Source organism: Enterobacter sp. Res13-Sevr-PEC09-46, assembly GCF_015672585.1.
Classification (GTDB): Bacteria; Pseudomonadota; Gammaproteobacteria; order Enterobacterales; family Enterobacteriaceae; genus Enterobacter; species Enterobacter hormaechei_C.
Map to the genome: position 1 here is coordinate 574660 of NZ_JADABR010000005.1, position 57207 is coordinate 631866.

Annotated in this window: 53 protein-coding genes (2 of these 53 cut by a window edge); 32 read left to right on the forward strand and 21 right to left on the reverse strand. The window is 56.5% G+C overall.

Annotated features, from left to right (window positions below):
* The 9 genes from IMQ56_RS03990 to IMQ56_RS04030 all read left to right on the forward strand — a co-directional run.
* Nucleotides 1–251 carry the 3' portion of a YbjN domain-containing protein gene (locus tag IMQ56_RS03990; protein WP_003858385.1) on the forward strand. Its footprint begins 226 nt before the window's first position, so 251 of the gene's 477 nt are visible here — the last part of the coding sequence; the start codon falls outside the window, past its left edge; the stop codon is at nt 249–251.
* Between the two features lie 350 nt (nt 252–601).
* Complete coding sequence (gene potF / locus IMQ56_RS03995) at nt 602–1714, forward strand: spermidine/putrescine ABC transporter substrate-binding protein PotF (RefSeq protein WP_015571013.1); 1113 nt, start codon at nt 602–604, stop codon at nt 1712–1714.
* 143 nt (nt 1715–1857) lie between these two features.
* A complete protein-coding gene (gene potG / locus IMQ56_RS04000) occupies nt 1858–2991 on the forward strand; it encodes a putrescine ABC transporter ATP-binding subunit PotG (protein WP_017384876.1) in 1134 nt (377 codons plus the stop codon).
* A 9-nt stretch (nt 2992–3000) separates the two neighbouring features.
* Nucleotides 3001–3954 (forward strand): putrescine ABC transporter permease PotH, encoded by a 954-nt coding sequence (potH, locus tag IMQ56_RS04005; protein WP_017384875.1) that lies wholly within the window; start codon nt 3001–3003, stop codon nt 3952–3954.
* Nucleotides 3951–4796: a putrescine ABC transporter permease PotI gene (gene potI, locus IMQ56_RS04010; RefSeq protein ID WP_003858378.1), complete on the forward strand. Its 846-nt coding sequence runs from the start codon at nt 3951–3953 to the stop codon at nt 4794–4796. The genes potH and potI overlap by 4 nt, the downstream gene beginning before the upstream one ends.
* 42 nt (nt 4797–4838) lie before the next feature.
* A complete protein-coding gene (locus IMQ56_RS04015; RefSeq protein WP_085929694.1) occupies nt 4839–5336 on the forward strand; it encodes a YbjO family protein in 498 nt (165 codons plus the stop codon).
* 40 nt (nt 5337–5376) lie between these two features.
* The gene (rlmC, locus tag IMQ56_RS04020; RefSeq protein ID WP_110870882.1) at nt 5377–6507 is read left to right on the forward strand and encodes a 23S rRNA (uracil(747)-C(5))-methyltransferase RlmC; all 1131 of its coding nucleotides are present in this window, start codon (nt 5377–5379) and stop codon (nt 6505–6507) included.
* Between the two features lie 313 nt (nt 6508–6820).
* Entirely contained in the window at nt 6821–7528 is a 708-nt protein-coding gene (locus IMQ56_RS04025; protein WP_022650690.1) for a response regulator transcription factor, read from the forward strand.
* Complete coding sequence (locus tag IMQ56_RS04030) at nt 7512–8981, forward strand: HAMP domain-containing sensor histidine kinase (protein ID WP_196063706.1); 1470 nt, start codon at nt 7512–7514, stop codon at nt 8979–8981. The genes IMQ56_RS04025 and IMQ56_RS04030 overlap by 17 nt, the downstream gene beginning before the upstream one ends.
* Before the next feature lie 76 nt (nt 8982–9057).
* On the opposite strand, the gene artJ is transcribed toward IMQ56_RS04030, so the two are convergent.
* From artJ to IMQ56_RS04060, 6 genes are all read right to left on the reverse strand, one after another.
* Nucleotides 9058–9789 (reverse strand): arginine ABC transporter substrate-binding protein ArtJ, encoded by a 732-nt coding sequence (artJ, locus tag IMQ56_RS04035; protein WP_015571008.1) that lies wholly within the window; start codon nt 9787–9789, stop codon nt 9058–9060.
* A gap of 179 nt (nt 9790–9968) precedes the next feature.
* Nucleotides 9969–10637 (reverse strand): arginine ABC transporter permease ArtM, encoded by a 669-nt coding sequence (gene artM, locus IMQ56_RS04040; RefSeq protein ID WP_003858369.1) that lies wholly within the window; start codon nt 10635–10637, stop codon nt 9969–9971.
* On the reverse strand, nt 10637–11353 hold the full coding sequence (gene artQ, locus IMQ56_RS04045; protein WP_017693728.1) for an arginine ABC transporter permease ArtQ: 717 nt from the start codon (nt 11351–11353) through the stop codon (nt 10637–10639). The genes artM and artQ overlap by 1 nt, the downstream gene beginning before the upstream one ends.
* Nucleotides 11354–11359: 6 nt before the next feature.
* The gene (gene artI, locus IMQ56_RS04050) at nt 11360–12091 is read right to left on the reverse strand and encodes an arginine ABC transporter substrate-binding protein ArtI (RefSeq protein WP_006174322.1); all 732 of its coding nucleotides are present in this window, start codon (nt 12089–12091) and stop codon (nt 11360–11362) included.
* Between the two features lie 18 nt (nt 12092–12109).
* A complete protein-coding gene (artP, locus tag IMQ56_RS04055; protein ID WP_006809439.1) occupies nt 12110–12838 on the reverse strand; it encodes an arginine ABC transporter ATP-binding protein ArtP in 729 nt (242 codons plus the stop codon).
* 226 nt (nt 12839–13064) lie between these two features.
* Nucleotides 13065–13583, reverse strand: coding sequence for a lipoprotein (locus tag IMQ56_RS04060; protein WP_196063705.1), 519 nt, complete (start codon nt 13581–13583; stop codon nt 13065–13067).
* Between the two features lie 97 nt (nt 13584–13680).
* Between IMQ56_RS04060 and IMQ56_RS04065 the strand changes: the two genes are divergently transcribed.
* The 3 genes from IMQ56_RS04065 (at nt 13681) to IMQ56_RS04075 (ending at nt 15724) form a co-directional block, all read left to right on the forward strand.
* Nucleotides 13681–14004 (forward strand): heavy metal-binding domain-containing protein, encoded by a 324-nt coding sequence (locus IMQ56_RS04065; RefSeq protein ID WP_003858361.1) that lies wholly within the window; start codon nt 13681–13683, stop codon nt 14002–14004.
* Complete coding sequence (locus tag IMQ56_RS04070) at nt 14001–14831, forward strand: N-acetylmuramoyl-L-alanine amidase (protein ID WP_196063704.1); 831 nt, start codon at nt 14001–14003, stop codon at nt 14829–14831. Before IMQ56_RS04065 ends, IMQ56_RS04070 begins: the two co-directional genes overlap by 4 nt.
* A 269-nt stretch (nt 14832–15100) precedes the next feature.
* Nucleotides 15101–15724 carry a helix-turn-helix domain-containing protein gene (locus tag IMQ56_RS04075; RefSeq protein WP_017693726.1) on the forward strand — a complete coding sequence of 208 codons (624 nt, stop codon included), beginning with the start codon at nt 15101–15103 and terminating at the stop codon, nt 15722–15724.
* Here IMQ56_RS04075 and IMQ56_RS04080 read toward each other — a convergent pair.
* Entirely contained in the window at nt 15721–16359 is a 639-nt protein-coding gene (locus IMQ56_RS04080) for a hypothetical protein (RefSeq protein WP_045340582.1), read from the reverse strand. The genes IMQ56_RS04075 and IMQ56_RS04080 overlap by 4 nt on opposite strands.
* Nucleotides 16359–17921 carry an ExeA family protein gene (locus IMQ56_RS04085; protein WP_196063703.1) on the reverse strand — a complete coding sequence of 521 codons (1563 nt, stop codon included), beginning with the start codon at nt 17919–17921 and terminating at the stop codon, nt 16359–16361. Before IMQ56_RS04085 ends, IMQ56_RS04080 begins: the two co-directional genes overlap by 1 nt.
* 300 nt (nt 17922–18221) lie before the next feature.
* On the opposite strand from IMQ56_RS04085, the gene gspC reads away from it, so the two are divergent.
* The 15 genes from gspC to IMQ56_RS04160 all read left to right on the forward strand — a co-directional run bounded on the left by gspC (nt 18222) and on the right by IMQ56_RS04160 (nt 34427).
* The gene (gspC, locus tag IMQ56_RS04090) at nt 18222–18953 is read left to right on the forward strand and encodes a type II secretion system protein GspC (protein WP_017693723.1); all 732 of its coding nucleotides are present in this window, start codon (nt 18222–18224) and stop codon (nt 18951–18953) included.
* A gap of 13 nt (nt 18954–18966) precedes the next feature.
* Entirely contained in the window at nt 18967–20883 is a 1917-nt protein-coding gene (gene gspD, locus IMQ56_RS04095; RefSeq protein ID WP_015571003.1) for a type II secretion system secretin GspD, read from the forward strand.
* Between the two features lie 14 nt (nt 20884–20897).
* Nucleotides 20898–22376, forward strand: a complete 1479-nt coding sequence (gene gspE, locus IMQ56_RS04100) for a type II secretion system ATPase GspE (RefSeq protein ID WP_062938116.1) — start codon at nt 20898–20900, stop codon at nt 22374–22376.
* Nucleotides 22376–23584: a type II secretion system inner membrane protein GspF gene (gspF, locus tag IMQ56_RS04105; RefSeq protein ID WP_017384864.1), complete on the forward strand. Its 1209-nt coding sequence runs from the start codon at nt 22376–22378 to the stop codon at nt 23582–23584. The genes gspE and gspF overlap by 1 nt, the downstream gene beginning before the upstream one ends.
* 3 nt (nt 23585–23587) lie before the next feature.
* The gene (gspG, locus tag IMQ56_RS04110) at nt 23588–24037 is read left to right on the forward strand and encodes a type II secretion system major pseudopilin GspG (RefSeq protein ID WP_003858352.1); all 450 of its coding nucleotides are present in this window, start codon (nt 23588–23590) and stop codon (nt 24035–24037) included.
* Nucleotides 24037–24522 carry a type II secretion system minor pseudopilin GspH gene (gene gspH, locus IMQ56_RS04115; protein ID WP_196063702.1) on the forward strand — a complete coding sequence of 162 codons (486 nt, stop codon included), beginning with the start codon at nt 24037–24039 and terminating at the stop codon, nt 24520–24522. The genes gspG and gspH overlap by 1 nt, the downstream gene beginning before the upstream one ends.
* On the forward strand, nt 24515–24895 hold the full coding sequence (gspI, locus tag IMQ56_RS04120; protein WP_196063701.1) for a type II secretion system minor pseudopilin GspI: 381 nt from the start codon (nt 24515–24517) through the stop codon (nt 24893–24895). The genes gspH and gspI overlap by 8 nt, the downstream gene beginning before the upstream one ends.
* On the forward strand, nt 24892–25551 hold the full coding sequence (gene gspJ / locus IMQ56_RS04125) for a type II secretion system minor pseudopilin GspJ (protein ID WP_196063700.1): 660 nt from the start codon (nt 24892–24894) through the stop codon (nt 25549–25551). Before gspI ends, gspJ begins: the two co-directional genes overlap by 4 nt.
* Nucleotides 25548–26558: a type II secretion system minor pseudopilin GspK gene (gene gspK, locus IMQ56_RS04130; RefSeq protein ID WP_196063699.1), complete on the forward strand. Its 1011-nt coding sequence runs from the start codon at nt 25548–25550 to the stop codon at nt 26556–26558. Before gspJ ends, gspK begins: the two co-directional genes overlap by 4 nt.
* Nucleotides 26559–26573: 15 nt before the next feature.
* Entirely contained in the window at nt 26574–27707 is a 1134-nt protein-coding gene (gene gspL, locus IMQ56_RS04135; protein ID WP_196063698.1) for a type II secretion system protein GspL, read from the forward strand.
* Complete coding sequence (locus IMQ56_RS04140; protein ID WP_047718677.1) at nt 27704–28189, forward strand: type II secretion system protein M; 486 nt, start codon at nt 27704–27706, stop codon at nt 28187–28189. Before gspL ends, IMQ56_RS04140 begins: the two co-directional genes overlap by 4 nt.
* On the forward strand, nt 28186–28983 hold the full coding sequence (locus IMQ56_RS04145; protein WP_196063697.1) for an A24 family peptidase: 798 nt from the start codon (nt 28186–28188) through the stop codon (nt 28981–28983). Before IMQ56_RS04140 ends, IMQ56_RS04145 begins: the two co-directional genes overlap by 4 nt.
* A gap of 253 nt (nt 28984–29236) precedes the next feature.
* Entirely contained in the window at nt 29237–31939 is a 2703-nt protein-coding gene (locus IMQ56_RS04150) for a glycosyl hydrolase family 18 protein (protein WP_196063696.1), read from the forward strand.
* Between the two features lie 101 nt (nt 31940–32040).
* Nucleotides 32041–32481: a type III secretion system invasion protein IagB gene (iagB, locus tag IMQ56_RS04155; RefSeq protein WP_047051800.1), complete on the forward strand. Its 441-nt coding sequence runs from the start codon at nt 32041–32043 to the stop codon at nt 32479–32481.
* Between the two features lie 134 nt (nt 32482–32615).
* On the forward strand, nt 32616–34427 hold the full coding sequence (locus tag IMQ56_RS04160; protein WP_196063695.1) for a glycoside hydrolase family 19 protein: 1812 nt from the start codon (nt 32616–32618) through the stop codon (nt 34425–34427).
* A 138-nt stretch (nt 34428–34565) separates the two neighbouring features.
* On the opposite strand, the gene IMQ56_RS04165 is transcribed toward IMQ56_RS04160, so the two are convergent.
* From IMQ56_RS04165 to aqpZ, 8 genes are all read right to left on the reverse strand, one after another.
* Complete coding sequence (locus tag IMQ56_RS04165) at nt 34566–35579, reverse strand: NAD(P)-dependent oxidoreductase (RefSeq protein WP_017384852.1); 1014 nt, start codon at nt 35577–35579, stop codon at nt 34566–34568.
* Between the two features lie 92 nt (nt 35580–35671).
* Complete coding sequence (locus IMQ56_RS04170) at nt 35672–37108, reverse strand: SDR family oxidoreductase (RefSeq protein WP_023296207.1); 1437 nt, start codon at nt 37106–37108, stop codon at nt 35672–35674.
* A 10-nt stretch (nt 37109–37118) separates the two neighbouring features.
* The gene (gene ltaE / locus IMQ56_RS04175; RefSeq protein ID WP_023296208.1) at nt 37119–38120 is read right to left on the reverse strand and encodes a low-specificity L-threonine aldolase; all 1002 of its coding nucleotides are present in this window, start codon (nt 38118–38120) and stop codon (nt 37119–37121) included.
* Nucleotides 38121–38158: 38 nt separating this feature from the next.
* Entirely contained in the window at nt 38159–39877 is a 1719-nt protein-coding gene (gene poxB, locus IMQ56_RS04180; protein ID WP_047735325.1) for a ubiquinone-dependent pyruvate dehydrogenase, read from the reverse strand.
* A gap of 313 nt (nt 39878–40190) precedes the next feature.
* Nucleotides 40191–41159 carry an NADH oxidoreductase gene (hcr, locus tag IMQ56_RS04185; protein WP_023303384.1) on the reverse strand — a complete coding sequence of 323 codons (969 nt, stop codon included), beginning with the start codon at nt 41157–41159 and terminating at the stop codon, nt 40191–40193.
* 10 nt (nt 41160–41169) lie between these two features.
* Nucleotides 41170–42822, reverse strand: coding sequence for a hydroxylamine reductase (hcp, locus tag IMQ56_RS04190; RefSeq protein ID WP_196063694.1), 1653 nt, complete (start codon nt 42820–42822; stop codon nt 41170–41172).
* 144 nt (nt 42823–42966) lie between these two features.
* Nucleotides 42967–43866, reverse strand: coding sequence for a lysine exporter LysO family protein (locus IMQ56_RS04195; protein WP_196063693.1), 900 nt, complete (start codon nt 43864–43866; stop codon nt 42967–42969).
* A gap of 176 nt (nt 43867–44042) precedes the next feature.
* The gene (gene aqpZ, locus IMQ56_RS04200) at nt 44043–44738 is read right to left on the reverse strand and encodes an aquaporin Z (RefSeq protein WP_026080729.1); all 696 of its coding nucleotides are present in this window, start codon (nt 44736–44738) and stop codon (nt 44043–44045) included.
* A gap of 291 nt (nt 44739–45029) precedes the next feature.
* Between aqpZ and IMQ56_RS04205 the strand changes: the two genes are divergently transcribed.
* Nucleotides 45030–46688 carry an ATP-dependent endonuclease gene (locus IMQ56_RS04205; RefSeq protein WP_017693708.1) on the forward strand — a complete coding sequence of 553 codons (1659 nt, stop codon included), beginning with the start codon at nt 45030–45032 and terminating at the stop codon, nt 46686–46688.
* Here the strand turns inward: IMQ56_RS04205 and IMQ56_RS04210 are convergent.
* A complete protein-coding gene (locus IMQ56_RS04210; RefSeq protein WP_196063692.1) occupies nt 46685–47641 on the reverse strand; it encodes a VirK/YbjX family protein in 957 nt (318 codons plus the stop codon). The genes IMQ56_RS04205 and IMQ56_RS04210 overlap by 4 nt on opposite strands.
* Before the next feature lie 159 nt (nt 47642–47800).
* Between IMQ56_RS04210 and macA the strand changes: the two genes are divergently transcribed.
* Nucleotides 47801–48916 carry a macrolide transporter subunit MacA gene (macA, locus tag IMQ56_RS04215; protein WP_039271212.1) on the forward strand — a complete coding sequence of 372 codons (1116 nt, stop codon included), beginning with the start codon at nt 47801–47803 and terminating at the stop codon, nt 48914–48916.
* Nucleotides 48913–50853, forward strand: coding sequence for a macrolide ABC transporter ATP-binding protein/permease MacB (gene macB / locus IMQ56_RS04220; RefSeq protein ID WP_045348970.1), 1941 nt, complete (start codon nt 48913–48915; stop codon nt 50851–50853). The genes macA and macB overlap by 4 nt, the downstream gene beginning before the upstream one ends.
* Before the next feature lie 70 nt (nt 50854–50923).
* Here macB and cspD read toward each other — a convergent pair whose 3' ends face one another.
* Nucleotides 50924–51145, reverse strand: coding sequence for a cold shock-like protein CspD (gene cspD, locus IMQ56_RS04225; protein WP_006809408.1), 222 nt, complete (start codon nt 51143–51145; stop codon nt 50924–50926).
* Nucleotides 51146–51412: 267 nt separating this feature from the next.
* Here cspD and clpS point away from each other — a divergent pair, with 267 nt between their 5' ends.
* Both clpS and clpA read left to right on the forward strand, forming a co-directional pair.
* Nucleotides 51413–51733, forward strand: coding sequence for an ATP-dependent Clp protease adapter ClpS (gene clpS / locus IMQ56_RS04230; RefSeq protein ID WP_006174393.1), 321 nt, complete (start codon nt 51413–51415; stop codon nt 51731–51733).
* Between the two features lie 27 nt (nt 51734–51760).
* Entirely contained in the window at nt 51761–54040 is a 2280-nt protein-coding gene (gene clpA, locus IMQ56_RS04235) for an ATP-dependent Clp protease ATP-binding subunit ClpA (RefSeq protein ID WP_006809407.1), read from the forward strand.
* A gap of 204 nt (nt 54041–54244) precedes the next feature.
* Here clpA and infA read toward each other — a convergent pair whose 3' ends face one another.
* From infA to cydC, 3 genes are all read right to left on the reverse strand, one after another.
* A complete protein-coding gene (gene infA / locus IMQ56_RS04240) occupies nt 54245–54463 on the reverse strand; it encodes a translation initiation factor IF-1 (protein WP_002211347.1) in 219 nt (72 codons plus the stop codon).
* 284 nt (nt 54464–54747) lie between these two features.
* Nucleotides 54748–55452 (reverse strand): leucyl/phenylalanyl-tRNA--protein transferase, encoded by a 705-nt coding sequence (gene aat / locus IMQ56_RS04245; protein WP_045334218.1) that lies wholly within the window; start codon nt 55450–55452, stop codon nt 54748–54750.
* 45 nt (nt 55453–55497) lie between these two features.
* A protein-coding gene (gene cydC / locus IMQ56_RS04250) for a cysteine/glutathione ABC transporter ATP-binding protein/permease CydC (RefSeq protein ID WP_040117449.1) crosses the window boundary here: on the reverse strand, nt 55498–57207 show its 3' portion. 12 nt of this gene lie beyond the right edge of the window; 1710 of the gene's 1722 nt are visible here — the last part of the coding sequence; its start codon lies beyond the right edge, outside the window; it ends in the stop codon at nt 55498–55500.

A 57207-nucleotide genomic window follows, 5' to 3' on the forward strand; every position in this document is an offset into this window, starting at 1 on the left:
CAGCGATCAACGCCAGTTCTTTGACGGTGAAAGCGTTTCTCGACATACAGGATGATAATCTGCCAAAGCTGGTGGTTTGCCAGTCTTTATTCTCCGGCGCGGGGCTCTCCTTCAAGCAGTTCGCCTGGTTTATGCGCCTGAGCGAAGAGCAAATTTCCATGGTAATGATGGAAGCCAACGCACATCACCTGCTGTATAGCGCGGAAGATGATGCCGAGAATAATGATGCATCTCCCAATTTTCTCCACTAAGCCTGTCTGACTTTTGCGCAGTCGCTGCCAGAGCGGCTGCATAACACCGTTTTTTCTGCTGCTTTTAACCTTTCTTTAAAGAGTTTTTCACCTCCTCTCCGGCCGTTTCGGCTTATCACGTAGACATAATCTGCATAAAAAATTGATAAAAGGCGTTTTTTCGTCTGGGCTATAGCCGGAGACACGGGCTACAGTTATTCTTGCGGTGCTTAAAAAAGCGAGCGGAACCTGCCGGGAAGAGGGGGGTATTTTATTTCGGGCAGAGCGACAAACTATGCATGATTATTGCATATCTTCAGGCTGCACAGTTTTGGTTCGTTTGTTAACGAACTTTCAGAAGGAATAACAATATGATCGCCTTGAATAAAAAATGGTTATCGGGTCTGGTTGCGGGTGCTCTGATGGCCGTCTCTGCCGGCACGCTCGCTGCGGAACAAAAAACGCTGCACGTCTATAACTGGTCTGACTATATTGCGCCGGACACCGTCGCGAATTTTGAAAAAGAGACCGGCATTAAGGTTGTCTACGACGTATTCGATTCCAACGAAGTGCTGGAAGGCAAACTGATGGCGGGCAGCACCGGTTTCGATCTGGTGGTGCCGTCGGCAAGCTTCCTGGAGCGTCAGCTGACCGCCGGTGTCTTCCAGCCGCTGGACAAGAGCAAATTACCGAACTGGAAAAACCTCGATCCGGACGTGCTGAAGCTGGTGGCGAAGCACGATCCGGAGAATAAATACGCGATGCCTTACCTGTGGGCGACCACCGGTATTGGCTATAACGTGGATAAAGTCAAAGCGGCGCTGGGCCCGGACGTCAAGCTGGACAGCTGGGACGTGGTGCTGAAGCCGGAAAACCTCGAGAAGCTGAAAAGCTGCGGCGTCTCTTTCCTCGATGCGCCGGAAGAGATTTTCGCCACCGTGCTTAACTATCTCGGCAAAGATCCTAACAGCAGCAAGGCCGACGACTACACCGGTCCGGCAACCGACCTGCTCCTGAAGCTGCGTCCGAATATTCGCTACTTCCACTCCTCTCAGTACATCAACGACCTGGCTAACGGGGATATCTGCGTGGCCATCGGCTGGGCGGGCGATGTCTGGCAGGCGGCGAACCGCGCGAAAGAGGCCAAAAACGGCGTAAATGTTTCCTACTTCATTCCGAAGGAGGGGGCGCTGGCGTTCTTCGACGTCTTCGCGATGCCGGCTGATGCGAAAAATAAAGAGGAAGCGTATCAATTCCTCAACTACCTGATGCGTCCGGAGGTGATTGCCCACATCAGCGACCATGTCTACTACGCCAACGGTAACAAGGCCTCCGTGCCGCTGGTGAGCGAAGAAATCCGCAATAATCCGGCGATCTATCCGCCAGCCGATGTGTTTGCCAAGCTCTTCACCCTGAAAGTGCAGGAACCGAAAATTGACCGTGTGCGTACCCGCGCGTGGACCAAGGTGAAAAGCGGTAAGTAACGGCGTTTGATATCGTTGCCCGGTGGCGCTGTCGCTTACCGGGCCGACAGATCCCGTAGGCCGGGCAAGCGTTAGCGCCGCCCGGCGATGCGCACCCTGACGGTGCGTTTGCACCAGTGTTGATCTATGCCGGAGAGCACCCCGTGAATGACGCTATCCCCCGCCCGCAGGCGAAAGTCCGTAAAGCGCTGACCCCGCTTCTTGAAATTCGTAACCTCACCAAATCCTTCGACGGCCAGCATGCCGTGGACGATGTCAGCCTGACGATCTACAAAGGTGAAATTTTTGCTTTGCTCGGCGCCTCGGGCTGCGGCAAATCGACACTGCTGCGTATGCTGGCAGGCTTTGAACAGCCCACCGCCGGGCAGATCGTGCTGGATGGGGTAGACCTCTCCAGCGTGCCGCCGTACCAGCGGCCCATAAACATGATGTTCCAGTCCTATGCCCTGTTCCCGCACATGACCGTCGAGCAGAACATCGCCTTCGGCCTGAAGCAGGACAAACTGCCGAAAGCCGAAATCACCGCGCGCGTGGCGGAGATGCTGAGCCTGGTGCATATGCAGGAGTTTGCGAAGCGTAAGCCGCATCAGCTTTCCGGCGGCCAGCGTCAGCGCGTGGCGCTGGCAAGAAGTCTGGCGAAGCGTCCAAAATTATTACTCCTCGACGAGCCGATGGGCGCGCTGGACAAAAAGCTGCGCGACCGGATGCAGCTGGAAGTGGTGGATATCCTCGAGCGCGTAGGGGTGACCTGCGTGATGGTGACCCACGACCAGGAAGAGGCGATGACCATGGCCGGGCGCATTGCGATCATGAATCGCGGTAAGTTCGTGCAGATCGGCGAGCCGGAAGAGATTTACGAACACCCGACAACCCGCTACAGCGCGGAGTTCATCGGCTCGGTGAACGTCTTCGAAGGGCTGCTGAAGGAACGCCAGGAAGACGGTCTGGTGATTGAATCGCCGGGGCTGGTGCACCCGCTGAAGGTTGATTCTGATAACTCCGTGGTGGACAACGTGCCGGTTTACGTTGCCCTGCGCCCGGAAAAAATCATGCTTTGCGATGAGCCACCCGCCGATGGCTATAACTTTGCCGTGGGCGAAGTGGTGCACATTGCCTATCTCGGCGATCTGTCGATTTACCATGTGCGCCTGAAAAGCGGCCAGATGCTCAGCGCCCAGTTACAGAACGAACACCGGTATCGCAAGGGACAGCCAACCTGGGGCGACGAAGTGCGCCTCTGCTGGGATGCGGACAGTTGCGTAGTCCTGACGGTATAAGGAGCGGTCATGAGCACACTTGAACCTCCAGCCCGCGTCAAAAAACCGGGCGGTTTCGCGCTCTGGCTGGCGCGCATGCAGATGGCGCATGGCCGCAAGCTGGTCATCGCCATGCCCTATATCTGGCTGATCCTGCTGTTTCTGCTGCCGTTCCTGATCGTCTTTAAGATCAGCCTGGCGGAGATGGCGCGGGCGATCCCACCGTATACCGATCTGTGGGAGTGGGCCGACGGCCAGCTGACGCTGACCGTAAACCTCGGTAATTTCCTGCAACTGACCGACGATCCGCTCTATTTCGAAGCCTATTTGCAGTCGTTACAGGTTGCGGCTATTTCTACGATTTGCTGCTTGTTGATGGGCTACCCGCTGGCGTGGGCAGTGGCGCATAGCAAGCCGTCGACGCGAAATATTTTACTGCTGTTGGTCATTTTACCGTCGTGGACGTCGTTCCTGATCCGCGTGTACGCGTGGATGGGGATCCTGAAGAATAACGGCATACTGAATAACTTCCTGCTGTGGCTTGGGGTGATCGACCAGCCGCTGACGATCCTGCACACCAACCTTGCGGTGTATATCGGGATTGTCTATGCCTATCTGCCGTTTATGGTGCTGCCGATCTATACGGCGCTGACGCGTATTGATTACTCGCTGGTGGAAGCCTCGCTGGATCTCGGCGCACGCCCGTTGAAGACTTTCTTCAGCGTCATTGTGCCGCTCACCAAAGGCGGGATCATCGCCGGATCGATGCTGGTGTTTATCCCGGCGGTCGGGGAGTTTGTGATCCCGGAACTGCTCGGCGGCCCGGACAGCATCATGATTGGCCGCGTGCTGTGGCAGGAGTTCTTCAATAACCGCGACTGGCCGGTGGCCTCGGCGGTGGCGATCGTCATGTTACTGCTGCTGATCGTGCCGATCATGTGGTTCCACAAACATCAGCAGAAACAGATGGGAGACCACGGATGAACAACTTACCGGTAGTACGCTCCCCGTGGCGAATTGCGATCCTGATTATCGGCTTTACCTTCCTGTATGCGCCGATGCTGATGCTGGTGATCTACTCGTTCAACAGCTCTAAGCTGGTCACCGTCTGGGCGGGCTGGTCGACGCGCTGGTACAGCGAGCTGTTCCACGATGATGCGATGATGAGCGCGGTGGGGCTGAGCCTGACCATTGCTGCGCTGGCGGCGACGATGGCCTGCGTGCTGGGCACGATTGCCGCGCTGGTGATGGTGCGCTTTGGCCGTTTCCGCGGGGCGAATGGTTTCGCGTTTATGATCACCGCCCCGCTGGTTATGCCGGACGTCATCACCGGCCTGTCGCTACTGCTGCTGTTTGTCGCGCTGGCGCACGCCATCGGCTGGCCAGCGGATCGCGGGATGCTCACCATCTGGCTGGCACATGTCACCTTCTGTACGGCGTATGTGGCGGTGGTGATCTCCTCGCGGCTGCGCGAGCTGGATCGCTCCATTGAAGAGGCGGCGATGGATCTCGGCGCAACGCCGCTGAAGGTCTTTTTCATCATCACGCTGCCGATGATTATGCCGGCGGTGATCTCCGGCTGGCTGCTGGCGTTCACGCTCTCGCTCGACGATCTGGTTATCGCCAGCTTTGTGTCGGGGCCGGGCGCGACGACGCTGCCGATGCTGGTCTTCTCCAGCGTGCGGATGGGGGTGAATCCGGAGATCAACGCCCTGGCGTCCATCATCCTTGGCGTGGTCGGAATTGTCGGATTTATCGCCTGGTATTTGATGGCGCGCGCGGAAAAACAGCGTGTGCGCGATATCCAGCGTGCAAGACGCGGCTGAAGGAATTACTATTTCCAGTGATGTGCCGCGTATGACGCGGCACTGTTTTTCAGGGAAGTAAAAACATTGGGATTCTTACAAAAAACACGTCATTCGCACGCTCGTCCGAACGTCCCTGCACTGGTGCAGGTGGCGGCGCTCGCCATTATTATGATCCGCTGCCTGGATGTGCTGATGATAATGAACACGCTGGGTCCGCGCGGAATGGGGGAATTTATTCACCGCAGCGCGCAGACGTGGAATCTGACGCTGGTGTTTCTCAGCAGCCTGATGCTGGTGTTTATTGAGATCTACTGTGCGTTCTCGCTGGTGAAAGGACGTAACTGGGCGCGCTGGGTGTATCTGCTTACGCAGATCACCGCCGCAGGCTACCTGTGGGCCGCCTCGCTGGGCTATGGCTATCCGGAGCTGTTCAGCATACCCGGTGAGTCGCGACGCGAGATTTTCCATTCACTGGTGATGCAAAAACTGCCGGATATGCTGGTGCTCTGCCTGCTTTATCTCCCGGCTTCCAGTCGGCGGTTTTTCCGCCTGCAATAATGTGTATAATCGCAGCCCTCGTGTTTCTTAAGGTTTTCATATGCAGTGCGCACTCTATGACGCCGGACGCTGCCGCTCCTGTCAGTGGATAGAACAGCCGGTCTCTCAACAACTCACCGCCAAAATGGCCGACCTGCAACAGCTGCTGACAGCACACGCGGTGGGCGAGTGGTGCGCACCCGTCAGTGGCCCGGAACAGGGCTTTCGCAATAAAGCCAAAATGGTGGTCAGCGGCAGCGTTGAAAAGCCGCTGCTGGGGATGCTGCACCGCGACGGCACCCCGGAAGATTTAACCGACTGCCCGCTATATCCCGCCTCGTTTGAGCCGGTGTTTAGCGCGCTGAAACCGTTTATCGCCCGGGCGGGGTTAACGCCCTATAACGTTGCCCGCAGGCGCGGCGAGCTGAAATACCTTTTGCTGACCGAAAGCCAGATCGACGGCGGGATGATGCTGCGCTTTGTGCTGCGTTCGGAAAACAAGCTGGAGCAGCTGCGCGCGGCGCTTCCGGGGTTGCAGGAACAGCTTCCGCAGATTAAGGTTATCACCGCAAATATTCAGCCGGTGCATATGGCGATCATGGAAGGGGAGAAAGAGATCTTCTTCACCGAACAGCATGCGCTGGCGGAGAGCTTCAACGGCGTGCCGCTGTGGATCCGTCCGCAAAGCTTCTTCCAGACTAACCCCACCGTCGCCAGCGCGCTGTACGCCACCGCGCGCGACTGGGTGCGTGCGTTACAGGTTCATCACATGTGGGATCTGTTCTGCGGCGTCGGCGGCTTTGGCCTGCACTGTGCCACGCCAGACATGCAGCTCACCGGCATTGAGATCTCCGCCGAAGCGATTGCCTGCGCGAAGCAGTCCGCCGCGGAGCTGGGGTTAACGAATCTGCATTTCCAGGCGCTGGACTCCACGCAGTTCGCGACCGGGCAGGGCAACGTGCCGGAGCTGGTGCTGGTGAACCCGCCGCGCCGGGGTATCGGCCAGGCGCTCTGCGACTACCTGAGCCAGATGGCGCCGGAGTACATTGTCTACTCCAGCTGTAACGCGCAGACCATGGCGAAGGATATCGCCAGCCTGCCGGGCTACCGCATTGCGCGCGTTCAGCTTTTCGATATGTTCCCCCATACCGCCCATTATGAAGTGTTGACGTTGTTGGTGAAAACGCGCTAATCCTCAACATCGCCCGGTGGCGCTGCGCTTACCGGGCCTACGATCCGGAGTAGGCCGGGTAAGGCGTAGCCGCCACCCGGCTTTGTTTGCTCAACCCAGTAATGCGACTCCCGTCTCTGTTTTAAGCCAGCGTGGCGCTTTCAACTGGTCGGCAAAATAGCCTGTCAGCTCACGTTGTTAACCAAAGCGCAGGCCGGGTAAGGCGAAGCCGCCACCCGGCATAAACCCCGCACAATGTTCAACAAAATGTGAACTCTTCCCCCGCTCGAAATCAGGTAAGCTTACGTCATAACAAATAATTGAAGGCTTACCCATGAAGCAGATCCTGCTGGTAGAAGACGACCACGATATCGCGGCACTCCTGCGTCTTAATCTGGAAGATGAAGGCTACGCCATTACCCACGAGCCCGACGGGGGCAACGCCTTACAGCGTCTTGAAACACAGCCGTGGGACGCGGTCATCCTCGATCTGATGCTGCCGAATGTTGATGGTCTGGAGATTTGCCGCCGTATCCGCCAGATGACCCGCTACCTGCCCATTATCATCATTAGCGCCCGCAGCAGTGAAACTGACCGTATTACCGGCCTGGAAACCGGGGCGGATGATTATCTGGCAAAACCTTTCTCGGTGCAGGAGCTGATTGCCCGCATTAAGGCGCTGTTTCGCCGTCAGCAGGCGATGGGCCAGGCGCAGACGGACGGCATTATTCAGGCGCACGGACTGACTATCGATCCGCTGGCGCGCACCGTGCGCCTTAACGGCCAACACGTCGATCTCACCCCGCGCGAATTTGAACTGCTCTATTTCTTTGCCCGCCATCCCGGAGAGGTCTTTTCGCGGCTGGCACTGCTGGAGCAGGTATGGGGGTATCAGCACGAAGGCTACGAACACACCGTCAATACCCACATTAACCGCCTGCGCATTAAAATAGAGAAAGATGCCGCCGAGCCGGAGATCGTTCGCACCGTCTGGGGCAAAGGCTACAAATTTGCGGAGCAGAATCATGATGCGTCGCTTTAGCCTGAGCCAGCGCCTGACGCTGCTGTTTACGGCGTTACTGCTGCTCTGCGCCACCGTCGCCTGTGCGGTGCAGCTCTACAGTAGCATGCAGTACGGCAATGCGATGGTGCAGCGGCTCTCCGGCGGGCTGGCGCAGCAGATTGTGCAGCGGGAAGCGATTCTGGATACGCAGGGCAGGGTGGATCGCAGCGCCTTAAAACCGCTGTTCGACCGGCTGATGACCTTTAATCCGAGCGTCGAGCTGTATGTTGTCTCGCCAGATGGCGATATCCTGGCCGATGCCGCCCCGCCAGGGCACATTCAGCGGCAAAAAATTGACCTCGTGCCGATACAGAATTTCCTCAGCGGGACGGTGATGCCGGTGTTTGGCGACGATCCCCGAAGCCAGAATAAGAAAGTCTTCAGCGCCACCCCGCTGCGGCAGGACGGTGAGCTGAAGGGGTATCTGTACATTATTTTGCAGGGGGAGGAGTCCAACGCGCTGGCGGAGATGGCCTGGCACAAAGCGCTCTGGAGTACGGCGCTGTGGTCGATGCTGCTGGTGGCACTGTTTGGTCTGCTGGCGGGGTTGCTGCTCTGGTACTGGGTGATGCGCCCGGTTAAAGAGCTCACGCTGGACGTGGCCGGGCTGGAGCAGGACAGCATCAGCGCGATTAAGCAGCTGGCGGCCCAGCCACTTGAGCCTGCCGGCCAGGATGAAGTGGCGACCCTGCGCAATACCTTTATCGAGCTGGCGCGCAAAATCACCTCTCAGTGGGATCGGCTGGCCGACAGCGACCGCCAGCGCCGGGAGTTTATCGCCAACATTTCGCACGACTTACGCACCCCGCTGACGTCGCTGCTGGGTTATCTGGAAACGCTGTCGCTGAAATCCGCAACGCTGTCGCCGCAGGAGCATCAGCAGTACCTCGCTACCGCGCTGCGTCAGGGGCAAAAGGTACGCCATCTGTCGCAGCAGCTGTTCGAGCTGGCGCGTCTTGAGCACGGCGGCATCAAGCCCCAGCGCGAGCGTTTTGCCATGGCTGAACTGATTTCCGACGTGGCGCAAAAGTTTGAACTCGCTGCCCGCACGCGTGAGTTAAATCTGCACATTGACGTCCCGGGTCCGCTGCCGCAGGTGTTGGCCGATGTTTCCATGATTGAACGGGTGGTGACGAATCTGCTGGATAATGCGATACGCCATACCCCAGCAGGTGGAGACATTCGTCTGGCGGTGTGGCAGGAGAACGACCGGTTACAGGTTGAAGTGGCCGACAGCGGAACGGGTGTTGATGCCGCATTACGGGACGATCTGTTCCAGCGTCCGTCAGCGTTAAATCCACAGGCCTCGCGGGAGCACCGGGGCGGGTTAGGGCTGTTAATCGTGAAAAGAATGCTGGAGCTGCACGGCGGGGGGATCAGGCTGATGGAGTCCGTGAGCGGGGCACGGTTCAGGTTCTTTGTGCCGCTTTAAGAAATTGCCGGGTGGCGGCTTCGCCTTACCCGGCCTACAGACCACCCCCGTAGGCCAGGTCACCCGGCAAAAAAGGTTATTGCGGGAACCACTGCTCGCTGATTTTCTGGTATGTGCCGTCAGCTTTGATCGCTTTCAGCGCGCCGTTCAGTTTCTCAAGCAGAGCCTTGTTATCCGGACGCACGGCAATACCGAGGCCAGTGCCGAAATACTGCGGATCGGTCACTTTCTCCGTCGCTGTACCCAGCTGCGGGTTGGTTTTCAGCCACTCATTCACGACCGCGGTGTCGCCAAATACGCCATCAATACGGCCATTTTTCAGGTCGATAATGGCGTTCTGGTAGCTGTCGTAGGCCACGGTTTTCACTTCAGGATGCTTGTCCTGGAGGTATTTCTGGTGCGTGGTGCCGTTCTCCATGCCGATGCGCTTGCCTTTCAGCTCGTCGAAAGATTTATAAGCCCCTTTCTTCGCAATCACCACCGCAGAGTTCGCGTAGTACGGGTCGGTGAACGCGACCTGCTTGCTGCGCTCTGGCGTGATGTCCATGCCGGAGATCACCGCGTCGTACTTTTTAAATTTCAGGGACGGGATCAGGCTGTCAAATGCGTGGTTAGTAAAGGTGCAGTCGGCCTGCATCTGCTTGCACAGCGCTTTCGCCAGGTCGATGTCGAAGCCGACGATCTGGTTGCTGGCATCCAGCGATTCAAACGGCGGATAGGTGGCAGAAACGCCGAAATTGATTTTATCGGCGGCGGATGCGCCAGCGGCGAAGGTTGCGAGTAATGCGGCCAGAACTAACTTTTTCATTGTAATGCTCCCGTCTGTCAATCTTGTCATTATGCGCCGTGTCTGCGGCATGGATGTACAATGCCACTCAATGAATTTATATGCAATAAATATGATTAAATATTATTTAATGCATAAAAAAATGCGGGTAACCCATCAGGTTACCCGCACTACGAAATCAGCTTTATGCATTAAGTCGATTAATTTCTGCGCTCAAACGCCAGCGCCTTACGCTCGATAAGACGCATCATCAGGGTCAGCAGACCGTTGACCACCAGATAGACCAGACCCGCCGCACCGAACACCATCACGTCGTAGGTGCGTCCGTACAGCAGTTGTCCGTGGCCCATCACTTCCATCAGGGTGATGGTGTAGGCCAGGGAGGTACTTTTGAACACCAGCACGACTTCGTTGGAATAGGAAGAGAGGGCGCGCTTAAAGGCATAAGGCAGCAGGATCGCCAGCGTATCCTTCTTGCTCATGCCCAGAGCCCCGCAGGACTGCCACTGGCCTTCCGGGATCGCGCGAATGGCACCGTAGAACAGCTGCGTGGTATAGGCCGCGCTGTTCAGGGAGAGGGCAATCAGGGCGCAGAGCCATGGCTCAGAGAGCAGATGCCAGATAACCGGATATTCCTGTAACGACGGGAACTGGCCCGGGCCGTAGTAAATCAGGAAGATCTGCACCAGCAGCGGCGTTCCGGTAAAGAGCGTAATGTAGCCACGTACAATCCACACCAGCACCGGCGTTTTCAGCGTCAGGACGATGGTGAAGATCAGCGCCAGGATCAGCGCCACGATGATAGACGCGACGGTCAGCGTCAGGCTGGTGTGCAGCCCTTTCATCAGTTCGGGTAAATAATCCAGCATCAGCCTGGTCTCCGTTCAAAACGCGTTGCGCGCAAATCAATACGCTTCAGAACGTACTGGCTCAGCAACGTGATCACCAGGTAGATAGCCGCCGCGACGATGTACCAGGTAAACGGCTCCTGCGTACGGGTGGCGATACTTTTTGTTTGCAACATCAAATCGTTCACGCTGATCAGGCTCACCAGCGCGGTATCTTTCAGCAGTACCAGCCACTGGTTACCCAGCCCTGGCAGGGCATGACGCCACATCTGCGGCATCACCAGGCGGAAGAAGATCGCCGCTTTCGACAGACCCAGCGCCTGGCCGGATTCCCATTGACCCTGCGGTACCGCCTTCAGCGCTCCGCGCAGCGTTTGTGACGCATAGGCCGAATAGAGCAGGGAGAGCGCAATCACGCCGCACAGGAACGGGCTGACGTCGAAGTTCTCAATCTGCATCTGCACCGGGATCTGCGCAAAGCCGAGATTAATCGTGAAGCCGTCCGACAGCGTTAACAGCAGCTGTGAGGAGCCGAAATAGATAAACAGGACCACCAGAATTTCCGGCAGTCCACGCAGCACAGTCACCAGCCCTGAACCGAGCCATGCGACAGGGCGCCACTTAACGGACTCCCACACCGCAAAGAACATCGCCAGTACGAGGCCGATAATCAGTGCACAAACGGCAAGGCCGACGGTCATCCCGGCGGCGCTTGCTAAAGGAAAAATTTCATTCATCAGGAATTACTTCTGGAACCATTTTTTGTAGATGGTTTCGTAGGTGCCGTCTTTCTTCACTTTTTCCAGCGCAGCGTTGAATTTCTGCTGCAACTCGGTATTGCCCTGACGTACGGCAATACCCAGACCTGTACCGAAGTAGTCTTTATCGGTCACCTTGTCACCCACGGCGGCCAGCTTGTCGTTCGCTTTCAGCCATTCGGTCACGACAGCCGTGTCCCCGAACACCGCATCGATACGACCGTTTTGCAGGTCCAGCTTCGCATTCTGGTAGCTGTCATACGGCACGGTGGTGATTTCCGGATGCTTATCCATGATGAATTTCTGGTGCGTGGTGCCGTTCTGCACGCCGACTTTCTTGCCTTTCAGCAGGTCAACGGAGGCGTATTTACCTTTCTGACCGATGAACAGGGCCGAGTTGTCATAGTAAGGGGTGGTGAACAGAACCTGCTTTTCACGCTCCGGAGTGATGTCCATTCCGGCCATTACGGCGTCGATACGGCGGAACTTCAGGCTTGGGATCAGGCTGTCGAACGCCTGGTTGCTGAAGGTACAGGTCGCGTCGATCTCTTTACACAGGGCGTTTGCCAGGTCCACGTCGAAGCCAACAATCTTGTTGTTCGCATCAATGGATTCAAACGGAGGGTAGGACGCTTCAGTGGCGAAACGGATGGTCTGGGCTGCGGTAGCGGAAAGGCTGACGCTAGCAAGCAGCGCGGCAATCAATACTTTTTTCATTATAATTTCCCTAACACATTAGTGTGATAAGTAGTTTTTGAAGGCATCGGTTTGCGGGTTAGTGAAGCAGCTCGCGTCACCCTGCTCAACGATATACCCGTTTTCCATATAGACCACGCGGCTGGCGGTTTTGCGCGCCACTTCCACCTCGTGGGTCACGATGACCTGGGTAATGTTGGTTTCCGCCAGCTCACGAATAATGCTCACGATCTGGGCGGTAATTTCCGGGTCCAGCGCCGCGGTTGGCTCGTCAAACAGCAGCACCGCCGGCTCCATCATCAGCGCACGGGCGATCGCCACACGCTGTTGCTGACCACCAGAGAGGTGTAAAGGATACCGGTCGCTGTACGGTTTCAGACGCAGACGTTCCAGCAGCTTTTCCGCACGCGCCATCGCCTGGTCTTTGCTTAAGCCAAGCACGCGGCACGGGGCTTCAATCAGGTTTTGCACCACCGTCAGATGCGGCCAGAGATTGTATTGCTGGAAAACCATGCCCACGTTTTGACGCAGTTCACGAATCGCTTTATCAGACGGGGTTTTCGCGAAGTCAAAATGGTTACCGGCGATGGCCAGCGTCCCCGAACGGGGCATTTCAAGCAGATTAAGAACACGCAGAAGGGAGCTTTTTCCCGCGCCGCTTGGGCCGAGCAAAACCAGCGTTTCGCCCTCCGGGCAACTCAGCGTAATGTCGAACAGCGCCTGGTGTGCGCCGTAGAAGCAGTTAATGCCGTTTAGTTTAATACTCATCGGGGCAGTCTTTACTCATCCAGGCAATCTATAGCAATTGAGGCCGCAGATAGTACCGTTGACAGAATAGTTATGCAATATTTCTGCGTTAAAAGTTAAATATAACCCGTATTTACTCTTAAACATAGCACAAAATAGCGACGGGAATGGGGGGCGAGTATAAATGTCGGCATTCCGCAGGAAATGCCGGACATTTTACGGGGTTAACGTTTATTTAACGGAGGCGTTAGCGGTTCTCAATCGACTGGCGAAGGGTGCCCGCCGGGGCATGAACGCTGCCGCCAATGTAGCGCACATCGTCTATTGCCCAGCACTGGCCTTCACGGATCATCAGAACCTCATCCTGCCATGTTTGCGTCCCCTGGGTGAGCTTCACGCGCAGGGGAATATTGCGTGCGTCGGTATTCGGTATGGTGGACGCGCTGGCAACGTCGGCGCTGTCCGGCAGCGTGGCGCGGCTGGAGAACGGAGCGGATGACAGCAGGGCGTTGTGCTGCGGATCGCGCGAAGCGTCGGTGAGCAGTTTCGCCAGATTATCGCTCAGGTACGGGCGCAGGGCGGTCAGGTCATTACCGCGATGCTGAATACGGTAATCATAAAATTGTTGCGCCACGGCATCCGGGCCACCCTCAATACAAGGGCCGCTGCGGGTTCCGATATCCTTAAAGGCTGGCGTGACCGGCGTTGTGCAGGCGCTGAGCACCAGCGCGCATGGCACTAAAAGCGTTAAAGCAGAGTAGCGCATGTTGATTTCCTTATTTATTAACTATCCTTTCAATCATAGCGTAACGAACCGATAATGCTGTCGCTAACGCATTGAACGCTAAAGAAGGAGAGAAAGTATGCAATTTTCAACAACGCCAACCCTGGAAGGTCAACCGATTACCGAGTACTGCGGCGTGGTCACCGGTGAGGCGATTCTGGGCGCCAACATTTTCCGCGATTTCTTTGCCGGCATTCGGGATATCGTCGGCGGACGCTCCGGCGCGTACGAGAAAGAGCTGCGTAAAGCGCGTGACATTGCGTTTAAGGAGCTGGGCGAGCAGGCCAAAGCGCTGGGCGCGGATGCGGTGGTGGGCATTGATATCGACTACGAAACGGTCGGGAAAGATGCCAGCATGCTAATGGTGAGCGTAAGCGGCACGGCGGTGAAGACCCGTCGATGAAGCGTTCGCTCTCAACCCTCCTGCTGGCGATGTTGCTGGCAGGATGCGCCTCGGAAGAGGGCATTGTTGATAAAGGCGCCTACGAGCTGGATACGCGCCATCAGGCGCAGGCGGCCTACCCGCGTATAAAGGTGCTGGTTATTCACTACACCGCCGATGATTTCGACACCTCGCTTGCGACCCTGACCGATAAAAACGTCAGCTCTCACTATCTCATCCCCGCAAAGCCGCCAGCTCCGCAGGGCAAACCGCGTATCTGGCAGCTGGTCCCGGAGAGCGAACTGGCCTGGCATGCGGGCATCAGCTTCTGGCGTGGCACCAACCGCATAAATGATACCTCCGTCGGCATTGAGCTGGAAAACCGCGGCTGGCGGAAAACCGGTGACGTGAAAACCTTTACCCCCTTCGAACCGGGGCAAATTGCGGCGCTGATCCCGCTTGCCAGAGACATCATCGCCCGCTACGACATTAAACCGCAGAACGTGGTGGCACACTCGGATATCGCCCCGCAGCGTAAAGACGATCCTGGGCCACTGTTTCCGTGGCGCGAACTGGCGCAGCAGGGTATCGGAGCCTGGCCTGATCCGGCGCGCGTAGATTTTTATATCAACGGGCGACCGCATTATCAGCAGGTTGATACCGCAGTACTGCTCGATTTGCTGGCGCGCTACGGTTACGAAGTGCCAGAAAACAGTACGCCCGAACAGCAAAAACGCATCATCATGGTTTTCCAGATGCATTTCCGTCCGCAGTTATGGAATGGCGTAGCGGATGTGGAAACCATGGCGATTGCCGAAGCACTTTTAGAGAAATACGGGCAGGGGTAAACCTTCGGACTACCCCCGAATGAGTATATTTTCGTAAGTTCCTATCAGATTAATCCTAAGTACAAACTCATTTCATTTTTAGTTAATTGACTTAAAATTATCCGGATTTAAGATGGACACATAGCGCGCTAAGTAATTTGGCGAATTAATAAAAAGCTTCACTCTTTTTTTGTTTATTCTTGACGTTTTCATCAGGAAAAATATTTATGGCTCGGTAACAACACCGTGGCCATTCTTTTTAAAAATCACATCTTAAATCGGGTATAACAATGTTAAGCATCTATGGAAAAAAATTACGTCCGCAACATGAAATGGAAAAGATCATTTCTGCAACCTCAGGCGTTGAAGAAAGAACGTTAAAAAAATGGCAGAAAATTTCCACCTCTGATTCCGGCTATATTCATATTATCGTCAGCGGTGAAGTCGAATTTCGACGTGAATCTGACGAACTGTGCATGTTCACCGTCACCGGGCAATGCATTTTCGGCCTGTCGTCAATGTATTACAACGCCACCCATATGTACGGCCTTGTTCGGACGAATACGGTTGTTCGCTCGATCAAGAAAGAGGTCTTCGCCCAGCTGATGACCGAAAAAAATCTGTGGCCAGAACTGACCAAAGTCCTTTCCTGGTACATCTGCATGCTGAGCAAACGTGATGATGTTCTGGTTGCCCGCAGTGCGTATTCCGTTGTCCGCGAATTTTTATATGAGATTAACGACCTGATTGTTCAACAACAGCGTGATATTAACGTTTATGATTACATTCAGGAATACACTAACCTGGCACGTAGCACTATTATTAAAATCCTCTCCGATCTGAAAAAGGGTCAATATATTGTGGTGGAAAAAGGTCGACTGCTTAACCTTACCGCACTGCCTGAAAAATATTAATACCTGCTCCCGCCGTCTCCTTTTTCACTGAAAGGAGAACGGCTATTTCCACTGTTTTTTACACTGGCTTGTGAATTATCCTGCGTTTCGTCAACCGGCGGCGCGGGAATTTTTCCTTGAGAATAATCCTGCTCCTGCTCTTTTAGCGCCTGTTTAAATAATTCCGTTAATGATGACTCTTCACTGCCCGTGCTGGCGGGAGCGGTATCGTGCTCATGCGCCTCGGTTCCGGGTAAAGTCTCCCGCGAGGTGTCGTGCGGCACCACGCCGTCGGGCGCCTGCTGCCAGTCGCCATCATCACTGTTGATCGGCAGATCCTGCATCGGTGGAACATCAACAGGCACTGGCGCAGCTTTAGGCTGCGGATGCGGGAACGGTTTACTCACGTACACGTAATGCATATCCGAAAGCTGCGTTTCCGGTTTCGCAACGCTGGCGTTGACCGGTTCAGGTGCCGGGTGGCGCAGGTTCCAGTAGATGTGCATATACAGGCCGACAACCAGCATGGCGCAAAGCCCGACCAGCCATAACGCCGTTTTGCCGAATATGTTTTTCAGGCTGGGGAGACGGTACGAAAACCAGACCGCTTCCCCGGTTGTATAGCTGCGCTGGGCCGCAAGACAGATGGTCGACATTAGGCTTTCTTCTCCTGCATTTTCGCGTCCGGGGTGGTGCGGGTGGCCTGAATCAGTACGCCCGGCGCGCTGTTGGTCACGCGCATCAGCTGCATCAGCGTATCTTCCCCGGGGATGCCATCCACGTGCAGATGCATTTTTTGCTGAAACTCGCGGGTGCGTTTCATCATCTCTGCGGTCCAGATCCGGGCATGCGTTTCAGGCTGGCTCAGCGCCAGGCTTAATTGTTGATCCAGCCAGGCCATGTCTTTGCTGTCGCTGGTCGCGCCGATCGCATCTTTACCTTCAGGCGTCAGGCGGTGCAACTGGGTGAAGTTGCCGGTCGCGTGCCGGTTAAACCAGCTGCGGCTCACCTGCCAGGTCCGGTTATTCATTAACAGGTCAATGGACGTGTCCCCGACCCTGGCGACCACCGCATAGTTAAGATGGCCGCTGGTTTTCAGTTCACTGACCCACGGATACCCTCCCTGCGCCAGCGTCTCCGGCGACGCATTCCCCTGTTTACACATCAGGTTCACTTTGGCGGCGTTCTGGCACAACGCATCTTCGGCCGAGGCGTCATACCCCCACATGAGATACAGCTGATGCATCGCATCCGGCTGATTAACTATTTCGTTGTCGATAACCGGCACTACGGGCGCTTCGACTTTTAGCGATTGCTGTTTCCAGCTGACGGGCACCGGGAGCTGGATCGGCAGGCGTGCGCCGATCGATGAGGTCAAATACCAGCCACAGGCGGCAAACAGCACGGACGCAAACAGCCCCACGGTCGCCAGGCGCTTACCATGTTTTTGGGCGGGCAGGATCTCTCCCGCCGCCAGACGTAAATGACGTGGGCTGACCTGCGCCGCGCGTTCCGTCCAGGCGGCGAGCATTGACAGGTGCGCCAGCGCGTTCAGTTTGCTGATGTTGCCTTTGGTTAGCGTGTGCATTTTACGCACGCGGGCAGGCGGCAACGGCGAGTTTTCGCAGCCGTGTTCTTCGCACTGGGCCTGTACATAGCTCAGGTATTCGCGGCAGGTCAGGGGGCGCAGGGCATGATGCGTGTGCGTATATTCGCGCAGTTCAGGTTGCTTTAGCAGGATCTCCTGATCCGCAGTGCCCGTCAGTACCACGGCGAGCCGGAAGTTCAGCTCCTGGGCGCGCGTGAGCAGCGTTCCCAGGACTTCACGGCAGCTCTCCTTCATGGCTTCGGCATGGGCGATCGTCAGCACTCTGGATTTTGCTTTCCCCTCCTGCCACTGGCGCAGGACGGCATCCACTGCCTGCATGCGATCTTTAATCACTTTCGTTCCCGGGTTGAGTTTGTACAGCAGGCTACTGGCACTCAGTTTGGGAAACGCGTTGATGGCAAGAACGGTATGGTTGCTGGCTTTCAGCGCGTCGATGAACTGACCCAGAAGCGGAGCGTCGTCGCAAAAAAGCCCGATAATTCCCGCCAGCTGGGTTTTCTCTTTCAGCAGGTTGAACACGTCCTGATGATAAGGCACCAGAAAATCACCGGATAAACGGGTGATTGTCCTGAATGGCGGATTTTTAAAATTAAAGTGGCTCTGATACATAACGACTTACCGTCTCTGATTAGGAATAGCAACAGCAGCAGAAAGTAAGGTAATGCCCCTGAGCGGTCAATTTGCAGACAGAGTAAAAATATCCAGCCGGCTGCGCCTAACATCTGGAATTTATACGGTCAATATTTTTCTTTATGAAAGTTGGTGGCGAAGTCAGTGGTCGCGTTTGCAACAGCTTATTACTATTTTCCTCCATATTGGCGCAGTATGACGCTGCTTATTTTTGCTTTGCTATAGGCCGGATAAAAAATGAGGTTCTCATTTCTGTCACGGTGGATAACGCCTTGTATTATGTTTTTGCTGCTCATTTTTTGTGGCCAGCAAGGCTATCTCACCTTTAAAGATTATAAAAAAGTTATGAATAAGTTTGCTAATTCTGACCTACAGCCGCTGAAAAAAACGCGCGAAGACAAACCCTTCACGCTTTTTACGGCTGCCGTCCGTCAGGAGAACTTATCGGCTGCGGCAAAACCCCCGCTGGCGGCGGAGATTGAAGGCATTGTGCGCAGTGATGACGCCTGGCTCTCCTTCGCTGTCATCAAAACCCCGGGCGGCCAGCGAAGCTACCGCGAGGGTGAACCGCTCGCCGGGTTTAACGACGCATTTATTCAGGAAATAAACAAAGATAATGTGGTGGTTAATTATGAAGGTGCTACGCAGGTACTGGCGTTAAATAAACCGGACTATTTTAAGGGGGGCGTGGAGAGCGGCCCGGTTACAAAATCGACGAAAGATGCTGGCGCAGAGAGTGTGCATCTTGATGATTATCTGGTGTTAAAACCCATCATTGAAAAAGGCCGACTGGAAGGCTACAGGATAAACCCAAGGAATGCCTCCGCCTTTTACAGTCAGTCAGGTCTGGAAAAAGGCGATGTGGCGATTCAGGTTAACTCTGTCGATATGACCGATGAAGCAAAAGCGAAAAGCATTATTGCCAACTGGTCGAAAATGAAAGAAGCGGAGGTCATCGTACGACGTCACGCTCACCTTGAAAATATTCGGGTTAATGTTCTAAACAATTAATAAGTGTGCAGACATGAAAAAATTTCCCTGGGCGTGCGTGGCGCTGACCGCATTGTCGTTATATTCTAGTTCGCTGCTTGCAGCTAACTTTAGCGCAAGTTTTAAAAATACTGATATTCGCGAGTTTATCGATACGGTAGGTCGCAATCTCAACAAAACTATTCTGGTCGATCCGTCCGTCCAGGGAACCGTCTCGGTCAGAACCTACAACGTGCTGACGGAGGATGAGTATTACCAGTTCTTCCTGAGCGTGCTGGATCTCTACGGCCTGTCGGTGATCCCGATGGACAACGGCATGGTCAAAGTGGTGCGCTCAAGCGTAGCGCGTACCGCCGGTGCGCCGCTGGCAGACAGCAAGAACCCGGGCAAAGGTGACGAGATTATCACCCGCGTGGTGCGTATGGAAAACGTACCCGTTCGCGAGCTGGCCCCGCTGCTGCGTCAGCTCAACGATGCCACCGGCATCGGGAATGTGGTCCACTTTGAGCCGTCCAACGTCCTGCTGTTAACCGGTAAAGCCTCGGTGGTGAACCGCCTGGTGGATCTGGTTCAGCGCGTCGATAAAGACGGTATTCAGCGCCGCGAAATCATCCCGCTGCGCTTTGCCTCTGCCAAAGAGCTTTCGGATATGTTGAATAACCTCAACAACGAAGAGCAGAAGGGGCAGAATGCGCCGCAGCTGGCGACCAAGGTGGTGGCGGATGACGAAACCAATAGCCTGGTGATCAGCGGCTCGGAAGATGCGCGCGCGCGTACCCGTTCCCTTATCCATCAGCTGGATCGCGAGCAGAATAACGAAGGAAACACCCGCGTCTTCTATCTCAAATATGCCAGCGCCACCAAAGTGGTACCGGTGCTGACGGGGATTGGCGAGCAGCTGAAAGACAAGCCGGGCGCGGCCAAAGCGAAAACCGCGAGCGCCTCAACCGACCTGAACATTACCGCCGACGAGTCGACCAACTCTCTGGTGATCACCGCGCAGCCTAACGTGATGAACTCCCTGGAGAAGGTGATCGACAAGCTGGATATTCGCCGTCCGCAGGTGCTGGTGGAAGCGATCATTGCCGAAGTGCAGGACGGCAACGGCCTGGATCTTGGCGTGCAGTGGACCAGCAAGCACGGCGGCGTGCAGTTTGGCGCTACCGGCCTGCCAATCAGCCAGATTAAAAATGGCACCATGAAAGGGGCGAGCTTCACGGGCCTTGCGACCGGCTTCTTTAACGGTGATTTCGGTGCGCTGGTGACCGCGCTCTCCACCGACGGTAAAAACGACATCCTCTCCACGCCAAGCGTGGTCACGCTGGATAATAAAGAAGCGTCGTTCAACGTCGGTCAGGATGTGCCGGTGCTTTCCGGTTCGCAAACCACCAGCGGCGACAACGTCTTTAACTCGGTTGAGCGTAAAACCGTGGGGACCAAGCTGAAGATTGTGCCGCAAATCAACGATGGCGACATGATCCACCTGAAGATTGAGCAGGAAGTATCCAGCGTCGACAACAGCGCAACGGAAGATTCCAGCCTCGGCCCAACCTTCAACACGCGCACGATTAATAACGAAGTGATGGTCCACAGTGGCCAGACGGTGGTGCTCGGCGGCCTGATGGAAAATGTGACCAAACAGTCGGTCTCCAAAGTGCCGCTGCTCGGCGATATCCCGCTGGTCGGGCAGCTGTTCCGCTACACCTCGCAGGATACCTCTAAACGCAACCTGATGGTGTTTATTCATACCACCGTCCTGCGTGACGACGACAACTACAGCGCAGCCTCGAAAGAGAAATACGACCAGATCCGGGTGCGCCAGATGCAGCGCGTGGAAGAGAAAAAGCTCGGTATTGTCGAGCCGAGCGACAACGCCGTACTGCCAGCGTTTCCTGCCGCCAGCACTGCACCCGTGAAAACCCACGCGGCACGCAATCCGTTTAAAGAATAAGGCGGAGGGGAAACGTGGACGAACTGACTAAAACCCTGTGTAGCAGCAACTACGCAAAAGAAAACGGCGTTCTGCTTTACAACAATGACGTCTATATCCGTGAGGACACCCCGGCGTTAGCGCTGCTGGAGGTGCGTCGGGTGCTGGGATGCGCGTTTGTCCCGGTTACCCTGGCGCCGGAAGCGTTTGACGAGATGCTGGCCAAAATCTGGCAGCAGAGCAGCGGCGTGTCGCAGCAGCTGGTGGACGATATGGACGCGGATATCGATCTGATGGCGTTAACCGAGGAGATCCCGGATAACGAAGATTTGCTCGATAACGATGAAAACTCGCCGGTGATCCGCCTGATCAACGCCATTCTCGGCGAGGCGGTGAAGGACGGCGCGTCGGATATTCATATCGAAACCTTTGAGCGCACCCTGAGCATTCGCTTTCGTGTTGACGGCGTGCTGCGCCCGGTGCTGCAACCGGCGCGTAAGCTCGCCCCGCTGCTGGTGTCGCGTATCAAGGTCATGTCGAAACTCGACATCGCCGAGAAACGCCTCCCGCAGGATGGCCGTATCTCCCTGCGCATCGGTCGCAAGGCTATCGACGTGCGTGTGTCGACCATTCCGTCCCAGTACGGCGAGCGCGTGGTGATGCGCCTGCTCGATAAAAGCAATCTCAAGCCCGACATCAACAAGCTGGGGCTGATTGATGAAGAACTGGAGAAGCTGAAAGGGCTGATCGACCGCCCGCACGGGATCATCCTCGTTACCGGCCCGACGGGTTCCGGTAAAAGTACCACGCTGTACGCCATTCTTTCGGCGCTGAACGGCCACGAACGCAACATTCTGACCGTGGAAGACCCGATTGAGTACGAGCTGGAAGGGGTGGGGCAGACGCAGGTTAACCCGCGCGTGGACATGACCTTTGCCCGCGGGCTGCGCGCCATTCTGCGTCAGGACCCGGACGTGGTGATGATCGGGGAAATTCGCGACGGTGAGACCGCCCAGATTGCGGTGCAGGCGTCGCTGACCGGTCACCTGGTGATGTCGACGCTGCACACCAACAGTGCCGCAGGGGCGATAACCCGTCTGCGGGATATGGGGCTGGAGTCCTTCTTAATCGGTTCATCGCTGCTCGGTGTCATTGCCCAGCGTCTGGTGCGTCGGCTGTGTACGCACTGCCGGACCACCAGTCCGCTGGACGCCAATGAAAAAGCGCTGTTCAGCTTTATGGCCGCGCCGCCAGACGCGATTTACCGCGCGGTGGGGTGCGAACACTGCCGTCAGAGCGGCTATCAGGGCCGCGCCGGTATCCATGAGTTCCTGGTGGTGGACAGCGCCATGCGCCGCGCCATCCATGAAGATAAGGACGAAATGTCCCTCGAAACGCAGCTCTTTAAGCAGGCCTACAGCCTGCGTGAAAACGGGCTGCTGAAGGTGATCGGCGGCGTGACGTCTCTGGAAGAGGTCATGCGCGTCACCGCCGAACGTGGGGGGGATGCGTAATGGCTTTCTATGCCTGGACGGCGACGGATGCCGCGGGGAAAACCCAGCGCGGGACGTTACAGGCCGAGGGGCAGAAGCAGGTTCGCCAGTGGCTTCGCGAGCAAAAGCTGATGCCCGTCAGCATCACCGAAACCCGCGAAACGGCGGCTGGCGGGAAAGCGAAAACCGGGGTGAAGCTCTCTACTCCGGTGCTGTCGATGTTTACCCGTCAGCTTTCGACGCTGGTCAACGCCGCGCTGCCGCTGGAGAGCGCGCTGAAAGCGATCTCGAAGCAGACGGAAGACAAAAAGCTGGCGGCGATGGTGGTGGAGATCCGCGAGAAGGTGGTGGAAGGCCACACCCTGTTCGATGCCTTCAGCCAGTTTCCGCGCACCTTCGACAAGCTTTACTGCACGCTGGTGATGGCCGGGGAGAAAACCGGTCACCTGGGCGACGTGCTGGAAAAGCTGGCGGAGTACAACGAGCAGCGCCAGAAGATGAAAAGCAAGCTGACGCAGGCAATGGTCTACCCGATAACCCTCACCGTGGTCGCCATCGCGGTCATCAGCATCCTGCTGGTGGCGGTGGTGCCGCAGGTGATCGAGCAGTTTACCCACATGAAGCAGCAGCTGCCGATCACCACCCGGACGCTGATTGCGGTAAGTGATTTCCTGCAAGCCTGGGGCATTTATATTGTGGGCATTCTGGGCGGCGGCTTTATCGGCTTCAAAACCTGGCTGAGGAATGCCAAAAACCGTTTTCGCTGGCACAGCTGGCTGGTGAACGGCTCGCCGATTAAAAAGCTGGTCTGCGCCATCAACAGTGCCCGCTATATCCGTACCCTGAGCATTTTGCAGGCCAGTAGCGTGCCGCTGCTGGAGGGAATGTATATCGCGATGGACGGTATTGAAAACCGCTATGCCCGGCAGGTGCTGGAGCAGGCCGCCGACACCGTGCGCCAGGGGGCGTCGCTGTATGCGGCGCTGGAACAGGCGAAATTATTCCCGCCCACCATGCTGTATATGATTGCCTCCGGTGAAGAGAGCGGGGAATTAGGTAATTTAATGGATCGCGCGGCGGAAAATCAGGAATCGGCCTTACAACATCGAATTACATTAACGCTGTCGGTCTTTGAACCGGCGCTGGTGGTATCCATGGCGACGATTGTTTTATTCATCGTTCTGTCAATATTACAACCGCTTCTGCAACTTAATAATATGGTAGGTTAAATCATGGCTTTAAAACGTAAAAACCTGGCTCGCCAGGCGGGCTTTACATTGCTCGAATTAATGGTGGTCATTGTTATTCTCGGCGTACTGGCGAGTATGGTGGTGCCAAATTTAATGGGCAATAAGGAAAAAGCCGATACGCAAAAAGCAACCAGCGATATTGTCGCGCTCGAAGGCTCGCTGGATATGTACAAGCTGGATAACCACCGCTACCCGACCACAGAGCAGGGTTTGCAGGCGCTGGTGACCAAACCTGAAATCGCGCCAATCCCGAACGGCTACCGCACGGACGGCTATATCCGTCGCCTGCCGCAGGACCCCTGGGGCAATGATTATCTTCTGGTGAGCCCGGGTGAACACGGCGCGGTGGACGTCTTCTCAGCCGGTCCGGACGGCGAAGCCAATACCGCCGATGACATTACCAACTGGTCTCTGGATAAGAAAGAGAAATAATGAAAAATCAACGCGGCTTTACGTTGCTGGAAATTATTCTGGCGCTGGTGATATTTGCCAGCTGCGCCATGATGGTGGTGTCCACCATTCCTTCGCGCAGCGGCGCGGATATATTTGGCCAGCAATTAAAAGCGCTCGTTGATTATGGTTCAGACCGTGCGGTGATGGACGGAAATATTGTCGGGCTGGTGATCGCCACCGATAAATATCAGCTGGTGACGATCGCCGATAAAAATGGCGAGCGGCACTGGGTGCTATTATCTGCCGGACGCATTAACACCAAAGGTGATTTTCCGGAAGAGATGCACGTGTCGCTTTCGCCGCAGCGTCTGGCCGCGACGGTGACCTCCGAGCCGCAGGTGATCTTTTTACCGGACGGTGAAATCAGCCGCTTTACGCTGACGCTGCAAAGTTACGACAAACAGCACCATTTCCGCGTGGTGTCGCACGGTGCGGCGCCGGTATCGGTAGAAAACGATGGCTAACGGCAACAAAAAGCAAAAGGGGATGACGCTGCTGGAGGTGATGGTCGCTCTGGTGATTTTCTCCACCGCCGCGCTGGCACTGATGAACTCGGTCTCCCTGAACGTGCGTTTTACCCATGGCCTGGCCGATACCTTGCAGGCCAGTTGGGTGGCGGAAAATCAGCTGACGGAAGCACAGCTCACCCGAACCGACTTCCCGGATGCTGAACAGCAGGGGACGGAAATCATGGGCGGGCGCAGCTGGAACTGGCGTAAGCAGCGGGTGAAAACCGCCGACAACGTCTGGGCGAATACCCTACGCGTATATGCGGAAAGCGATGAGAGCCAGCCGGTTATCTCCCTGCGCATCATTCCGCCGGGAGAGAGCAAGTGAAGAAAACGCGACGCCAGCGCGGATTTACCCTGCTGGAGATCATGATTGCGCTGACTATCTTCGCGGTGATCAGCACCCTGGCCTGGCAAATTCTGGACGGCGCGATGCGTACCAGCTCGGCGACGGATGCCAGCGCCGCAAAGCTTAACCAGCTTCAGCGTGCCTGGAGTCTGATGGAGCGTGATTTTTTCCAGCTTCAGGCGCGCGCCCCGCGTAATGAGCCGGAGCTGTTTCGTCAGGAGGGCGATGCCCTTGAACTGACCACCCTGAATGGCGTGAGCGGAACGGTCCAGCTGGAGCGCGTGCGCTGGCGGCTGGAAGAGGGGCGTTTGTATCGCGACGTCTGGCCGGTCATTGACGGCCCGGCGGACGCCAAGCCTGACGAAGTGCCGATTGTCAGCGGCGTAAAATCATTGCAGTGGCGGTTTTATCGTCAGGGCTGGCTGACAGCCTGGCACGACGCCGCCCATCTGCCGGACGGCGTGGAGATTATGTTGACGATGGAAAACGGGGATACCTGGCGCTGGGTGTTCACCACGCCGGGTGATATGCCGGAGGTGGCCGCTGCCGCAGCGCCAGAGAAAGCCGCCGACGTGCCTGCGCCGACCCCGGATGCGGCCCCTGCGCCAGCGCCTGCGCCGGAGACCAGACCATGAAGCGGATCCGTCAACAACAGGGCGTCGCCCTGCTGGTGGTGCTGATTTTGCTGGTGATGATGTCGGCGCTGGCCGCCAAAATCAGCCAGCAGTTCTGCCGTAATTTGCAGAAAACGCATTATCAGGTAAGCCAGCAGCAGCTGCGCTGGGCGATGCAGGCCCAGGAAAAAGTGGTGAAGGACCGGTTACAGACCGACGCCAGCGGCGAGAGCAAGCCGCTGGCCCTGGACGGCGACTGGCATCAGCCGCTGGAGACGCAGGGTGAAGATTATACGGTTGTGAGCCAGGTGGAAGATGCGCAGGACTGCTTTAACGTCAATAACCTGTTGACCGCCGACGTCGCACCCCAGGGGCAAAGCGCTCCCGCGGTGGCGGAAAAACCGCGTAAAGAGCGGATTGTTGAACAGCTCCTGAGGGAAAGCGGCCTCAGCCCGGGCACGGCGGAGGCGGTCTATTTCCAGCTGGTGGATTATCTCGATGGCGACAGCACCACGGCGAAAGAGGGGGCCGAAAGCGATGCGTGGGCTGGCGTCGTGCCCGCGCGGCAACCGGCAAATCAGATGATGCGCAGCATCGCGGAAATCAAACTGCTGCCGGCGTTCCCTGTTACGGCGTATCCGAAGGTGAGCAAGCTGTTATGCGCGCTGCCGGACGCTGCCAGCAAGGTCGATGTCAACACCCTGCAACCGGAACAGGCCGCCGTGCTGGCGGCCATGTTCCCGGGAAAACTCACGCGGGATGACGCCGTTCGCCTGCTGGATGCGCGTCCGGAATCGGGCTGGGAAAATATTGAAGCGTTCAGCAAAGCGCTGGAGCAGGCCTTCCCGCAGTTAAAAGACGATCTCCCGCAGGTGGCGGATCAATTTTCTATAAACAGCCGGTACTTCCGCGTGAATTACACCGGCAATACCGATGAATTAACGCTTCGCGTGGTCAGCCAGCTTCAGGTGAATAACGAAGCCGGTGAGATCGTGACGTGGCAGCGTCGTTACCGAATGATTGAATAAGAAAAGTAGAACGTTATGAAACAGGTACTTTTTGTTCGTCCCGACAGCCGCGAGGGCGGGAAAATAATGTGGTGTGAGTCCGGCAGCGAGCGCGTCGAGGTGGTCGACAGCCTGGAGATGCTGGCCGAACACCCCCTGGCTACGCGCGTTTGTCTCCTGTTGCCCGCCAGCGACATGATTTTCCGCCATTTTACGCTGCCGAAAAAGGTGGCTTCTCAGGCGATGGCCTTCTCGTGGATGGCGGAAGAGACGCTGATTGGCGACGTGGACAACCTCCACTGGACGGTACTCCACAAAAAAGGCGCCGACGTCGACGCTGTGGCCATTGACGCCGACCGCCTGCGCGCGGCATTAACCCGCTGTCAGGAGGCCGGATTAAACGTGATTCAGGCCCTGCCTGATGCCTGGCTCTTGCCCGTGACGGCAGGGGGCAGCACGCTGGTCGCGCAGGATGATGGCTACTGGCTGCGTTTATCGCCCCATGTGGCGGGTGAAATGGAGGCAGCCCTGCTGCCGCTGTTAATGCAGAAAGCCGGGGTCGGGGAAGTGTGGTGCTACGGCGATGCGCCTGCGAAGGTGCACGTTGACGTGCAGCATGCCTGGCAGCATCCGCTGGCGCTGATCCAGCCGCAGTGGCAAACCTGCCGCGTTAACCTGCTTCACGGTGAATTCAGCCTTAAGGCCGGTCATGGGCGGGCGGCGAAAAGTATGAAAGCGGCGATGGTGGCGGCGGGCGTGCTGTCTGTTGGTCTGCTGCTGGGGCCACGCATTGCGATGGCCTGGATGCTGGTGCAGCAGGAAAATCGGGTGCAGGAGGAGATCGTCCAGGTTTATCAGCACCATTTCCCCAGCATGCGTCAGCAGACCAATATCAAATATCACTTTGGTCAAAGCCTGAAAAAACAGAGCAAGGGATTCTTTCTTCAGCTTGATGAGCTGGAGAAAGCCCGGCAGGCAGTCCCTGCGATGGAGATCGATCTGCTGGAATACGATGCGCAGCAAAACACCCTGACGCTCAGCGTCAGCGCGCAAAACCAGCCCGCGTTGCAGGCGTTTGTTAACCAGACCCGTGAGAATTTTGATTTTACCTTACAGCCTGTTTCAACAACCGAACCGTATACCGCCATGATCGCAGGGAAACATAAATGAAAGAGCGAATCGCGCAGCTGAAAGCGCGCTATCAGAATTACAGCGCCCGGGAAAAAATTATTTTAAAAATATGTGCCGTTGCCATTGTGGGGGCAGCGGTGTATTACACAGGAGTGATCCCCCTGGATAATATGATTCAAAATAGTAAATCGACGCTTAAAAGACAAAAAGAGACGCTTAACTGGATGCGCAGTGAAATTGATAAAAATCATCTTCAGGTCCAGTTAGTCAAAACGGATAACCCGCGTACGGTGGTCGAGAACAGCGCCCATGAAATTAACCTTTCACTGACGGATGTGCGCCAGGAGGGGCAAACTTTATCGTTCGTGGTGAATCGGGTGAATGTTTATGAATTAAAAAGCTGGCTGCGCGAAATTAATCAGACCTCCGGCGTGAGACTGCAAAAAATAAACCTCACGCCGGTTGACCACCTCAGCGACGTGAAAGCGCAGGTGCAGCTCACCTGGTCAAAAAACGCATGAATACCTTCGCGCTGATACGGGACGCCTGCCCGGTAGGGTTCCCGATAATGAGTGCGATCCTGGGTGGTATTGTGGGCAGTTTTCTTGGCGTTGTCGCCGAGCGCGTACCGGGGATGGTGATGGATGAGGAGGGGAGTGGCAATCTGCTCTTTCCGGCCTCGCACTGTCCGGTGTGCCAGCACACGCTTGCGGCGTGGGAAAACATCCCGCTGCTCAGCTGGCTTTTATTACGGGGGCGCTGCCACCAGTGCGGCAGCGCGATCCCGCTGCGACTCTTTCTGGTCGAACTTGTCACCGCTTTGTTTTTTGGCATCACCGCCTGGTGCATGCCGGACGTTCAGGCGCTGTTCTCTTTGTGGTTACTGGCGGCTTTTTTACTGCCGCTGGCCATGATCGACTGGCAGCACCAGCTGCTTCCGGACTGCCTGACCCAGCCGCTGCTGTGGGCGGGGTTAGTGCTCCATGCGTTTGACCACACGTTGCCGCTACGCGATGCGCTGTTCGGCGCGGTGGCGGGCTATCTGTCGCTCTGGCTGCTCTACTGGGCTTTTCGACTGATCGCCGGACGAGAAGGTCTGGGTTACGGGGATTTTAAGCTACTGGCGGCGCTGGGGGCCTGGTGCGGCTGGCAGGCGTTGCCCTCCATTGAACTGGCGGCAGCGTTAAGCGGTATTGTCGGTTATTTCGCCGTAAATAATTTAAATAAAAATAACCTCACTATTTCTTTTGGTCCTTATCTCGCCTTTGCTGGAATAGGGGTGTTTATTAGTCAGCAAATTGCTTTCACATTTTAAATATACAGGTCAAGATTTTTTATAAATCTTTTTGATGGAGGAAGGAAAGGACGATCCTTTACGCTCAGTGTATCGTAAGAGATATAAGCTACACGGGATTTGGCTTGTATCTTTTAATGGAGGAATACAACGCAGCAACAATTTTTTGTTCACGGCACTCACGTTGGTTAAATACGCATTACGCGAAACGCATCCATGATCTCACGGAAGACATGGGTTACTACGTTATAAATAAATTTATCAGGAAATAAAAATGAAATTTATGAAGCCAAAATATCTGGCGCTCTTTATTGCGGCGGCAACCAGCTCCGCATTTGCAGCAGCGCCAGGTGCACCGACGATCGGCTATGGCAATGACAAATTTGCCCTGGTGGAAGTCGATCAGGCTGCTCAGGATTATAACAATCTTGTCAAAGTGCATAACGATGGCGTGGATGTAAAAGTTGAGTGGAACGTCTGGAGTGGTGATGCGCCAACTTCTGCGAAAGTTCTGCTGGACGGACAGACCGTATGGACCGGCGCAGCCGGTGCGACGGGCTCTGCAACGTTTAAAGTGAAAAAAGGCGGGCGTTATCAGGAACAGGTTGAAGTCTGTAACGCCAGCGGCTGTGCGAAAAGCGCCAGTAAGCTGATTATTGTGGCTGACACCGACGGTAGCCACCTGCTGCCGCTGAATACGTCTCTCCAGGAGAACAACAAAGCGTTCGCGAAGCATACCGATAAAGTGGTTGCGGCCTACTTCCCGGAATGGGGCGTTTACGACCGTAACTTCCCGGTTGATAAGATCCCTGCGGCAAACCTCAACCACATTCTGTACGGCTTCATTCCAATCTGTGGCGGTGACGGCATCAACGACGGCCTGAAAACCATTGAAGGCGGTAACAGCTTCCGCGTGCTTCAGAACGACTGTAAGGGCCGTCCTGACTTTACCGTGGCGATCCACGACCCATGGGCTGCGCTGCAAAAACCACAGGCTGGCGTCTCCAACTGGGATGACCCGTACAAAGGTAACTTTGGCCAGCTGATGGCGCTGAAAAAAGCGCATCCAGGCCTGAAAGTGTTGCCATCTATCGGCGGCTGGACGCTTTCCGATCCCTTCTTCCACATGGGTGACCCGGCTATCCGCGCACGCTTCGTCTCTTCTGTGAAAGATTTCCTCCAGACGTGGAAATTCTTTGACGGTGTGGATATCGACTGGGAATTCCCGGGCGGTGGCGGTGTAACCGAAACCATCGGCAACCCGCAGCAGGATAAAGCGACCTATACCGCACTGATGCACGACCTGCGCACCATGCTGAACGAGCTGTCTGCACAGACGGGCCGTACCTATGAACTGACCAGCGCCATCGGTGCAGGCCGCGATAAGATCGAAGACGTGGATTACACCACGGCTCAGCAGTATCTCGACCACATCTTCCTGATGAGCTACGACTTCTACGGCGGCTGGAGCAACACCGTTCTCGGCCACCAGGCTGCACTGCGTGCGCCAGCATGGCGTCCGGACACGGATTACACCACTGAAAACGGCGTTAACGCGCTGCTTGCGCAGGGCGTACAGCCAGGCAAGATCGTGGTGGGTGCGGGCATGTATGGCCGCGGCTGGACCGGCGTGCATGGCTACACCGGTGACAATCCATTCACCGGTACGGCAACCGGCATGGTGAAAGGCACCTGGGAACCGGGCGTGGTTGACTATCGTCAGATCGTGAACGAATACAAAGGCAAACCGGGCTGGGAATACGGCTACGACACGACCGCTGAAGCTCCTTACGTCTTCAACAAATCCACCGGCGACCTGATCTCGTATGAAGATGCGCGTTCAACCACGGCGAAAGGCAAGTATGTTCTGGCCAATAAACTGGGCGGTCTGTTCGCGTGGTCTATCGACTCTGATACCGGCGACATTCTGAATGCGATGAACGAAAGCCTGCTGGGCGGCGACTCGACTCCGGTTGATCCGGTGGTCACCAACCACGCGCCAATCGCGTCCTCTGCCGATCAGAACGTGTCTGGCCCGGCAACCGTCACGCTCGATGGCTCTGCTTCCAGCGATCCTGATGGCGATGCGATTACCTACAAATGGACTCAGGTCTCTGGTCCGTCTGTCACCATCAACAACAGCACCAAAGCGAAAGCGACCTTCAACGTTGCGGCAGCGACCACCGACCAGACCATGACGTTCCGCCTGACGGTGACCGATGCAAAAGGCCTGAGCAACGCGATTGATGTCCAGGTGGTGAACAAGGCGCCGAAAGCTAACCAGGCACCGGTTTTAAACCCAATGGAAGCGATCACGCTTGAATCTGGTGAAACCTATGCGCTGCATGCCCAGGCCGCGGACCCAGACGGTGATGCGCTGACCTACGCCTGGAGCGTACCAGCAGATATGCACGCCACCGGAACTGACTCCGCGAACGTGAATATCACGGCGCCGGAAGTGAGCTCAACGTCTACCTACACCCTGAGCGTGGTGGTGAGCGACGGTAAGACCAGCGTGCAGTCTAACGTCCAGGTCACCGTGAATCCGAAAGCGGCGCCTGCACCTGTGCCAGATGACGAAGACACTAACCCGGCGGATGACGTTACCCCGCCGGCTGATGATGTGACTCCACCGTCTGACAAAGGGAGCTGCGATGCGCCTGTGGATGCTAACGCCAGCAAATATGCGGCGTGGGAATCCAGCAAAATCTACAACGGTGGCGATACCGTAAGCTTCGACCATCTGGTGTGGAAAGCGAAGTACTGGACTCAGGGCAATCAGCCTGGCTTCGGTGTGGATGCATGGGAGCTGGTAAGCAACGTGAAGATGAACTGGCGTTCTGACCTGGTCTACAACGGCGGCGACACCACCACCTATGAAGGAAACGTTTACCGTGCGAAATGGTGGACCCGTGGTGATAACCCAGCCAACAGCGACGTATGGGTAAAAGAAGGCGCATCAACAGATTGCAAATAATCTAACCCATTAATGACTCCCCCTTCAGAGGGGGAGTCATTCAAAATTCATTTTACAGGATGTTGGTAAGGAGAAATAACCGAAACTGTCAGCAGGTAAAAATGAAAAAGTTGATTTTGTTGTTATTGATAATAAGCCAAAGCGCACTGGCAAATTGTTGGGATAAAGCGGCGCATTATTATCATGTCGACCCTTATTTACTGTACGCGATAGCGAATGTGGAATCCGGTATGAATCCGTATGCGGTTGGGCAAAACCGCGATGGCACGCGGGATGTCGGGCTGATGCAAATCAACAGTTCGCATTTTTCCGCGCTGGAAAGCAGAGGCATCGACGAATACCGATTAATCACGGAGCCGTGTACTTCGATCATGGTCGGGGCTTCTATCCTCTCCGGGATGATCAGGGTGTATGGCTATAACTGGGAAGCCGTTGGCGCGTATAACGCCGGACTGAAAAAAGAAAATTATCCGCAGAGGATGAAATATGCCCATAAGGTCTGGGCCAAATATCAGCAACTGAAATTAGCAGCACGATATTAACGTTTTTTATTTTTGAAGAATTCCTGAAGGTGTTCTTCGAAAAGTGAAAACAGCTGAATGTGGTTTATGTATTAACGGAGTAATACCTAAGCCGGGATATTAACATTTAATTTGAAATAAACAGGAAAACTGAAATGAACAAAAGGACGTTACTGAGTGTACTCATTGCGGGAGCCTGCGTGGCGCCATTCATGGCCCAGGCTGCGAATCTGAAGGAGACCAGCAGTGAGCCGTACACTATCAAAGCCAGCGATCTGGCGAAGAAAGAGAAGGAACTGACGGACTTCCCGCTGATGGCTTCGGTGAAAGAGACCATCCAGACGCTGGATAACGCGCAGGTCGAACTGATTGAGCCAGGCCGGGCGGCAAACCCGGACAACGTTAAACGCGTTGAAGGGATTGTGAAAGCCAGCGACTGGGAATATCTCTTCCCGCTGCGCGCGCAGGCCTATACCTACAGCAACTTCCTGAAAGCCGTGGGTAAATTCCCGGCGCTGTGTAAGACCTACAATGACGGTCGTGACAGCGACGCCATCTGCCGCAAAGAGCTGGCCACCATGTTTGCCCACTTTGCCCAGGAAACGGGCGGCCACGAAAGCTGGCGTCCGGAAGCCGAATGGCGTCAGGCGCTGGTCCACGTACGTGAAATGGGCTGGAGTGAAGGGCAGAAGGGCGGCTATAACGGCGAATGTAACCCGGACGTCTGGCAGGGGCAGACCTGGCCTTGCGGTAAAGATAAAGACGGCGATTTCCTGAGCTACTTCGGTCGTGGGGCGAAACAGTTGTCCTACAACTACAACTACGGTCCATTCTCTGAAGCGATGTACGGCGACGTGCGTACGCTGCTCGACAAACCTGAGCTGGTGGCGGACACCTGGCTGAACCTGGCGAGTGCGATCTTCTTCTTCGCCTATCCGCAGCCGCCAAAACCAAGCATGTTGCAGGTCATCGACGGTACATGGCAGCCGAACGACCACGATAAAGCCAACGGTCTGGTTCCGGGCTTTGGTGTGACCACCCAGATCATCAACGGCGGCGTTGAGTGCGGCGGCCCGACTGAAATTGCGCAGTCTCAGAACCGTATCAAGTACTACAAAGAGTTTGCAAACTACCTGAAAGTGCCTGTTCCGGCGAACGAGGTGTTGGGTTGCGCTAACATGAAGCAGTTCGACGAAGGTGGCGCAGGCGCCCTGAAGATTTACTGGGAACAGGACTGGGGATGGAGCGCGGATACCCCGGACGGCAAAACCTACTCTTGCCAGCTGGTGGGTTACCAGACCCCGTTCAGCGCATTTAAAGACGGTGACTACAGCAAGTGCGTGCAGCACTTCTTTAACGTGAAAATTGTTAACGACGAGGGTTCTTCCGAGACCCCGGACGAAACGCCGGTCACGCCAACACCGACGCCATCCGACGATGAAACGCCGGCACCAACCCCAACGCCGGATGAAACGCCGGTTGTGGTGAACCACGCGCCGGTTGCGCAGATTGCCGGTCCGATCGGTGCAGTGGAAGCGGGTGCGCAGGTTTCTCTGAGCGCCGAAGGCTCTACCGATCCAGATGGTAACACGCTGACGTATACCTGGCGTTCCCAGGATGGTCAGACTGTTACCGGTCAGGACAAAGCGGTTGTGACCTTTACAGCGCCAGAGTCTGCGACGGCGCAGCAGTATGAAGTGAGCCTGACCGTCAGCGATGGCGAACTGAGCAGCACCACGTCTTACCTGCTGAACGTGAAAGCGAAAGCGGCAACGCCATCCGGAGAAGATACGTCTTACCCGGCATGGAGCGCGAATAGCAAGTACAACGCCGGTGATATCGTGAACAACCACGGTAAACTGTTCCAGTGCAAACCGTTCCCGTACAGCGGCTGGTGTAACAATGCGCCGACGTACTATGAACCTGGCGCAGGTCTGGCATGGGCTGAAGCCTGGACGGCATTATAAACAGCAAACGGCAACCCCCAGGGTTGCCGTTTTAGTGTCTGCTCTTTCCCCTCACCCTAACCCTCTCCCCAGGGGGGCGAGGGGACAGTACGGTGCAGTTGTAGGCCCGGTAAGGCGCAGCCGCCACCGGGCAAAAGGCTAACGATGAAGTTTCCCGTGATCCCGTAACCACGCCGCCGTACGCACTATCCCTTCATCCAGCGATACAATCGGTTTATATCCCAGCTCGTTCTCCGCCCGCGAAATATCCAGCGTAAAATCAAAGTTGAGCTTCGACACACCGTAATGCGTCAGCGCAGGCTCTTTCGCCGATTTACTGCCAAAGCGCTCCATGCTGCGGGCAATCATGTCCAGCATCGGGTAAGGAACAGAACGGATCCGGCAGTCGATTTTTAACTCGTCAATCAGCCTTTGCACAATGCTGCGCAGGGTACAGGGTTCGCCGTTGGTGATGTTGTACGCGCGGCCCGACACCAGCTTATCGCATTCCGGCTGGCTCGCCAGCCACATGGCGTGAACGGCATTTTCGTAATAGGTCATGTCCACCAGCGCATCGCCGCCGCGCGGTAACAGCACGCTGCCGTAGTGGTGCATCATCTGGGCCAGTCGCGGGATAAAGACTTTGTCGTGCGGCCCAAACAGGCTCTGCGGACGCAGCACGGTAAAGCGGGTGTGCGGGTTTGACTGGGCCAGCAGGTCGATCACCTCTTCGCCCGCCGCTTTACTGCGGGCAAACTCACAGGCGAAGCGCGCCGGGCGGAAATCTTCCTGAATATCACGATGGTGGTGATAGTCGAAATAGAGCGACGGGGAGGAGATATGAATAAAGTTACGCACGCCCCAGGCGACGGCCCATTCGCCCAGACGACGCGTGGCGCGCACGTTAGCGAGATCAAAAGCTTCCTGGGTACCCCACGGGGAGGTAAAACTGGAGCAGTGCCACAGCGTATCGATACCGGCGAGCATCACCTTGGCCTGAGAGGAGACCAGCTCCGTCAGATCGGCATGGACAAATTCAGCGCCCATTTTTTGCAGGAGCTTACCCATCGCCTCATTGCGACCGGTGGCCCTCACGCTGATGCCTTTGTTGCGCAGAAACTCGACCGCATTTCGGCCTAAGCCGCTGGTCGCCCCGGTAACCAGTACCTTCATAACAATCCACTGTGTTGAAAAGAATTTCGTGCGCATTCTTTCGTGAATTACGATGTGTTGCAATGGGAAAGGTGAAAGATTAAGAGTTTTATTTAGTTATTTTCCCGCTTTTCTTCTGCCAGTTGCGCAATCCGTTTCGCCATTCCGCGGAAGATAAACAGGTGTGCCGGGATCATCAGCAACCAGTAAAACAGACCCGGCATTCCGTGCGGATGCCACCATGCCCGAACGTCCAGTTCACGATGGTCGCCGTTGTCCTTGAGGGTGAAGCAGAGCCGCCCCAGCCCCGGCGCCTTCATGCCAAACAGCAGCGCCAGCTGTTTTTCCGGCTCAACAATAATCACTTTCCAGCTGTCGACGGTATCGCCCACCTTCAGCCAGGGATGGGCAGGGCGGCCTTTTGCCAGCCGGTGACCGACCAGCAGATCCAGCGCGCCGCGCGTTTGCCACAGAATATTGCCGAAGAAATAGCGCTCTTTGCCGCCGATCTGGTTCACAACTTCCCACAGCGCTGCCAGGCTGGCCGTGGTTTTTACCGTACAGCCCGCCTGTTTCGGATAATAGCCGTACTCGGGCCGCCAGCGGGCAAACGCCTGCGCGTCATAACCCCAGTCGCTGGAGTTCACCAGCTTCTCTTCCTCTTTCAGCGTGTTGCGCACCGCGTCGTCAAAGCGGATGAGTTCCTGGGGAATTAAGGCGCGCAGCGCGCGATCGTCCGCCAGCAGATCGTGCTTCAACCCCTGGATAAGCGCTTTGGCGGTCGTCGGCGGCACGGAGGTGATCACATTCAAAAACCACACCGATATCCAGCGGGTCGGGAAGGGGATGGGGATCAGCCAGCGGTGGCGGCCACTCACCCGCATAAAATGTTCGAACTGCGCCTGGTAGCTCAGCACTTCCGGACCTGCCGCCTCCAGCACGCGATGCTGCTCCGCCGGGTGATCCAGCAATGCCACCAGATAATGGAGTAAATTCTCCAGCGCAATGGGCGTGGTGCGCGAGCGTACCCAGCGCGGCGGCGTCAGCACGGGCAGGTTGTAGACCATATCGCGCATCACTTCGAACGCGGCGGAACCCGCGCCGACGATGATCCCTGCCCGCAGTTCGGTAACGGGGATACGGGCGCTCCGCAGCGTTTCTGCCGTCAGCTGTCGGGCGCGCAGATGGTCTGACTGCTCGTGCTCAGGCGCCTGGAGCGAGCTTAAAAAAATCACCTGCTTCACCGGCGTTTGCAGCAGCGCATCACGAACGTTCATCGCCACCTGACGCTCGTGGGCGATAAAATCGCCGCCTTCGCCCATGCTGTGGACAAGGTAGTAAAGCGTATCGACCCCTTCCAGCAGCGCAGGAAGCGCTTTCGGCCAGCTAAGGTCAACGTTGTGACACGTCACGCCAGGCAAATGTAGCTTTTGCAGGCGTTCCGTGTTGCGTGCCGCTGCCAGCACCTGGTGCCCCTGCTGGCTTAACGCAGTGGTCAGATGCTGACCGATATACCCGCTGGCGCCGAGCACCAGAATACGTTGCGGCACGGTATGCTCCTTAACGCTGTAAAAATGCCTGCCAGTGTTCCACCACCTCGGTCAGCTGCTCGCGGTTAACGTCAAGGTGCATCACCAGCCGTACGACCGGGGAGGCGTTAATCAGCACGCCTCGGGCTTTCATAAAGTCGCCCAGCGCGGCAGCATGCTCATCGCCGACGCGGACAAACAGCATGTTAGTGTCGTGACGCATGACATCAGCGCCGATTTCACGCAGCTGCGCTGCCATCCACGCCGCATTGTCGTGATCGTCTTTCAGGCGTGACACGTTATTTTTCAGGGCGTACAGTCCGGCAGCCGCCAGAATACCCGCCTGACGCATCCCGCCGCCGGTCATTTTGCGCCAGCGGTTGGCGCGCCTGATGTAGTCCGCGCTGCCAACCAGCAGGGAACCTACCGGCGTACCCAGCCCTTTAGAGAGGCAAATGGTGAACGAGTCGCAATATTGGGTGATCGCTTTCAGCTCGCAGCCGTACTCCACCACGGCGTTGAAGATACGTGCGCCGTCAACGTGCAGGCCGAGCTTACGCTCGCGGGTAAAGTCCCATGCCGCTTTCAGGTATTCGCGCGGCAGGACTTTACCGTTATGGGTGTTTTCGAGGCTCAGCAGTTTAGTGCGGGCGAAGTGAATATCGTCGGCTTTGATTTTCGCCGCGACTTTGTCCAGCGGCAGCGTACCGTCGGGTGCGGCATCGATCGGCTGCGGCTGGATGCTGCCAAGCACCGCCGCACCGCCGGCTTCGTACAGGTAGTTATGCGCCCCCTGGCCGACGATATACTCCTCGCCGCGCTCGCAGTGGCTGAGCAGCGCCACCAGGTTAGCCTGCGTGCCGGTGGGCAGGAACAGGGCAGCCTCTTTACCGCTCAGCTCTGCCGCATAGCGCTGGAGTTCGTTGACCGTCGGGTCATCGCCGTAGACGTCGTCCCCGACCGGGGCGGCCATCATCTCTTCGAGCATGGCGCGGCCCGGACGGGTAACGGTATCACTACGTAAATCAATCATTTCACATCCCTTTAATTTAAGAGGTCTTGTGAAATGTTTTACCTGAGCCAGTTGGTTTTTGCTAGTTCGATCACTTCGTCACCGCGCCCGCTGATGATGGCGCGCAGCATGTAGAGGCTAAAACCTTTGGCCTGTTCCAGCTTGATTTGAGGCGGGATCGCCAGCTCTTCTTTGGCGACCACCACATCCACCAGCACCGGGCCGTCGATGGCGAAGGCGCGTTGCAGGGCGTCGTCCACCTCTGAGGCTTTCTCCACCCTAATACCGGTGATACCGCAGGCTTCGGCGATGCGGGCGAAGTTGGTGTCGTGCAGTTCGGTGCCGTCCGTGAGGTAGCCTCCGGCCTTCATCTCCATCGCCACGAAGCCCAGAACGCTGTTGTTAAAGACCACGATTTTGAGCGGAAGCTTCATCTGCGCCACCGACAGGAAATCCCCCATCAGCATACTGAACCCGCCGTCGCCGCACATCGCCACCACCTGACGTTCCGGTACCGTCGCCTTTGCACCCAGCGCCTGCGGCATGGCGTTGGCCATTGAGCCATGGTTGAACGACCCAAGCAGGCGACGTTTGCCGTTCATTTTCAGATAGCGCGCGGCCCAGACGGTGGGCGTTCCTACGTCGCAGGTGAAGATGGCATCGTCGTCGGCGAAGTGGCTGATCTGCTGCGCCAGATACTGCGGGTGGATCGCTTTTTCGCTCGGTTTGGCGAGATCGTCCAGCCCCTTGCGCGCATCGCGATAATCGCTCAGGGCTTTATCGAGGAATTTGCGGTCCGTTTTTTCTTCCAGCAGCGGCAGCAGGGCGGCGAGGGTGGATTTGATATCGCCGATAAGCGCCATATCCACCTTGCTGTGCGCGCCGATGCTGCCGGGATTAATGTCGATCTGGATAATTTTGGCATCCGTCGGGTAGAACGCGCGGTACGGGAACTGGGTGCCGAGCAGGATCAGCGTGTCGGCGTTCATCATGGTGTGGAAGCCGCTGGAAAAACCGATCAGCCCGGTCATGCCGACATCGTACGGGTTATCGTATTCAACGTGCTCTTTCCCGCGCAGGGCGTGCACAACTGGCGCCTTCAGCTTACCGGCAAATTCCACCAGCTCTTTATGCGCGCCGGCGCAGCCGCTGCCGCACATCAGGGCGATATTGCTGGAGTATCGCAGCAGCTGTGCCAGCTTTTTCAGCTCTTCTTCGGCAGGGGTAATGGTTGGCTGGGGCGCAGAGTACCAGTGGGTGGTGGCGGTTTCAGGTGCGGCCTTCAGCGCCACGTCCCCCGGCAGCACAACCACCGAAACCCCGCGATTCAGGATCGCCTTACGCATGGCTATCGCCAGCACCTGTGGGATCTGCTCCGGCGATGAGACCAGCTCGCAATAGTGGCTGCATTCACGGAACAGCTCCTGCGGATGCGTCTCCTGAAAATAGCCGCTACCGATTTCAGATGACGGAATGTGAGCCGCAATCGCCAGCACCGGAACATGGTTGCGGTGACAGTCGAACAGACCGTTGATGAGGTGCAGGTTTCCCGGTCCGCAGGAACCTGCACAGACGGCGAGTTCACCCGTAAGCTGCGCTTCGGCACCGGCGGCAAAGGCGGCGACTTCTTCATGGCGGGTGGGCATCCACTCAATAGTTTTCATCTTGTTAAGGCTATCGCTGAGTCCGTTCAGAGAATCGCCAGTGACGCCCCAGATACGCTTTACGCCAGCCTGCTCAAGGGTTTTCGCTATGTATGCAGCCACAGTTTGTTTCATGGTTGTCCGTCTCCTTTTTGTGATATCGCTTACAAGCTTAGAAGAAAGTCGCTGTATTGCCTGCTCAGTATTCTTTAAGTCCAGGTGGTTTTTCTGCGCGACGTGCCTGGCAAAGTCAAACAAATAACGGGCTGCCGCACAGGCAGTAGGCACAATGTAGGCCGGGTAAACGTAGTGCCGCCCGGCAAAAAGCCCGGTGGCGCTGACGCTTACCGGGCCTACAGGAGTTACAAAGGCAAATGAGCTGGCCTGCACGGACAAAAAAGCCCGGTGGCGCTGACGCTTACCGGGCCTACAGGTGAACCACGACAGATTATGCGAGGACAAGATCGCCCTGCGGATGGCACGAACATGCCAGCACATAGCCCTCCGCGATTTCCGCGTCGGTCAGCGTCATGGTGCTGGTGACCGTGTACTCACCGGAAACCACTTTGGTCTTACAGCAACCGCACACCCCGGCGCGACAGGCCGCTGCCACCGGTACGTTGTTGCTTTCCAGCGCTTCAAGCAGCGTGGTGCCCACGCGGCCAAAGAAGGTCTGCGCCGGTTGCAGCTTCGTGAACTTCATCCCGCTGGTCGCCGCTTCCGCTACAGGCGTGAAGAACTGCTCTTTGAAGAAGCGGGTCACGCCGAGCGCTTTCACTTCTTTCTCCACGATCTCCATGTACGGCGCCGGGCCGCAGGTCATCACGGTGCGGTTCGCAATATCCGGCACGCTTTGCAGCAGCTCGCGGCTCAGGCGCCCCGCGACAAAACCGTGCGTCGCGTTGTGCTCGGCCACCAGCGTCACCGGATAGTTGCGCCATTCTTCGGCAAAAATCACATCTTCCGGGGAACGAACGCTGAAAATCACCTGCACGTCGGCCTGAGGACGGTATTTCGCCAGCCAGCGACGCATCGACATAATCGGCGTCACGCCACAACCCGCCGCCAGCAGCAGGAATTTATCTTCCGTCTTGTCGTCACAGGTAAACTCGCCCTGCGCATCAGACAGCCAGATGTAATCCCCGCGCTTCACGTCCCGGGTCAGCCACTCGGATCCTGCGCCGTCATCAATACGACGAACGGTGAGCGTAATGTACTCGCTCACGCCCGGCGTGGAGGAGATCGTGTAGGCGCGCAGAGTATCCGCCGAATTACGCACGCTCACCAGCGCATACTGGCCCGCGCGGTACGGATAATAGTCATGGCACAGCAGCGACAGCGTCCACACATCCGGCGTCTCCTGATGGATGTGATGAACCTGCATCCGCCACGGACATTGTGAGGTTGGCATGGTCATGAGTTACTCCTTACGCGCTCAGCAGTTGCTTCATATCATCTTCAACGTTGGTCACGGAACGCAGACCAAATTTCTCGTTCAGGATGGCCAGCAGGTCCGGCGTCAGGAAGCCTGGCGCGGTCGGCCCGGTGACGATGTTGGTCACGCCGAGAGAGAGCAGGGTCAACAGGATAACGATCGCTTTCTGCTCGAACCAGGAGAGCACCAGCGACAGCGGCAGATCGTTCACGCCGCAGCCCAGTTTCTCTGCCAGCGTGACCGCCAGAATGATGGCTGAATACGCATCGTTACACTGACCCGCATCCACCAGGCGCGGCAGACCTTCGATGTTGCCGAAGTCCAGCTTGTTGAAACGGTACTTACCGCAGGCCAGGGTCAGGATCAGACAGTCTTCCGGTACGCGGGTGGCGAAATCGGTGAAGTAGTTACGTTCCCCGCGCGCGCCGTCACAGCCGCCGATCAGGAAGATGTGACGCAGTTTTTCACGGCTGACGAGGTCAATCAGGGAATCCGCCGCACCCAGCAGGGTTTCACGACCAAAACCGACGGTGATGAGGTGCGGAATTTCGCTGTACGGGAAGCCTGCCATCTGCTGCGCCTGAGCGATAACCGGACCGAAATCGTCGCCTTCAAGGTGGCTCACGCCCGGCCAGCCGACGATGCTGCGGGTCCAGATACGGTCGTCATACGCGCCGACGGTCGGGTCGATGATGCAGTTAGAGGTCATGACGATTGGGCCAGGGAAGCGGGCGAACTCCACCTGCTGGTTCTGCCAGCCGCTGCCGTAGTTACCGATCAGATGCTTAAATTTACGCAGCTCCGGGTAACCGTGCGCGGGCAGCATTTCGCCGTGGGTATAAACGTTAACGCCGGTGCCTTCGGTCTGCTTCAGCAGGTTGTAGAGATCTTTCAGGTCATGACCGGAGATCAGGATGCATTTGCCTTCGGTCGCTTTGACGTTGACCTGCGTTGGCGTTGGGTGGCCGTAGGTGCTGGTTTCACCGGCATCCAGAATGCTCATCACTTTGAAGTTCATCTGGCCGATTTCCATCGAGCATTCCAGCAGGGCGTTCATATCGGAAGGCCAGGTGCCCAGCCAGGCCATGATTTTGTGGTACTGGGCGTAAATAGCGTTGTCGTACTGGCCGAGTACGTGCGCGTGTTCCATATAGGCCGCAGCACCTTTCAGACCGTACAGGCACAGCAGGCGCAGGCCGAGGATGTTTTCGCCAATCGCCGCTTTGTCTTTATTGGGAGTAAATTCTGCGGCCTGACGCTGTAGCTCGCCCAGGTCGTCGCTCACCAGCTGTAGCTCCGCCATCGGGTTGTCCACGCGGGCGCTGGCGTCGGCATTCAGGCACTGCGCTTTCAGGGCTTCACGCAGGGCAATAGCTTCGCGGGCATAGCCCACAATGCGTGGAGAATCGAAGTTAACGTTAGTCAGCGTGGAGAAAAATGCGCGTGGCGCGAAGCTGTCGACATAGTGATCGACAATGCCATATTCACGGGCTTTGAAGGCCCAGGCGGACAAGCCTTGCAGCGTCGCAATCAGCAGATCCTGAAGATCGGACGTTTCTGCGGTTTTGCCGCACATACCCTGCGCGTAAGAGCAGCCGTTGCCTGCCAGGGTACGGATGGTTTGTTCACATTGCACACAAAACATAATCACACCTGTTAAAGTTATATTTGAGATACATGTTTAAGGTTATGCCTGTGCCACAACAGAGAAAAGTGCTTTCTTATACTAAGTGGAGGGTTATTGATTTAGCGCAATTTTGGCGGCAGGTTCACTACCGCCAAAGCAGTATCAGGCTGAGAAGAACGCCATCAGGATGGGGACCAGCAGGCTCAGAATAAAGCCGTGTACGATGGCGGCAGGGACCATCTCCAGCCCTCCCGAGCGCTGTAACACCGGCAGGGTAAAGTCCATTGAGGTGGCCCCGCACAGGCCCAGCGCGGTAGAGCGGCTGCGGCGTACCAGGCCGGGGATCAGCATGATGGCTATCAGCTCGCGCGCCAGATCGTTAAAGAAGGCGGCGCTGCCGATCACCGGACCAAACGATTCGGTCAGCAGAATACCGGAGAGCGAATACCAGCCGAAACCGGACGCCATCGCCAGGCTGGTTTTCAGCGGCAGATCGAGAATAAAGGCGTTAATCACTCCCCCCGCCAGTGAGCTGGCCACAACGATAACGGCAACCATCATGCCCCGGCGGTTAAGGACAATCTGTTTCAGCGTCATGCCATTATTTCGCAGCTGAATACCAATCAGGAAGAGCAGGAAAATAAGCGTATATTCGCTGGCTTCCGTTGCGTACTGTAAAAATGCCCAGCCGGTCAGACCCAGTAAAAAACCGAGTACCACCACGCCGCACAGTTTTAATGATTCCAGCGCCATCGCAATACGGGAGGGAAGCTTTTCCTGATGGTGGTGATTTTTCCAGGGAATAGTGCGTTCCAGCCAGAACAGCGCAGCAATATTGCACAGCAGAATAACCACTACCGTAACCGCAGAATAATGCAGGATGGAAAGCAAGTTCGTCGCCAGATTATCCAGGAAGGCCAGGCTGATCCCCATAAAGAACAGAATGACGTAAACAATCCAGCTGAGAAAGCGATTAATAAGCTTTAAGGCCGATTCATGACGCAGCGGAATAAGGTAGCCCACAATCAGGGGCAGAAGAATGATGAGGAGTCCTGAGAACATGAACAGCCGGTCCTTTTGAGTATCAGTTAAGCGCCAGAGACACTACCCAATAAAGGCTGTGAGGTAAAGCTACAAAAAAAGCCGGGTGGCGGCTGCGCCTTACCCGGCCTACAAAGTGCACACTAACGTAGGTCGGGTAAGCTTTAGCGCCACCCGACATTACAGACCGCACTTAATTAATCGCGTTTTTCCAGCAGGGTGCGATACAGCACGCCGCCCAGAATACCGCCGATAATTGGCATCACCCAGAACAGCCACAGCTGTTCAAGCGCCCAGCCGCCCTGGAAAATAGCCACCGCGGTGCTGCGCGCCGGGTTAACGGAGGTGTTGGTCACCGGAATGGAGATGAGGTGGATCAGCGTCAACGCCAGACCAATAGCGATGGGGGCAAAGCCCGCAGGCGCGTATTTGTCCGTTGCGCCGTGGATCACCAACAGGAAGCCTGCGGTGAGCACAATTTCAATCACGATGGCAGACAGCATCGAGTAGCCGCCTGGAGAGTGTTCGCCGAAGCCGTTCGACGCAAATCCGCTGGCCGCGGCGTCAAACCCGGCTTTTCCGCTGGCAATTACGTACAGCACCGCCGCGGCAATAATACCGCCAATAACCTGGGCAATAATATAGCCAATAATATCTTTCGCCGGGAAACGTCCGCCCGCCCATAATCCTAATGTGACGGCCGGGTTGAAATGACCGCCGGAAATATGCCCCACGGCGAATGCCATGGTTAATACAGTTAAACCGAATGCCAGCGCGACGCCGACAAAGCCAATACCTAATTCCGGAAATGCGGCTGCCAGTACTGCGCTACCGCAGCCACCAAACACCAGCCAGAATGTACCAAAGCATTCTGCCGCTAATTTTCTGAACATAACCACCTCAATAATAAACGTCCGCGCCCATTCCTGCGCGCGGGTTATATCGCCATAAAGGGATGACGACTCAAAGAGCCAGTATTTTGAAACCATCAACATCCCTTCGCCACTCAAATAAATTCACTAAATTTGATTTAAGGCAATGTGATGTCAATCCTTGTTCAGATCGGAGGTAATAAGAGCATAGCCCAATAATTAAGGGGGCGTATATTCTGCTGTCGTGACCCACAGCCTGCCGCTATACTGCTGATAACTTGAAGGAAAAAGTGGCCGAATTGCGGGGGATGTATGCTACTCGAACGTGTGGAGATTGTCGGGTTTCGCGGGATTAACCGCCTGTCGCTGCAACTGGAACAGAACAACGTCCTGATAGGCGAAAATGCCTGGGGTAAATCCAGCCTGCTGGATGCCCTGACGCTGCTGCTTTCGCCCGAAGAGAACTTGTACCACTTCGTTCATGATGACTTCTGGTTTCCGCCAGGGGATGTCAACGGACGCGAGAAACACCTGCATATCATTCTGACCTTCCGCGAATCCGAGCCCGGTCGCCATCGCGTGCGTCGTTTTCGCCCTATGTCGCCCTGCTGGGTGCCCTGTGAAGATGGTTTCCAGCGTATTTTCTATCGCCTTGAGGGCGAAATGGCGCAAAACGACGGGGTGTTAACCCTGCGTGAATTTCTTGATGAGAAGGGAAATCCGATCCCGCTCGATAATATTGACGAGCTTGCCCGCCATCTTATCCGCCTCTCCCCCGTGCTGCGCTTACGAGACGCGCGCTTTATGCGGCGGATCCGTAACGGCACCGTGCCGAATATGCCCGAGGTGGAGGTGACCGCCCGCGAACTGGATTTCCTCGCCCGTGAACTGGTCTCACGGCCGCAGAACCTCACCGACGGCCAGATCCGTCAGGGACTGTCTGCCATGGTGCAACTGCTGGAGCACTATTTCTCCGAGCAGGGAACGGGGCAGGCGCGCCACCGTCTGATGCGTCGCCGCTCGCACGATGAACAACGAAGCTGGCGCTATCTCGATATTATCAACCGCATGATCGACCGCCCCGGCGGGCGCACGCATCGGGTGATCCTGCTGGGATTATTCTCCACGCTTTTACAGGCGAAAGGGACGGTGCGCCTGGATCGGGACGCGCGCCCGCTGCTGCTGGTGGAAGATCCGGAAACGCGGCTGCACCCGATTATGCTTTCCGTGGCGTGGCATCTTCTTAATTTGCTGCCGTTGCAGCGAGTCACCACCACGAATTCCGGAGAGCTGCTCTCCCTGACGCCGGTGGAGTATGTCTGCCGCCTGGTGCGTGAATCCTCGCGGGTCACCGCCTACCGGCTCGGGCCCGGCGGGTTAAATGCCGAAGATGGCCGACGGATTGCGTTTCATATCCGTTTTAACCGTGCCTCTTCCCTGTTTGCCCGCTGCTGGTTGCTGGTGGAGGGGGAAACGGAAACCTGGGTGATAAACGAGCTGGCTCGCCAGTGCGGACACCACTTTGACGCCGAAGGGATCAAAGTGATCGAATTTGCTCAGTCTGGCTTAAAACCGCTGATCAAATTTGCGCGCCGGATGGGGATAGAGTGGCACGTACTGGTGGATGGCGATGAGGCGGGTAAAAAATATGCGGCGACCGTGCGCAGCCTGCTCAATAACGATCGTGAAGAGGAGCGGGAACATCTGACCGCGCTGCCTGCGATGGACATGGAGCACTTTATGTACCGCCAGGGATTTGACGACGTCTTTCACCGCGTGGCGATGATCCCGGTAGATGTGCCCATGAATATGCGCCGGGTGATTGCCAAAGCTATCCATCGGTCGTCAAAACCGGATTTGGCCATTGAAGTTGCGACGGAAGCGGGCAGGCGAGGCGTGGAGTCGGTGCCTACGCTGCTGCGTAAAATGTTCTCCCGCGTCCTCTGGCTGGCTCGCGGGAGGGCCGATTAACGGGCAGTCGCCTGCGAAACCTGTTGGATCAGGCTATCAAGCAGGGCATAGCGGCGGCGGTATTCGGACCGTTTTTTACTCGCAATCTCTTCCATCGGTTTGCGTGGCATGGTCAGCGGCAGGGCAAAGTTGCCGTTATCCTGCTGCTGTCCGCCAAGGGAGCGCCAGAAGCTGTCATAGTCAGCCAGCAATTTTCCCTCTTTTTTCTTGCGATAGCGCCAGCTGCGGTAGATGTGGGTGGCGTTACTCACCGCGAGGATCTGCTCGACCGGGAAGGCGCCTGCCAGCGTCATGACCGCTTCAACCAGCAGACGTTTTGGGAACAGTCCGTGACAGGCTTTGGTCGCCAGCTGAATGTGCTCGTGCGGGACATGCGCTTTCGCCCCCTGCATTCCGCCGATGAAGAGCGTTGGCTTGCCCTGGTATGTGCACAGCGTAAAGGTCAGCTCGGCCAGCACCGTGTTCTGGTGGTCGCAAAAAGTGAGGGTCGCTTCCCCTTCTTTGTCCAGAAACGCATCCGCGTTCAGGCGAACGCTAAACTGCTGCTCCTCTTTGCCCGTTAACGTCACCAGCATAATGCCCTGGCTGGAGAGGTAACCGTTCAGCAGCGACGCCGGAAGATGGCGGCTCATCATCTCATAGTGATCGTTCAATGCGTCCAGCGTAGTCTGACGGCCCATATCGACGGTCAGCCACGGCCGGTGCAGGCGGCACGGCAGGCCGGGCTGCACGCGCAGGATCTGCATCAGACGGGGCTGTTTTGCAAGATCTCCGAGCAGGCGCGCAGTGGTGAACGGCGTTGCCAGCGAGCGCAACATAAACTTACGTCGATAGGCCGGATTTTGCCACGCCAGCCCCGGCGTGAGGGAACCCGATGCCAGGCTTTTAAATAGTTGCCAGCCCGATTTAGGCTGGGGCAGCGTTGAATAGGGTGTATCGACGATGGAAGACATGTTAGATCCTGCTTCTGGTGGAATATCGCTATTTCAGCAGGCGCTTTATCAACATCGGGTAAACAATTCCCGACGATTACGGGGATCGGGGGTTTCGTTGAGGAGTGGTTTAGATAAAATCAACGGTGATGATAGCCAGAACAATTATTTGGAATATTTATGAACCTGAAGGGAAAACGCAGAAAGCTGTTTCTGCTGCTGGCGGTAGTGGTGTTAGCGGGCGGATTCTGGTTATGGAAGGTACTGAACGCGCCGGTACCACAGTATCAAACGCTGATTGTTCGTCCTGGCGAGCTGCAACAAAACGTGCTGGCGACGGGGAAACTGGATGCCCTGCGTAAGGTTGACGTGGGCGCGCAGGTCAGCGGTCAGCTTAAAACCCTGTCAGTTGAGATTGGCGATAAGGTTAAAAAAGGCCAGCTGCTGGGCGTGATCGATCCTGAGCAGGCGCAAAACCAAATCCGCGAAGTGGAAGCGACGCTGATGGAGCTGCGCGCGCAGCGCGCGCAGGCTCAGGCGGAGCGTAATCTCGCTCAGGTCACCCTGACGCGCCAGCAGGCGCTGGCGAAAACGCAGTCTATCTCGAAACAGGATCTGGACACAGCCGCCACGGAGCTGGCGGTGAAGCAGGCGCAGATTGGCACCATCGATGCGCAAATCAAACGGAATCAGGCCTCGCTGGATACGGCGAAAACCAACCTCGATTACACGCAAATCGTTGCGCCAATGGCCGGGGAAGTGACGCAGATAACCACCCTGCAAGGCCAGACGGTCATCGCCGCGCAGCAGGCGCCGAACATCCTGACCCTGGCGGATATGAGCACCATGCTGGTGAAAGCCCAGGTATCCGAAGCGGACGTCATTCACCTTAAGCCGGGGCAGAAAGCCTGGTTTACGGTGCTGGGCGATCCGCAAACCCGCTATGAAGGGGTGCTGAAAGATATCCTGCCGACGCCGGAGAAGGTCAACGACGCCATCTTCTACTATGCGCGTTTTGAGGTGCCAAACCCGCAGGGCGTGCTGCGGCTGGACATGACCGCCCAGGTGCATATCCAGCTGACCGGCGTGAAAAACGTGCTGACAGTTCCGCTCTCCGCGCTGGGTGAATCCGCCGGGGACAATCGCTACAAGGTGAAAGTGCTGCGCAACGGCGAAACCCGCGAGCGGGAAGTGGTGATTGGCGCACGTAACGACACCGATGTGGTGGTGGTAAAAGGGCTGGAAGAGGGTGAGGAAGTGGTCACCAGCGAAACCCTGCCCGGAGCCGCGCAATGACGGCGCTGCTTGAGCTGAATGACATTCGTCGCAGCTATCCGTCCGGCGACGGGCCGGTGGAGGTGCTGAAGGGCATCTCCCTGCGCGTTGAAGCCGGTGAGATGGTGGCGATTGTCGGGGCGTCGGGCTCGGGTAAATCAACGCTGATGAACATTCTTGGCTGTCTGGATAAGCCCACCAGCGGCACCTATCGCGTGGCCGGGACGGATGTTTCCACCCTGGACGGCGACGCGCTGGCGAAGCTGCGTCGCGAGCATTTTGGCTTTATTTTTCAGCGTTACCATCTGCTTTCACACCTGAGCGCGGCGCAGAACGTGGAGGTGCCGGCGGTGTATGCGGGCGTCGAGCGCAAAAAACGCCTTGAACGCGCGAAGGCGCTGTTAACGCGTCTTGGGCTGGAGGAGCGTGTTGATTATCAGCCTTCGCAGCTTTCCGGCGGTCAGCAGCAGCGCGTGAGTATTGCCCGTGCGCTGATGAACGGCGGACAGGTGATCCTCGCTGATGAGCCAACCGGTGCGCTCGACAGCCATTCCGGTGAAGAGGTGATGGCGATCCTGCATCAGCTGCGCGATCAGGGGCATACGGTGATTATTGTCACCCACGATCCGCAGGTGGCAGCGCAGGCGGAACGCATCATTGAGATCCACGACGGCGAGCTGGTCAGCAACCCGCCGCCACGTCAGTCCAGAGCGGCGGCGCCGAAAGAAGCCTTACCTGCGTCCACCGGCTGGGGACAGTTCTCCAGCGGCTTTCGTGAAGCGCTGACCATGGCCTGGCTGGCGATGGCGGCCAACAAAATGCGCACCCTGCTGACCATGCTCGGCATCATTATCGGTATTGCCTCGGTGGTGTCGATTGTGGTGGTGGGCGATGCGGCGAAACAGCTGGTGCTGGCGGATATTCGCGCCATCGGGACTAACACCATCGACGTTTACCCCGGCAAAGATTTTGGCGACGACGAGCCGCAGTATCAGCAGGCGCTGAAATACGACGATCTGGCGGCTATTCAGAAGCAGCCGTGGGTGAACTCCGCCACGCCTGCCGTGTCGCAAAACCTTCGTCTGCGCTACGGCAACATCGACGTGGCGGCCAGCGCTAACGGCGTCAGCGGAGATTACTTCAACGTCTACGGCATGACCTTCAGCGAAGGGGCGACCTTCAACGCGGAACAGCTGGCGGGCAGGGCGCAGGTGGTGGTGTTAGACGCTAACTCGCGCAGACAGCTTTTCCCCAATAAAACCCGTGTGGTGGGGGAAGTGATCCTGGTGGGTAACATGCCCGCCACGGTGATTGGTGTGGCGGAAGAGAAACAGTCCATGTTTGGCAGCAGCAAGATCCTGCGCGTCTGGCTGCCGTACAGCACCATTTCCGGGCGCATTATGGGACAGTCCTGGCTCAACTCCATTACCGTGCGAGTGAAAGAGGGCTACGACAGCGCGCTGGCGGAACAGCAGCTCGAGCGGCTGTTAACGTTGCGCCACGGGAAAAAGGATTTCTTCACCTGGAACATGGACGGCCTCTTGAAAACGGCCGAAAAGACCACACGTACTCTTCAGCTGTTCCTGACGCTGGTGGCGGTGATTTCGCTGGTCGTCGGCGGGATAGGGGTGATGAACATTATGCTGGTGTCGGTGACCGAACGTACGCGGGAGATCGGCATTCGCATGGCGGTCGGGGCCAGAGCCAGCGATGTGCTCCAGCAATTTTTGATTGAAGCGGTGCTGGTGTGTCTGGTGGGAGGCGCGATGGGGATTGCGCTCTCGATGATGATCGCCTTCGCGCTCCAGCTCTTTTTACCGGGGTGGGAGATTGGCTTCTCACCGATGGCGATCCTCACCGCGTTTTTGTGCTCCACCTTTACCGGCATTTTGTTTGGCTGGCTGCCGGCACGAAACGCCGCGCGGCTGGATCCGGTGGATGCGCTGGCGCGGGAATAACCCGAAAATAAAAATGCCAGCCGATCGGGCTGGCATTTTGCCTGCGGGGTGTACACAATGAATCAGAGAGCTATGCAACCGTTTCTGCTTCAACGGGCACGATAAGACTGGCGTGATTGCCTTTTGGCCCCTGGTGTACATCGAACCGGACGGACTGCCCGGCTTTGAGCGTCCTGTAACCATCCATCTGAATGGTGGAATAGTGAGCGAAGATATCCTCGCCGCCGCCTTCGGGGCAAATGAAGCCAAACCCCTTGGCGTTGTTGAACCACTTAACAGTACCCATTTCCATGCTTCGACATCCTTCGTAAATCTTATAAATTAAGATGGAATGAACCGGTGGTGGAGTGGGGGCTGTTCAAAACCTCGCCAACTCACGCTTGTACAATTTAGAGAAACGGAAGAAGCCGTCAAGCGTTTGGCGCTGGAGTTGGGACAATAATCAACCAAAATTTGAGGCAGTTAACGCTATTGCAACAGTTTGTGACAGACATCGCGGATGACAGTAATAGATGATTGTTATCTAACATCTGAGGTAGATTCAAAGTGGTTATGCATAATGGGTAAGACCAACGATTGGCTGGATTTTGACCAGCTGGCGGAAGATAAAGTGCGCGACGCGCTAAAACCGCCATCTATGTATAAAGTTATGTTAATGAACGATGATTACACGCCGATGGAATTTGTTATTGACGTGCTACAAAAGTTCTTTTCTTATGATGTTGAACGTGCAACGCAACTGATGCTTACCGTTCATTATCGTGGCAAAGCGATCTGCGGCATCTTTACTGCCGAGGTTGCGGAAACCAAAGTAGCGATGGTGAACGACTATGCAAGGGAGAACGAGCATCCGTTGCTGTGTACGCTGGAAAAGGCCTGATAAGGCATAAAATTGGGGGAGGTGCCTATGCTCAATCAAGAACTGGAACTCAGTTTAAACATGGCTTTCGCCAGAGCGCGTGAGCACCGACATGAGTTTATGACCGTCGAGCACCTGCTGCTCGCACTGCTTAGCAACCCATCTGCCCGCGAAGCGCTGGAAGCCTGCTCCGTGGATCTGGTGGCGCTACGTCAGGAACTCGAAGCCTTCATCGAACAAACTACACCGGTGCTGCCAGCCAGTGAAGAAGAGCGCGACACGCAGCCGACGCTCAGCTTCCAGCGCGTGTTGCAGCGCGCGGTTTTCCACGTCCAGTCTTCCGGACGTAGCGAAGTGACTGGCGCCAATGTTCTGGTCGCCATCTTCAGCGAGCAGGAGTCCCAGGCGGCCTACCTGCTGCGTAAACACGAAGTCAGCCGGCTCGACGTGGTCAACTTCATCTCTCACGGAACGCGAAAAGATGAGCCTAACCAGGCATCGGATCCCAGCGGACAGATCAACAGCAATGAAGAGCAAGCAGGCGGGGAGGATCGTATGGAAAACTTCACCACCAACCTTAACCAGCTTGCTCGCGTTGGCGGTATCGACCCGCTGATTGGTCGCGACAAAGAGCTGGAGCGTGCCATCCAGGTGCTGTGCCGCCGCCGTAAGAACAACCCGCTGCTGGTGGGGGAATCTGGCGTGGGTAAAACCGCGATTGCCGAAGGGCTGGCCTGGCGCATTGTGCAGGGCGACGTGCCGGAAGTGATTGCCGACTGCACCATCTACTCGCTGGATATTGGCTCGCTGCTGGCGGGCACCAAATACCGCGGTGATTTCGAAAAACGTTTCAAAGCGCTGTTAAAACAGCTGGAGCAGGACACCAACAGCATCCTGTTTATCGATGAGATCCACACCATCATCGGCGCAGGTGCGGCCTCCGGTGGCCAGGTGGATGCCGCTAACCTGATCAAACCGCTGCTCTCCAGCGGCAAGATCCGCGTGATGGGCTCCACGACGTACCAGGAGTTCAGCAACATCTTTGAGAAGGATCGTGCGCTGGCGCGTCGTTTCCAGAAAATCGACGTGACCGAGCCGTCGGTTGACGAAACGGTGCAGATCATCAATGGCCTGAAAACTAAGTACGAAGCGCACCACGACGTGCGTTACACCGCGAAAGCGGTACGTGCGGCGGTGGAGCTGGCGGTGAAATACATCAACGATCGTCATCTGCCGGATAAAGCGATCGACGTGATTGATGAGGCGGGTGCGCGTGCACGCCTGATGCCAGCCAGCAAGCGTAAGAAAACCGTGAACGTGGCGGATATCGAGTCCGTGGTGGCCCGCATCGCGCGTATTCCTGAGAAGAGCGTTTCTCAGAGCGACCGTGATACGCTGCGCACCCTCGGCAATCGCCTGAAAATGCTGGTCTTTGGTCAGGATAAAGCCATTGAGGCCTTAACCGAAGCGATCAAGATGGCCCGTGCTGGCCTGGGGCATGACCACAAGCCGGTTGGTTCCTTCCTGTTCGCCGGCCCGACCGGGGTGGGTAAAACCGAGGTGACGGTTCAGCTCTCCAAAGCGCTGGGCATTGAGCTGCTGCGCTTTGATATGTCCGAGTATATGGAGCGTCATACCGTCAGCCGTTTGATTGGTGCGCCTCCGGGATACGTGGGCTTTGACCAGGGCGGCCTGCTTACGGACGCGGTTATCAAGCACCCGCACGCGGTACTGCTGCTCGATGAAATCGAGAAAGCGCACCCGGACGTGTTCAACATCCTGTTGCAGGTGATGGACAACGGGACGCTGACCGATAACAACGGGCGCAAGGCCGATTTCCGCAACGTGGTGCTGGTGATGACCACCAACGCCGGGGTGCGGGAAACCGAGCGTAAATCCATCGGCCTGATCCACCAGGATAACAGCACCGATGCGATGGAAGAGATCAAGAAGATCTTCACGCCGGAGTTCCGTAACCGTCTGGACAACATTATCTGGTTCGATCATCTGTCTACCGAGGTGATTCATCAGGTGGTGGACAAGTTCATCGTCGAGTTGCAGGTTCAGCTGGATCAGAAAGGCGTGTCGCTGGAAGTGAGCCAGGAGGCCCGCAACTGGCTGGCTGAGAAAGGCTACGACCGTGCGATGGGCGCCCGTCCGATGGCGCGCGTGATTCAGGACAACCTGAAGAAACCGCTGGCGAACGAGCTGCTGTTTGGCTCGCTGGTGGACGGCGGCCAGGTAACGGTGGGGCTGGATCAGGCGAAGAACGAACTGACGTACGATTTCCAGAGTGCGGCGAAGCACAAGCCGGAAGCGGCTCACTGATTTTCTTTAGTGTAAAAGCCGGGTTTTTAACCCGGCTTTTTTGTGTCCGCTTTTCTCCCTCTCCCTGTGGGAGAGGGTCAGGGTGAAGGCATCAGAACGCACTAAAATACCTCTTCCTGAACAGCCACACTAAAGCCATAAATAAAAAAGGCCGGGATTGTCCCGACCTTTTAAATATTCATCTGCCATTACAGGCGAAAACAATTAGCGACTACGGAAGACAATGCGGCCTTTGCTCAGGTCGTACGGGGTCAGCTCAACAGTCACTTTGTCGCCCGTCAAAATGCGGATATAGTTTTTGCGCATTTTACCGGAGATGTGCGCAGTTACCACGTGACCGTTTTCCAGTTCTACGCGAAACATGGTATTAGGCAACGTATCAAGTACGGTACCCTGCATTTCAATATTGTCTTCTTTGGCCATCTAATCCTCTGGGGTATCACTACCAAGTTTTGAACCGGCAAGATAATGCCGAAATTCCTCAATTAAGTAAAGAATTGCGCGTTTAAAACGCAGCAAAACAGTCTCAGCGTATTGCCCAAGCGTCACGGTACAACCGAACGGAAAGCGCATTCGTAAAGGGGAGACGACAGGATAAACGTAAGGACGTTATCTGAAGCGAGGGTCCCAAACGGCGGCGGGGCAACAGGCAGAAGCTACTCTGCGGCGTAATTATAACACCCTCATAAAAAATATGCGGAAAACATTTAGGCATTGGGTATAAAGAGCGTTCTGGGAACCCAAAAATCGCGTGGTAGGGTCTCCTTTCGGCACTGTTCCAGGTGTTCGATATAGTGTCGGCGGGAGATTTCAACGGCGCCGAGCGAGGCGGTGTGCTCATTCAGCACCTGACAATCCATTAACTGTCCTCCACGTCGGGCAAATTCCTGGCTAAAAACCAGCAGCGCGGTTTTCGACGCATTCGTGGTGCGGGAGAACATCGACTCGCCGCAGAACAGCGTACCCTGCGCCACGCCGTACATGCCCCCGACGAGGTCGTCGCCGCTCCACACTTCGATCGAATGCGCGTAACCCAGCTCATGAAGCTGGTGATAGGCGATAATGATATCGCGGGTTATCCAGGTGCCTTCGTGACGATCTTCAGCGCAGCCTTCGATAACCTGGCCGAAGGCGTGATTAAGCGTGACGCGAAAGGGTGATTTTGCATGAAAACGCTTCATGCTGCGGCTCAGGTGAAACTGCCCAGGCCACAGTACGGCTCGCGGGTCAGGAGACCACCATAAGATCGGGTCGCCAGGTGAAAACCACGGAAAGATGCCGCGCTGGTAAGCCATTAAGAGCCGTGCCGGGCTGAGATCGCCGCCCAGAGCCAGCAAGCCGTTAGGTTCACGCAGCGCCCCCTCCGGAGAAGGGAACGCAATATTATGGCGAGAAAGCTGCACCAGGCGCATGACAACAGAACTCCAGTACGCGAGAGAGGACGCTACAAATATAGTCTACAGGCGCTGTTTAAACTGGTAGTAGCGACCTTGTTTTGCCAGCAGCTCTGCGTGACTACCTTGCTCAATTATGTGTCCGTTGTCCATCACAATTATCTGATCGAAATTCACCAGCCCGCGCAGACGGTGCGTGACCATCAGCACGGTTTTACCTTTCATCACATTCGCCAGTAAATCAAGGATTTGGCTCTCTGTCGTGGCATCCAGTCCTTCTGTCGGTTCATCCAGCAGCATCAGCGGCGCATCGTGCAGCAGCGCACGCGCAATGGCCAGACGACGCAGTTCGCCGCCGGAAAGCTGTCGACCCCCTTCACCCAGCCAGCTGTTCAACCCGTCGTCTTCAAGCAGCTTGTGCAGCCCAACCTGCTCCAGCATTGCCCGCAGCGTATCGTCGGAGGCGTCTGGTGCCGCCAGAAGAAGATTATCGCGCAGCGTAGCGCTGAACAGATGCACCCGCTGGGGCACGACGCTGACCGTTTTACGCAAGGCCGCTTCGCTAAAACCAGACAGCGGAACGTCGTTAAACCGAATCTCGCCCTGCTGTGGGTCCCACGCGCGCGTGAGAAGTTGCAGAAGTGTCGATTTCCCACATCCCGTACGGCCAAGGATCGCAATGCGCTGCCCGGCATCAACAGAAAGGGTGATGTCTTCCAGCGCGTTTTGCGCCTGCTTGTCGTAGGCGAAAGTGACATTGCTGAGCGTCAGCGCGACCTGCTCTGGCACAGCGATTTGACCCGCGCTGAACTTCACTTCCGGCTCCTGCTCGGCAATATCCGTAATGCGCAGCGCAGAGGCAATCACCTGGCCGAGATGCTGAAAGGCGCCCGTGACCGGGGCTAAGGCTTCAAAGGCTGCCAGGGCACAGAAAACAAACAGCGCAATCAGCGGGCCAGGCTGCGCGTTACCGCCCACGCCACCGGAGGCCATCCAGAGCATGGCGATAACGGCAATCCCACCAATTAACATCATCAGCGCCTGGGAGAACGCGGTCAGTTCAGACTGGCGCCGCTGGGCTTCATGCCAGTTCAGCTCCGTATTTTCCATGCGGGCGCGGTACCGTTTGCTGGCACCAAAAAGGGTGAGCTCGGCCTGTCCCTGCAACCAGGCGGTGAGCTGCTGGCGATATTCCCCTCGCAGGCGCGTCAGGTTTTCCCCGGTGGTTTTACCTGCACGATAAAACAGGGGCGGCAGAATAATCAGCGTCATCAGCATGATGCCGCCGAGCGTCAGTGCGATGGGAACATCCAGGAAACTCAACCCCAGCGTGACCACGACAATCACTACAAACGCGCCCACCATAGGTGAAATGACGCGCAGATAGAGGTGATCCAGCGTATCCACATCTGCGACCACGCGGTTGAGTAATTCGCCCTGTCGAAAACGTGCCAGCCCGGCAGGGGAGAGGGGCAGCAGTTTGCTGAAGGTGTAAATACGCAGGTGTTGCAGCACGCGGAAGGTCGCGTCGTGGCTGACCAGACGTTCGAAGTAGCGTCCGGCAGTTCGCGTAATCGCCGTGCCGCGCACCCCGGCGGCAGGCAGCATGTAGTTAAAGCTGTACAGCCCGGCAAAGCCTGCGGCCGCAGATGCGGAGAGGAACCAGCCGGAAAGCGTAAGCAGACCGATGCTGGCCAGCAGAGTGACGATCGCCAGCACGATCCCGAGCGTCAGCATCCATTTGTGGCGTTTATACAGTGCAAGATACGGAAG

Excerpts from the sequence above, each read along its gene's own strand:
- potF (WP_015571013.1), top strand. The coding sequence starts at position 602 with ATGATCGCCTTGAATAAAAAATGGTTATCGGGTCTGGTTGCGGGTGCT.
- potH (WP_017384875.1), top strand. The coding sequence starts at position 3,001 with ATGAGCACACTTGAACCTCCAGCCCGCGTCAAAAAACCGGGCGGTTTC.
- potI (WP_003858378.1), top strand. The coding sequence starts at position 3,951 with ATGAACAACTTACCGGTAGTACGCTCCCCGTGGCGAATTGCGATCCTG.
- rlmC (WP_110870882.1), top strand. The coding sequence starts at position 5,377 with ATGCAGTGCGCACTCTATGACGCCGGACGCTGCCGCTCCTGTCAGTGG.
- IMQ56_RS04025 (WP_022650690.1), top strand. The coding sequence starts at position 6,821 with ATGAAGCAGATCCTGCTGGTAGAAGACGACCACGATATCGCGGCACTC.
- IMQ56_RS04030 (WP_196063706.1), top strand. The coding sequence starts at position 7,512 with ATGATGCGTCGCTTTAGCCTGAGCCAGCGCCTGACGCTGCTGTTTACG.
- artJ (WP_015571008.1), bottom strand. The coding sequence starts at position 9,789 with ATGAAAAAGTTAGTTCTGGCCGCATTACTCGCAACCTTCGCCGCTGGC.
- artM (WP_003858369.1), bottom strand. The coding sequence starts at position 10,637 with ATGCTGGATTATTTACCCGAACTGATGAAAGGGCTGCACACCAGCCTG.
- artQ (WP_017693728.1), bottom strand. The coding sequence starts at position 11,353 with ATGAATGAAATTTTTCCTTTAGCAAGCGCCGCCGGGATGACCGTCGGC.
- artI (WP_006174322.1), bottom strand. The coding sequence starts at position 12,091 with ATGAAAAAAGTATTGATTGCCGCGCTGCTTGCTAGCGTCAGCCTTTCC.
- artP (WP_006809439.1), bottom strand. The coding sequence starts at position 12,838 with ATGAGTATTAAACTAAACGGCATTAACTGCTTCTACGGCGCACACCAG.
- IMQ56_RS04060 (WP_196063705.1), bottom strand. The coding sequence starts at position 13,583 with ATGCGCTACTCTGCTTTAACGCTTTTAGTGCCATGCGCGCTGGTGCTC.
- IMQ56_RS04065 (WP_003858361.1), top strand. The coding sequence starts at position 13,681 with ATGCAATTTTCAACAACGCCAACCCTGGAAGGTCAACCGATTACCGAG.
- IMQ56_RS04070 (WP_196063704.1), top strand. The coding sequence starts at position 14,001 with ATGAAGCGTTCGCTCTCAACCCTCCTGCTGGCGATGTTGCTGGCAGGA.
- IMQ56_RS04075 (WP_017693726.1), top strand. The coding sequence starts at position 15,101 with ATGTTAAGCATCTATGGAAAAAAATTACGTCCGCAACATGAAATGGAA.
- IMQ56_RS04080 (WP_045340582.1), bottom strand. The coding sequence starts at position 16,359 with ATGTCGACCATCTGTCTTGCGGCCCAGCGCAGCTATACAACCGGGGAA.
- IMQ56_RS04085 (WP_196063703.1), bottom strand. The coding sequence starts at position 17,921 with ATGTATCAGAGCCACTTTAATTTTAAAAATCCGCCATTCAGGACAATC.
- gspC (WP_017693723.1), top strand. The coding sequence starts at position 18,222 with ATGTTTTTGCTGCTCATTTTTTGTGGCCAGCAAGGCTATCTCACCTTT.
- gspD (WP_015571003.1), top strand. The coding sequence starts at position 18,967 with ATGAAAAAATTTCCCTGGGCGTGCGTGGCGCTGACCGCATTGTCGTTA.
- gspF (WP_017384864.1), top strand. The coding sequence starts at position 22,376 with ATGGCTTTCTATGCCTGGACGGCGACGGATGCCGCGGGGAAAACCCAG.
- gspG (WP_003858352.1), top strand. The coding sequence starts at position 23,588 with ATGGCTTTAAAACGTAAAAACCTGGCTCGCCAGGCGGGCTTTACATTG.
- gspH (WP_196063702.1), top strand. The coding sequence starts at position 24,037 with ATGAAAAATCAACGCGGCTTTACGTTGCTGGAAATTATTCTGGCGCTG.
- gspI (WP_196063701.1), top strand. The coding sequence starts at position 24,515 with ATGGCTAACGGCAACAAAAAGCAAAAGGGGATGACGCTGCTGGAGGTG.
- gspK (WP_196063699.1), top strand. The coding sequence starts at position 25,548 with ATGAAGCGGATCCGTCAACAACAGGGCGTCGCCCTGCTGGTGGTGCTG.
- gspL (WP_196063698.1), top strand. The coding sequence starts at position 26,574 with ATGAAACAGGTACTTTTTGTTCGTCCCGACAGCCGCGAGGGCGGGAAA.
- IMQ56_RS04140 (WP_047718677.1), top strand. The coding sequence starts at position 27,704 with ATGAAAGAGCGAATCGCGCAGCTGAAAGCGCGCTATCAGAATTACAGC.
- IMQ56_RS04145 (WP_196063697.1), top strand. The coding sequence starts at position 28,186 with ATGAATACCTTCGCGCTGATACGGGACGCCTGCCCGGTAGGGTTCCCG.
- IMQ56_RS04150 (WP_196063696.1), top strand. The coding sequence starts at position 29,237 with ATGAAATTTATGAAGCCAAAATATCTGGCGCTCTTTATTGCGGCGGCA.
- iagB (WP_047051800.1), top strand. The coding sequence starts at position 32,041 with ATGAAAAAGTTGATTTTGTTGTTATTGATAATAAGCCAAAGCGCACTG.
- IMQ56_RS04160 (WP_196063695.1), top strand. The coding sequence starts at position 32,616 with ATGAACAAAAGGACGTTACTGAGTGTACTCATTGCGGGAGCCTGCGTG.
- IMQ56_RS04165 (WP_017384852.1), bottom strand. The coding sequence starts at position 35,579 with ATGAAGGTACTGGTTACCGGGGCGACCAGCGGCTTAGGCCGAAATGCG.
- ltaE (WP_023296208.1), bottom strand. The coding sequence starts at position 38,120 with ATGATTGATTTACGTAGTGATACCGTTACCCGTCCGGGCCGCGCCATG.
- poxB (WP_047735325.1), bottom strand. The coding sequence starts at position 39,877 with ATGAAACAAACTGTGGCTGCATACATAGCGAAAACCCTTGAGCAGGCT.
- hcr (WP_023303384.1), bottom strand. The coding sequence starts at position 41,159 with ATGACCATGCCAACCTCACAATGTCCGTGGCGGATGCAGGTTCATCAC.
- hcp (WP_196063694.1), bottom strand. The coding sequence starts at position 42,822 with ATGTTTTGTGTGCAATGTGAACAAACCATCCGTACCCTGGCAGGCAAC.
- IMQ56_RS04195 (WP_196063693.1), bottom strand. The coding sequence starts at position 43,866 with ATGTTCTCAGGACTCCTCATCATTCTTCTGCCCCTGATTGTGGGCTAC.
- aqpZ (WP_026080729.1), bottom strand. The coding sequence starts at position 44,738 with ATGTTCAGAAAATTAGCGGCAGAATGCTTTGGTACATTCTGGCTGGTG.
- IMQ56_RS04205 (WP_017693708.1), top strand. The coding sequence starts at position 45,030 with ATGCTACTCGAACGTGTGGAGATTGTCGGGTTTCGCGGGATTAACCGC.
- IMQ56_RS04210 (WP_196063692.1), bottom strand. The coding sequence starts at position 47,641 with ATGTCTTCCATCGTCGATACACCCTATTCAACGCTGCCCCAGCCTAAA.
- macA (WP_039271212.1), top strand. The coding sequence starts at position 47,801 with ATGAACCTGAAGGGAAAACGCAGAAAGCTGTTTCTGCTGCTGGCGGTA.
- macB (WP_045348970.1), top strand. The coding sequence starts at position 48,913 with ATGACGGCGCTGCTTGAGCTGAATGACATTCGTCGCAGCTATCCGTCC.
- cspD (WP_006809408.1), bottom strand. The coding sequence starts at position 51,145 with ATGGAAATGGGTACTGTTAAGTGGTTCAACAACGCCAAGGGGTTTGGC.
- clpS (WP_006174393.1), top strand. The coding sequence starts at position 51,413 with ATGGGTAAGACCAACGATTGGCTGGATTTTGACCAGCTGGCGGAAGAT.
- clpA (WP_006809407.1), top strand. The coding sequence starts at position 51,761 with ATGCTCAATCAAGAACTGGAACTCAGTTTAAACATGGCTTTCGCCAGA.
- infA (WP_002211347.1), bottom strand. The coding sequence starts at position 54,463 with ATGGCCAAAGAAGACAATATTGAAATGCAGGGTACCGTACTTGATACG.
- aat (WP_045334218.1), bottom strand. The coding sequence starts at position 55,452 with ATGCGCCTGGTGCAGCTTTCTCGCCATAATATTGCGTTCCCTTCTCCG.